This window comes from Brevibacterium aurantiacum, from assembly GCF_007558825.1.
GTDB lineage: Bacteria > Actinomycetota > Actinomycetes > Actinomycetales > Brevibacteriaceae > Brevibacterium > Brevibacterium aurantiacum_A.
In genome coordinates this window covers 3,554-61,224 of sequence record NZ_VLTK01000009.1, presented here as the reverse complement: position 1 = coordinate 61,224, position 57,671 = coordinate 3,554, and the positions used below count along the sequence as shown (strand labels likewise).

The following is a 57,671-nucleotide window of genomic DNA, read 5'->3' as shown; positions in this document are numbered from 1 at the left end:
CTGCTCTCGCATCGCCGATGGGCTCTCGGGGTCGGTGGCGAGCTGGTGCAGGTAGGTGATCTTGTCCAGTGTGGTGTGGGAGGCCCCGCCAGGGATCATCGCCGCGGCCTGCTCACGGGCTATACCAGGAGTCGTTGACGGTCCTGCAAAATTTGCAGGACCGTCTGACCTGGGGTTTTGGCCCATACCGAACTGAGTGGCCTGCTTGCGCCGCTGGGCGTCTTCAGCCATGAGCGCCTTGAGCTCCCGATACAGTGCGGCGGCCTCGACAGGCGTGAGGTCCTTGTGCTGGGTGTTCTCATCCTGTTCGGCCAGCAGGTGCCCGAGCCGGTCCGAGATGCTCGAGCGCACCCACACATCCACCGTCCGCCATCCCAGCTGCTTCACGGCCGCCAACCGACGAGCACCACAGACCAGGGTCCCGTCGGTGGTGATCGTCGGCGGCTGCAGCAGTCCGAGCTTCGCGATGGACGCGGCCAGGGCGTCGATGTCGCCGAGGTCGGTGCGGTGCCGGTGCCCGATCATGATCGAGGCAACGGCCCGCTGGAGTTGGATGTGCCCCTGCGCCTGTCCCATCAGCGATACCCTCCACGGCGCGGGGCGGCCACGGAGAGCGTGAGCACGAGGTCCTCATCGCGCAGCAGCGCCCGCAGGGTCTCGCCGATGAGCAGCCTGTGCAGGATTCCGCGACCGGTGCTGGTCGCCGCGTAGGCCGGGTGCGGGTGCCCCAGCAGCGCCTTGAGCAGAATCGACCAGGAGTCGGCTTCGATATCCAGGAGCGCTTGGGCGTGCTTGTCCCGGCGCAGCGCCTCATAGGCGGTACGGCGGGTCCCGGCGCGAGCCAGTTCCTGGCAGACGTGCTCGACCGCAGCCCGCGCCAGCGCCGGCGGCCATTTCATCGCGGTCACGAAGGCGATCGTGTCTTCGATCAGGCTGGTCGCGGTGGTGAAGGTGTCGTACTCCCGCCGCTGGTCGTCCTCGTCGTGCTCGGCGGGGTCCTCGGTGGGGTCGGGGTCGGTGATGTGGAAGGCTTCGTGGTAATCCGTCAGCGGGTTCTCGCGGTCGGAGATCCGCTCGGGATCGTGGTAGGCCGAGACGTGCGGGCGGCGAGCCTGGTGGACCGAGCACAGCAGGCCTTGGGCGCGTTCTTCGGCGATGCAGGTGATCCGCACCGCGTGGGTGATCACACCCCACGGGTCCTTCGCGGTGCGCGCCGAGCGGGTGCGCATCACATCGAACGCCGCACTGGCAGCCTCCCAGGGGTCGAGGCCGTGCTTGCGCGCCAGCGGCGCGTACTTCGCCGCGGCATGTTCCATCACGTCCGCGGCCACGGGGTCGGAGCGCCAGGCGGCGGGCCCCGCCTCATGCAGCCTCACGAGCAGGGCACGCAGGCCCTCGCCGGTCGTGAAGTCTTCGGGTTCGGACAAGGTCGTCATCATCGGTATCTCCTCCTACACATCAGGTGCACTTCGCACTCGTGGGTGGCGAATCGGGTCGTGGCGTCGGGTCATGCGAGGTCTCCGCCTAGTTCTGTCCGACGGCCGAGCGGGTAGCCGGCTCGCTGGCATGGCCGCGACCGAAGGCCTTCAGCGGTGGCAGCTTCTTCGCGGCAAACGCGCCGACGCTCTTCCCGGCGGTGACCAGGCCGCGGTCGACCTTGCGGGCGAGGTGTTCCTGCAGTGCGATCCCGCGCCCGGCCATCGAGGCCGAGGACCGGGCGACCAGATCGGTGGGCCTGACCCAGTCGACGCCGCGGCCCTGCGGAACCTGCAGGCGCTGGCGCAGGCTCGCGCGACGCTGCGCGGTCTTCTCGTGCTCAATCGCATCCGGAGCCCCCGTGTTCTCCCGCCCGGCGACCCTTGCGGCGTCATGGCTGGGCTCGGCCTCGGGCTCAGGTGCCTGCCACCACGGGCTCTGTTCTCCGGCGGGGTCCGGGGCAGGTGCGGTGTTCAGCGCATCCCATGGTTCGGGATCTGGCGGGGTGAAGCTGGTGTCCCAGTTCTGCGCGTCCTGGGCGGTCTCGGAACTCATGATGTGCTCTCCTTCTCTGCGGCCTCCCCGGGATTCGGTGAGGCGGTGGTGGTCTGGCGAGTGCGCCAGCGACCGATGGTCGAGGGATGAACATGCAGGTGCGCGGCGATGGCCTTGTTCGACCACCCGGCCGCCCACAGCCGAGCCGCCTCCGCCTTCCGCCCCGACCCCGCCGGCTCACCCGTACGGGGCGGGGTGGGAAGCTGCGTGGGACCGTCCTCGGGTGCGGCCTTGGTCAGTGCAGGTGAAGGCCCGGCGGGCGGCTCCGGTGCGCTCGGTGAGGGCGGGGCCGGCTGAGGCAGATCCGCCACGGTCGAGGAGGTCAGCGGCAGCTCACCGCCGTCGTCGTCGGTCCGGCCCGGCTCCGCTGCGAGCTCCGGCACGAGGGCTCCGCTGTGCTCGGTCTTCTTCAGCCCGTCTAGTGCAGGTGAGCGACGGTGGTGGGCGGAGCGGATGAGGACCACGGTCAGATGCGTGGAGGCCAGCAGCACCAGCGGCGGTACCGAGGCGATCACCGACGCCAGCAGCCCGGGCACGGCCGCCTCCGCGGCCACCACAGCGTGCATCGCGTTCGCGGCCACCGAGACCAAGGCGCCAGCGAAGAGCAGGCCCCACGGGTACCAGGACCCGGCACGCCCATCGAGAGCCACGACAGCGATCGTGGCGACGACGATGAGCCCATCGACGAGCAACGGCCATACCCACGCCTGTGAGCTGGCGATCCCTGAGCGTCGCGCCAGATCTGCCAGTGCGGTGAACGAGAGCCAGAACGCGCCCAGAGCGATGCCGATCGTCCCGCACGCGGCCGTGATCACCGACCAGCCCCACCGTTCCGAGCCGCTCATGATCACATCACCCGATACACCGGCGGACGCGACGGGCCCGCGCTCGCCGGGGTGAACGAGCGCTGCTGGTCACCGACGGTGGTGCGTTGCCGTGCTCCGCCGCCGTTGACGTTGTGGTAGGCCGACTGCACCGTCCGGGAGATTTCCCGTTGGCCCAGCCCTGCCTGACTGGCTGCGGCGCCGAGGACGTCGAGAGCTTCACCGGGAGGCGTCCCGTTCTCCGCCAGACGGCAGGCGGCCTTGAACAGGCCCAGGTTCCGTTCGCCTTCGCGCAGGCTGGCCACCCGGTCAGCGAGCGCGGCGATATTCGGTGTCCGTCGGGTCCCTCGTGACTCGGGTGCAGGCACTGCAGGGCGGGGATCGAGGAAGTCCCGCAAGCCCTGGGCATCCAGGGCGGTGGCCGGGCCGTTGTTGACCTGGTCCAGCCGGTAGTGGTGCTGCTGCCCGTCGATGCGGCGGTGTGAGGGTGGGACGATGATGTAGCCGCCGTCGCCGCGGAAATCCACGCCGGCCCGTGCCGCCTGCCACGACCGCTGCTGCGTCGCTGGCGTGACAGGGTAGATCAGATGGGCACCGCCGGAGGGAGTGCGGGTGACGACCTCCCACTGCCCGAGCCTTCCGGCGTCGTGGGCGCGGTTGATCGCGTCGTAGCCGTTGACCTTCTCGTGCAGATCGACGTCGACGACGACCACCCCGCTGGGATGGCCAGTGGGCAGGCCAATGTTTGCGTTGGGGATCTGGTCCCACCATACCCGGATCTGAGTCGGGTCTGTCGTGGCGTCGTGGAACCCGCCATGAGTCAGGGGACGTTTGCCGTTCGCCGCGCAGGGGAAGATGGGTACCCCGGCCCGAGCGAACTCGCGTGCGGCCGCGCCTAAGGGCCAGGAGTCATCGAGGCGTAGGAGGACCGAGGAGACGGCACCGTGCTCGACCATCACGACCACACCCCTCGGGCGCTTCCTGCCGCAGGTACGGTCCTGTTGTGACCGCGTGCTGCATGGTCAGGTCGTCGTTCGTGTCGGTTGTGCCGTTCGTGTCTCATCACCAGGACTCCTTGCCGAGAACCTGCTTCGGAGTGAGGAGCAGGCTCTACCTCCGGCAGGTGCGCGGAGAGGATCTGGCGTGTCGAGACGGCCACCCTACTCACGATCAGTGAGTAGGGTGGCCGCCAGGGCACGTCTCGCACCTGACGTCATCCCGGCATAGCAATGCCCGGAGCCTCATGGAGTGACGAGACGCGGAACATGTCTGATCACCGAGTGTCGATGTCGGGATCGCTAGTGTGCAGCCGTCCGCTGGCTCACATGCTCCGGTATCGCTGGGGCGAGATTCCTGTTGCCCGGCGGAAAGTTTCTGAGGCATGGCTACGCGAGCGCCATCCCACCGCTTGGGCGACCTCACCGACGCTCAGGTCTGTCTCCCGGAACAGCCGGGACATCTCCTGCACGCGTAAGAGGACGAGGTGTGCCAAGGGCGTCTTCCCATAAGCGTCGCTGTAGACGCGTGAGAGTTGACGCTCGGACAGGTGAGCGATGCGCGCAAGGTCTCCCATTGTCCAGCAGCGAGACAGATCGGCAGTCAGCGCGTCGTGGACCATCTGTGCTTCTGGGCGAAGCGGCTGGAACCTGCGATACCGCGCCGTCAGACCCGGACTGGTGTTCACGAACGCCTGCGGCGAATTGGTCCGGATGAACGGGGCGATCTCGTCGGCGATTGAGGCCCAGAGAGACTGCATCTTCTGGAAGCGGTTTCGTGGTGCCCCGGCGACGCTGAGGCTGACCAGATCATCGAGCCACGGAAAGAGAAGACCAGCTCGTTCCTCCCCGAGAGCAAGCACCTGCGCCGGCTCGGTATAGAGCGTGTTGGCCAACGCATACGAGTCGCACCGGTGATCCAGGATACCGACGTGCTGCCAGAACAGCTGGTCGAGCGCGTAGTCGAGATCGAGGTAGACGGTGGTGACCGTGTTGTGCCCTTCGGGCTCGCTGCCGCACAGCACTCCCGGCCCCAGCAGGATCGCGTCGCCGGGCTTGATGTGGCGCTCGCCGAAGTAGCGGCTGTAAAGGATGGCGGAGCCGTCGCGGACCACGATGAGCTTCACGCAGTCGTAGGCGAAAGGGCCCAGTGGCCGGTAGACCGTTGTGGTTCGGGCCAGGATGGGGCGGAACCATCCGGTGCCGCGCTGACGCAACCAAGCATCCGCCTGGTCTTCATTGCCGCACCCAGACAGCGCAGGCCCTTTCGAGTACGAGTTAGTCGTGCTCTGCCATTCCGCCGTCATTGCAATGCACCGCCGGGGCGTGCAGGCAGACAGCATGCGGTGCGGGGCGAGAATGCGGCCGCGAGACCCATCGTGATCACTCCACTTTGCGACCATGCGTAACGACGTTGCGCGGTGCGTCGTCGCCGGGCGGGGTAACGAGCTGCCCGCCCCTGCGGTCGCTGAGGCGCGTTCGGGTTCCCGCGGCCGGGGCTGGTGATGGTGGCTCGGAGCCAGCATGAACTGCTCGACGCGGTGCAGAGAACTCCCATTCGCCGTTTCACGGCGTCGCCACGTCGGGCCTCTCCGTGTCGCCAACCATGAGGCCGCCCCACGCCCGCTCGTCGGTCCTCAGCAGTCCGAGGCCCTACGACGGCCCCGCCCCGCCGTCTTCCATCGACCTCACGCTGTCCGAGCATCCCGTGATCGTGCCGAGCCGAGCTCACTGTTTCTGCCGTGCCGGATGAGACCCACACACGGTTGGCACCAGGGTGCGACTCGGCGCGCTGCGCGTACCTGCCCGCTGAGGCGGCCCCTTCCTGAGCCCGTCTCGGGAGGGGGCCATCGTGGTGATGACGATCCGCCCCATGTCCGCCGGCCGCGGCTACGAATATCTCCTGAAAACCGTCGCCGCCGGCGACGGTAACCGCGACCTCGGCACACCGTTGACCCGCTACTACACCGAGTCCGGCAGCCCACCAGGGACCTGGCTCGGCACCGGCCTGGCCTCCCTCGACGACGGCACCGGTACCGGAGTCGAAGAGGGGTCGACCGTGACGGAGGAGCACCTGGTCCGGTTGCTCGGGCAGGGCGTGCACCCGGTGACCGGTGCAAAGCTCGGCCACGCCTACCCGAGCCTGCCTGCACCGCGCGAGCGGATTGCCGAACGGGTTGCGAAGCTCGACCCGGACTTGCCGGCGGCGCAACGTGAGGTTGCGATCCAGGACATCCGCGACGAAGAGGTTGCACGCAAGCCCAAGCGTGCAATTGCAGGTTTCGATCTGACGTTCTCCCCGCCGAAGTCCCTGAGCACCCTCTGGGGTGTTGCGGATGCGCCGACGCAAGAGGTGCTGGTGCAGGCCCATCACGCCGCGATGCGCGATACCGTCGCGTTGCTGGAAGAGCGGGTGGCTTCGACCCGGGTCGGCAAGGGCGGGATCGCGAGGATGCCGATCACCGGGGTGATCGCCACCGCTTTCGACCACTACGACTCCCGAGCCTCCGATCCGCAGCTGCACACGCATCTGGTCGTCTCGAACAAGGTTCAAGGCGAGGACGGGAAGTGGAGGAGCCTGGATTCGCGGCGGCTGCACATGGCCACCGTCGCCCTCTCGGCCAGCTATAACGCCTACCTCATCGACCACACCGCCGACTTGCTCGGCCTGGCCTGGGAGCCCGTCGACCGGGGCAAGGACCGGAACACCGGCTGGGAGATCACCGGCATCCCTTCGGAGTTGATCGCGGAGTTTTCCCGCCGCACCACCGGCAGCGATGGGGGAGTGGAGGGCATCGAGCAGGCGAAAAACCGGCTCGTCCGTGACTACCAGGACACCCACGGGCACGCGCCCAGCCCGGACACCATTACTCGGTTGCGCCAGCAAGCCACTCTCGAGACCCGGCCGGAGAAGGAGCTGCATTCGCTGGCCGAGCTCACCGCGGACTGGCGAGAACGTGCAACCCGGGTGCTGGGCGCCCATGCAACTACCTGGGCGCAAGCCGTGCTCGCCCGCACACCCGGGGCGTCCCGGTTGCGTGCCGAGGACCTCGGCGCGCAACAGGTGGAGGATCTGGCAGCAGTGGTGGTGATGACTGTCGCGGATCGGCGCTCGACCTGGACGCGGTGGAACTTGCACGCCGAAGCCATGCGCCAGCTCATGTCCATCCGCTTCACCACCCCAGCTGAACGCACCGCCGTGCTGGATCAGATCGTGGCCGTCGCTGAAGCGCAGTCGCTGCGCCTGACCCCCGAATATGACCGTCCGATGCCGGGGCACTATGTCGACGGGAGTGGGAACCGCTTCCAGTCCAGCGATCAGGTCGCCTATTCCAGTCATGAGATCCTCGACGCCGAATACCGCCTGCTGGCCCACGGCGATGACACGTCCGCGCCGCGGCTGCCGTCCCGGATGATTGCCCGGCACGTCTCGCGGAAGATCCAAGGGGTGAGGCTGGCCGATGATCAGGCCACCGCCGTGACTCGTATCGCCTGTTCGGGGCGGAGCCTGGACCTGCTGGTCGGTCCGGCCGGTGCGGGGAAGACCACCGCGTTGCGCGGTCTGTATCGTGCCTGGAGTGCCCGCCACGGGCAAGGCTCCGTGATCGGGCTGGCGCCCTCGGCGGCCGCGGCGGAAGTCCTCGGGGAATCGTTGGGCGTACGGGCAGAGAACTCCGCCAAGTTCCTCTACGAGCACGAGAGAGGCCGGTGGGACTTCCAGTCCGGGCAGCTGGTCCTGCTCGATGAGGCCAGTCTCGCCGGGACGCTGACCTTGGATCGGATCGCCGAGCACGCGGGGCAGGCCGGGGCGAAGCTGGTGCTCGTCGGTGACCCGGCCCAGCTCAGTTCCGTGGAAACTGGCGGGGCGTTCGGGATGCTCGTGCGCCACCGTGCCGCCCCGCCGACGCTGACCGATGCGCGCCGGTTCGTCCACGAGTGGGAGAAGACGGCCAGCCTTGACCTGCGTCGAGGCAAGACCGCCGTGCTCGAGGACTACGAGAACCACGGCCGGCTGGTCGATGGGAGTATCGAGCGGATGCTTGATGCCGCCTACACTGCCTGGCAGCACGACCGCGGCGAGGGCTTGGCAACGCTGATGATCGCGGGCAATGCTGAGATGGTCGCCGAGCTGAACACCCGCGCCCGCGAGGACCTCATCGCGGACGGGCGCGTCGAGCGTGACGGGACCGGGCTGCATGATGGCACCACTGCCGGGGTGGGGGACTTGGTGGTGACCCGTTGTAACGACCGGCAACTGAGCCTTGGCCGGTCCTGGGTGAAGAACGGCGACCGCTGGGCCGTCGCCCGCCGGCTCGGCGACGGTGGGCTGGCTGTGCGCCGCCTCGGCCCCGGTGACCAGCCTGTCGGGGCTGAGCTGGTTCTGCCGGCGGAGTATGTGGCCGAGGACGTCGAGCTGGGCTACGCCACCACGGTCCACCGGGCGCAGGGGGCCAGCGTGGATACCGCGCATGCCCTGGTCGACCCGGAGACGGCGTCCCGGGAGCTGTTCTACGTCGCGATGACCCGAGGCAAGCAGAGCAACAGCGCCTATGTGATCCAGCCGGACCCGCACGATGTTGAGACCCACCTGGAGCCACCGGAGCCGATGACTAGGATCGGTCAGCTGCACCGGGTGTTGGCTCGCAGTGACGCGGACCTCTCGGCCACGGAGACCTTGAAGCAGGAGCTGGACCGGCACGCTTCCCTGGAGACCCTGCTGGCGGAATACGACGTACTGGCCCGGGAGGCGCAGGTCGAGCGCGTGGCCGCCTACCTCGATGTCGCCCCGTTCCCGGAGGGGATCGCGGATGAGGTGTTCACCAGCCCGCACTACGAGCAGCTCGAGGCCGCAGTGATTCGCCACGAAGCCGCCGGGCATACACCCACCCGGATCCTGAGCCGTCTTGCCCCGCGCCTGCAGCCGGGGACCGAGGAGGCGGATCCTGCGGCGCGGCTGGCTTCGATGATCGATGCGGCTACCACTCAGATGCCGCGTCGCAAGGCGGCCGTACTCGGGCGGGTGGCGGGGCTGATCGCGCGACCTGCCGGGCCCCTGGCTGAGGACATGCGAGTCGCTCTGCAGGAGCGGGAAGAGCTGATCACCACCGCGGCCGCGGCATCGCTGGATGAGGCGATAGAGCACGGCGCGTCCTGGGTGGCCAAGCTCGGCAGACCAGGGGCGACCCCACGCGAGCGCCATCAGTGGCGCGCGCTGGCGGTGAGCATCGCCTTGTACAGGCAGCGGTACGACATCGGAGAGTCTGCGCCTCTGGGCTTGGCCGATGCTGTGAGTTCGCCACAGCAGGTGGCCGAGCGGCGGGCTGCCCAGGCTGCGTACTCGCAGTTGCGGTCCCTGCAGCAGTCGTTTGGGGCACCGCAACGTGGCGCTGCTCCTACTCGCAATGCGCCAGATCGGGGACTCTAGCTTGCAGGAAGCCACCGGGATGCTCTTTGGCCTGGACCCCGCGCCCGGTCGCGTCGTGTTCATCGGTGTCGCGCCACTGGATTATGAGTGGGCCGAGCCCAACAGCGCGTATCTCAGCCGGCGACTGAGTCCGTGGTGAACACTGGCAGTCTACGGGCGGTGGCTGCACCGATGCCTCCGCTTGCTCCGGTGATGATGACCGTACGACCGTCGAATCGTTTCATGACATCTCCCTTCGGGGTCGTTTGCCTACTGGGCCGCGGCGCGCAGGTCGTCGGCACGGTCGGTGAGCTCCCAGGTGAACCCGGGCAGCTCCCGGCCGAAGTGCCCGTAGGCGGCGGTCTGGGCGTAGATCGGGCGCAGCAGTTCAAGGTCGCGGATGATGGCTCCGGGCCGCAGGTCGAAGACCTCACGGATGGCGCGAACGATCGCCTGGTCCTCGACGGTGCCAGTCCCGAATGTTTCGACATAGAGCCCCACAGGGTTGGCTTTGCCGATGGCATAGGCGACCTGGACCTCGGCGCGGTCGGCGAGACCAGCGGCGACGATGTTCTTGGCCACCCAACGCAGGGCGTATGCTGCGGAGCGGTCGACCTTGGACGGGTCCTTCCCGCTGATTGCACCGCCACCATGACGGGCGGCTCCGCCATACGTGTCGATGATGATCTTCCGCCCGGTCAAGCCCGCATCGGCCTTCGGGCCACCCATGACGAAGCTGCCCGAGGGGTTCACATGCACTTTCATACCCGAGAGATCCAGACCGGTCTCTTCAACGATAGGGCCGATGACGACCTCGTTGAGAGCCTCGCGAACCTGGTCCTGCGTCACGTCGGGTTGATGCTGCGTGGAGACCACGACGGTGTCGACGGTGGAGGGTACAGCGTCGTCGTAGCCGAGCGTGATCTGGGTCTTGCCGTCGGGACGCAGGAATGGCAGCTGTCCTGACTTGCGCACCCTGGTGAGGCGTTCGGTCAGTCGGTGGGCGGTTCGGATGGCCATGGGCATCAGTTCGGGTGTCTCGTTCGTGGCGTAGCCGAACATGATGCCCTGGTCGCCTGCGCCTTGCTGGTCGTGCAGATGGGACGCGGTGCCGTCGCGGGCTTCTTCTGAAGTGCTGACCCCGTCGCCTATCTCGGTCGACTGTTCCCCGATGGAGACGGTCACGCCACAGGAGTCTCCATCGAAGCCCATCTCACTGGAGGTGTAGCCGATGCTGTTGATCACGCGGCGGGCGAGAGCGGCGATGTCGGCGTATCCGCTGGTGCGGATCTCCCCGGCGACGTGGACCAGACCGGTGGTGACCAGCGTTTCCACGGCAGTGCGTGAGTGGGCGTCTTGGGTGATGAGTGCGTCAAGGATGCTGTCGCTGATCTGGTCGCAGATCTTGTCCGGGTGGCCTTCGGTCACCGATTCCGAGGTGAAAAGTCGTAGCGTCATGGTCTGTTCCTCATTCTTAGGTGGTATCGCGGTCGGGGTGGCGGTGGGGAGCACCATTTTTGGTTCTCCCCACCGCCAGTAATTTGTTGGTAAAGTGGGGACTCGTCGTCGGAGGTGCATCTTCTACAAAATCGGATGGTCCGTACGACAAGCGGGACGTTCAAAGCAACTAGTTACTTACGCTCTCGAGAACGTGCGCCTGCCAGGTAACGTGCAATCGCTATCAAGATCAATGCAATCAGCCCAGAGCTCGCTGCCGTCAAAGGCAAAGCTCCGGCGCCGCCAGTTGTAAGCGCAATACCTCCAACAGCGGCCCCGATTGATACACCGAGATAGGTTCCCGACGTGTTCAGTGCTAGAGCCTGGGGTGCTACTGGCCCGGCCAACATGTACAGGCGAGCTTGGATGGCTGGAGAATTCCAGAACGCCAAACCGCCCCAAACTGTCACAACGCAGATAACCGCAGGAATCGGTGCCGGCCTCCCCATCCATAGAAGCCACAAGATGACCATCGTGACGATGATGCCGCCGATTCCGACGCTCAGGGTCCGGTCAGCGCCCCATCTGTCAGTTGCGATACCACCCAACCAAATCCCGAGGATGCCAGCTATACCCGACAGGCTAAATGCCAATGCCCGTTCATCAACTCCAGCTGAGCTCGTGGCTTCGAGGTAGGGGGCAAGATAGGTCAACATCATCATGGACCCAGTCATCAGTGCACAGTTCGCAAGCAAGCCGAACGAGATAGGTCCGGCACTTAGCGTCCGGAGCTGATCCCGAAGGAGTGGCACCTCCCGTTCGCCATCTTCACGCGGTAGCGTAGGCAAGAGTGCAAGAAGGACTATCAGCCCTGCGACGGCCATGGTGGCAAAGCATGCACGCCATCCAAGATGTCCGCCGATCCACGTCCCAATCGGGACACCGGCAGCAATAGAACCGGTCACCCCCAGGGAAACAATAGCGATGTAGCGGCCGGTCTTATCCGCCGGAGCCCGCTCCGCGGCGAAGGCGAACACGGCAGGAGTCATCCCAGCTGCAGCCACAGCGGCTACCACCCTCAACACCAGAAGGAGGGGGTATGACGGCACAATTACAGCCAGACCATTTGCGAGAATGAACAAGCATAGACCGACGGTAAATAATTGTCGCCGTGGAACTTTTGCCAGGACAACTGCAGCTAAAGGCGCCACTATAGCTACGGTCAGCGAAAATGCGGTAATGAGCTGCCCCGCATGAGATTCACTCACCCCCAGATCAGCGGCGAGTTCCGGTAGAATTCCGGCGATGACATAGTCATCCGTATATAGTACAAATCCTGTGGCGAGCAGGGCGAAGAGCCATGCAGGCATCAGGCTACCTTTCTGTATTAAGAAGATTACGTAACGCATCCCGAAGAGTCGAACGCAGTTGATACACTGTGAGTGCTCCATGAGGTGTGACGGTGTCAAGCGTCAGGCCACCAACAAGGGCCGAGACTTGCCGGGCTGCCGCGCTTGGGTTGGGCACTTCAAGGCAAGCTAGTGCCGCAGCAATAATGTCATGGAGATCGCTCGCCATCTCTGCAGCGGATGATGCAAATACCGTCTGTGTTCTTGAGGCACGTATGAGCTCAAGGACTATGATCGCCTCCATCCTCCGCGCCTCATCGACAGGGAGCACTTGTTCCAGAAGATCTTGCAAAGCAGTTAGTGCCTCTTCGCCGTCGAGGCCCCTCAACTGCTCGACTGGATGGTGCATGAGTCGCTGTCCCATCCGGTTTCCGGCTTCGTGAGCTGCAGCCGCCAGTAGGTCTTCATGGCCATCAAAAAAGTGCCGTACCGACCCTATATTGAGGTCCGCTTCAGCTGCTACCTTCCTTAGGGTAAGTCCTTCAAGGCCCTCTGCTACGATCAACCGAAATGCAGCATCGATGACATACTGGCGACGTTCCTCTGCGTCTATGCGTGCAGGCATGTGTTTTCATCCTCACTTCCTTTTGACAGATTCGTCCCATACAGGATGGTCGGTTTCGTACGTCTGTCCGTCCTTGGTGAATACCAAGAAGCGATCGAAATCTCGGGCAAACCAACGGTCGTGGGTCACGGCAAGAACTGTCCCGTCATAAGCTCTGAGCGCTCGTTGGAGGGCCTCCGCTGACTCCAAGTCGAGATTGTCAGTCGGCTCGTCGAGAAGCAACATTGTCGCACCGCCAAGTTCGAGCAAAAGGATCTGGAAGCGAGCTTGTTGCCCCCCAGACAGGGAATCAAAGTTCTGCTCGGCGGAACGGGCGAGCTCGTAACGAGCTAGCACCCGGGACGACTCTTCTCGCGGCATTCCACGTCGATGCTCGTCACCACGATGCAGTATCGAGAGCAGACTACGGCCGCGAAGGTCGGGGCGTCCATGTGTTTGAGCGAACCAACCCGGACGGACTCGGGCGCCTAGACGCGCGGTACCGTCGTGCGTCACTGGATCAATCTGCATCTCGGCTACAGGCTCGTGTTCAGGGGTGGGGTCATCGCCGCCGGCTGCCAGCAGACGAAGGAAGTGCGACTTTCCAGATCCGTTCCCGCCGAGAACGGCAATGCGGTCACCGTACCAAGCTTGGAAGTCGAAGGGCCGGACGAGTCCGGTCAGTTCGAGTTGCTCACAAGCCAGAGCCTTCTTGCCCGTCCTGCCTCCATGTAGACGTATCGCAAGTTCTTGCTCTCGTGGTTGCGCCTCAGGCGGACCAGCCTGTTCAAACCTGGCCAACCGAGTCTGCGCCGCCCTGTACCGGGAGGTCATATCTGAGTTATAGGCCGCCTTCTGCTTATACATCTGAACAAGCGAACGTAACTTTGCGTGCTCGTCATCCCATCGGCGCCGCAGTTCGTCCAGCCTTTCAATCCGCTGCGTGCGTGCCTTCTGATATCCGCTGAAGCCACCAGAGTGAACCCATGCGGTGTTACCTGCGCTGCCCAGCTCGAGAGTGACGATACTCGTGGCGGTGTTTGCGAGAAGTTCGCGGTCATGGCTGACATAGAGCACGCTCTTATTACATTCAACCAGCTGGTTTTCAAGCCAGCGTTTGCCTGGGACGTCGAGAAAGTTATCTGGTTCATCGAGAAGAAGAATCTCATCAGGGCCACGAAGGAGCGCGTTAAGTATGAGGCGCTTCTGCTCACCGCCCGATAACGTCGTCACCGGACGGTCCCGACACTTCTCGAATGGCAAGCCCAGGGAATCTGTGGCGCACGCGTCCCAAAGAACTTCTAGATCGTAACCGCCCTTCTCGCCCCAAGTAGCCAGAGCGGATGCGTATTCCATCTGCCGATCAGTATCGTCTGTAGTGGCAACCGCTCGTTCGGCACGACGTAGTTCTGCAGCGGCTTCCTGCAAGGGCGGAGGAGCCACCGATAGTAGCAATTCTTGGACCGTCCCGGAATCGACGAACTGGCGCATCACTCCAATCGAGCCATTGCGGGAGACTGCCCCCGCCTCGGGAGTGATCTCGCCTGTGATGATGCGTAACAGTGTCGTTTTGCCTGCTCCATTCGCTCCAATCACCGCCACCCTCTCCCGAGGGCCGACATGGAACGAGACATCGCGGAGCAGGGGCCGGCCGTCGGCCAACGTGTAGCTCACCGACTGTGCTTCGAGGTAGCTCATGGGCAACCACGGTATCACGGTCGTGATAAATGATGAAACCCAGACATTGGTGGCGGCGTTGAGCCGGAGCGTTGTCCGAGCCGATCCCCCGCTCCAAGGTCGTAGTCACGGGGACAGGGTGGCGATGACTTGGGTCCAGGCGGTACGGTGTGTCACACTCGTGTTATATATCACGACCGTGATAGCTTCGCTTCGAGTACAACATATAGAAGCGCTGAGCGGTGGCTCGTCAGCATCGCAGTCGCCTACCGGTCAGCGCAGGAAGGTGGCAAGGTCATGACCGATGACTTCATCGTCGAACAGACTCAGGAGAGTGACTTTGACGCTCTCCGTGGCCTGTTCGTCAGCACTCTGGAACCTCACTACGACGGCGATCACGACGCGCATCTCACTCGGCTGATCGACGCCCACCGCGCAAATGGACAAGACGCCAATGGCTTCAACTCTCTCGCCCAACTGGGATATGTCGTCAGACTAGAGCCTGGAGGCCGCCCGGTCGGTTACATCAACCTCGCGGTCAAGCGTCACGGCACTGCCAAGATCAGCCCACTGATCGTCGACCCGTCAGCTCGGCGCCGTGGCGTAGGAGAGGCACTATTGAACGCGGCTCCCCATGACGTCCGTCTTCTCTACTGCACGGTTAGCGAAGACAACCTCAACGCCCAAACCTTCTTCTTTCGGCAGGGGTTCGTACGAGTCGGGACGGCACCGGATCAGTACCGTCGCGGGAAGACGGAACTGATCTTGCAGCGACCACGATTGCGTTCAGGCGTAAAAAACGACGATCCGTTCAACTTGGTTCGTGTCCAGGATTCCGCACAGTGGCGAAAGTTTACGGAGCTCGCCCATTCCGCGCACGTGAACCAGCCACTTCCGGCAGCGACCAAGGTCACCTATGGTCCCCTTCGGGCCGAGCCCGATCCAGTCAACGCTAAGGCCAAGACGGCCTATATCGCGTCCTCTCCCGATGGCCGGGAACTCGGCGGAATCATCCTGACCAAGAAGAAGGGTGGGTCAACCAAGCTATCCACGATTGCTTGGACAGATACCGACGTGCTCGACAAACTCTTGACCGGACTGTCTCGGACGGAGGAGTTCCAGGAGACAGCCGGACGGATCTATGTGCATATGCCGGTCGATCCGGACGCTACCCGTGTGTTTCAAGCACACCAGTGGCGGCTCGACGCACTGATCCCCGGTCTCGATGACACATCTCAAGTCGCTGCCCAATGGAGCACAGCTTCCGCTCATGTTGCGCCATCTGTGCAATCTCCGAGTTCCGTCGCCGATCAGAAAACGTGGTCCGACTACCACGCAGAACTGCAGGACATGATCTCGGCTCGTGAGTGGGATTCGTTCGAAACACCGCAGGAACTGCTGATCTCGCTGATGGCGGAGGTCGGTGAACTAGCCGAGGAACTCCAGTGGACGTCGAAGATCCCCACACGCGACCTGGACCAACACAGCATCGGCGCGGAAATGGTAGACGTCTATAACTATCTCCTTCGGCTCTCTTGGCACATTGACATTGATCTTCTTGACGCCGCGTTCCAAAAGCTGATGCGGGTCAAGGAGAAGTATCCGGTGGATAAGTCCCGTGGCACGACCAAGAAGTACACGGAATTGAGGTGATAACGATGCGCCAGGTCAAGATGTACCGACCGCAGGTTCCAGCTGACGCCTTACCTCGTCTGAAAACAATCCTTGATCGAGGATGGTTCGGTCTCGGCCCGGAGACTGCCGCGTTCGAACAAGAACTGTCAGCACTCCCAGAAGTAGGGGGCCATGTTGTAGGAGTCAACAGCGGCACCGCAGCCCTGCACCTGGCCCTTTATGTCAGCGGCGTCGCGCCGGGCACCTCCGTCATCGTGCCTGCCAACACTTTCATTTCTACCGCGGCCGTCGTCGTGCAGCACGGGTGCCATGTCGTCCTCGCCGACATCGATGTTAGTACCGGAAACATCGACACCGGTCACGTCAGAGAGCTTCTTCGGAACCGGAATGACATCAGCGCTGTTATCCCGGTCCACTATTCCGGCATCCCTTGTGAGCTGGCCGAGCTCAACGTGATTGCCGCCGAGTACCGGCTCACGATCATTGAGGACTGCGCTCACGCGATCGGAGCAGTTCATCAGGGCCTGCCGCTGAGGAAGTACAGCAACATCCGGGCCTACTCCTTTCACGCGACCAAGGTCGTTCCAATCGGGGAAGGCGGGTGCGTGACTTTTCCCACTGAGGAGATGGCAGATCGAGCACGACGGTTACGGCGTCTAGGTATCGACTCTTCCCAAGCTGACTGGTCCAGCCCGTACGAGATCGAAGAGCTGGGTTTCAAGTACAACATGAATGATATGGCAGCCGTCCTTGGCCGCAGTCAGCTGGCGTCGCTACCGCAGCGGATCGCGCGGCGTCGAGATATCATCGCCCGCTACACCCGATCGGTCTCTTCTTCCGACATATGGCCGGTCATGCCGCGCCGGGAAACAGACAGGACGGGAGCGTTCGCGTTCTCAGTGAGAGTCGAAGAGCATGTGCGCGAGCGCGTCCGGCGACAATTGGCAGAGGCCGGTGTTCAAACGGAGATCTACTTCAAATCACTCGACTCGTTCCGCATCGGACTAAACGGCGCGGTCCCCAAAGCACGCAAGTTTTCCAAGGAGGTCATCAGCCTCCCCGTTCACGACGCGATGAGTGATGACGACGTCGATTACGTCGCGGAGCATCTGATTGGAGCCACTGCCTCATGAAAATATTGTATGTCTTCAGTATCTACCTGCCTTTGACCGGTGGATGCCAAGACCCCATTGACCAAGCGGCGCCGTATATGACGTCGCGAGGGCATGAAATTCATGTTCTGACTAAGCGTTGGCCACAGGGCCTGCCTGACACGGAAGACATCAACGGTGTCACCGTCCATCGTGTGGATTCTGCAATACTGGCTGACGAACTTGAGCGTATGGCTCACGATGTGAAACAGATCGTTCGAGAAGTGCAGCCAGATGCAATCCACGTGATCGGTCTACGGCGCCCTCTGCCGTTCTTCGCGTTACTGGCGGCACGGTGGCTCGGAGTGCCTGTCGTCATGACGGTAGGCGGATGGGATGTTCCGGACCCTGACGATCCGGAACCCGGGAAGGTCTGGACGAGCGGCAAGCACCTGATCCGCAACGCCATGCTCCAGGCCGATCAGGTCAATGCCGCCTCAAACGACCTGACTCGCCTCGTTCGTCTCGAGTTCCCAGAGCTCGGCGATATCCCGGTCATGCGCGTCGGCATCGATACTCAACTCTTCGCGGAGGCCACGCCCACCCCTTGGCCACGACCCTACGTCCTCTCCTTGAGGCGACTGGAGGACTCGAAACAGGTCGATCATGTCATTCGAGCCTTCGCCGAACCTGCGATTAAGGACCACGACGTTGACCTCCTTGTGGTTGGTGATGGGCAACAAGCCGGCACACTACGGCGTCTGGCCCGAGACCTCGGGCTTGAAGAACGCGTGCACTTCCTGGGCGAGGTCGACATTCAACAGGCCGCGAGCCTCATGAAAGGCGCAGCCCTTACAGCAGTCGTATCGCGCGCCGAAGGAGGCGGTTTAGTCAACGTCGAGGCTCAGGCAGCCGGCACACCCGTCCTGGCGACCCGTGTCGGAGGCATCACCGAGTATCTCGGTGGCGACAAAGGGGCGTACTTCATCGATGACACAAGCCCTGCTCCACTGGCCGAAGGAATCAGACGGTGCCTGACCGACTCTGCGCTACGCACGTCACTGATCACCTACGGACGTCAACATGCCGAAGTCTTCGAGACCCGGCACCTCGTGGAAGGGTACGTCGATGTCTATCGCAGCCTCGAGCCGGTGGCCCGAAGCCGAGGATTCGAACCATGGTCAAAACTCACAGCAGACCTGTGGGACATCTTCCGCGGCACGGACGGGGCCCAGCTTCACTCCGGGCAGCACGAGCTGACTGCACGACCGGCGGAGTTGGACGGCCTCGGCGCCTCGGCGAATCGTTGGTGGTACACGCGCGCCGAAATATTCGGCCAGAAGGACTGGCCAGAATTCGAGGCTCATGCACTACGCCAGCTGCGAGACGAATACGGAGACGAAGTCGTCGAAGGGCTCCTCGCAGAGGCCGCGGAATGGGGACGAATCGATGCATCAGCACTATCCGTCTACGCAGAATCAGTACGAGAGGAGGCCGACGCATCGTGAAATCTGATGAGTTCTACGACCAGCTCAGCAGCGACTACGCTTCCTTTAACGGCGTCAGCAGACACTACCTTGCTGCCGTGGACCGTGCAGCCACCCATCACATCGACGGGGCAAAAAGCTGGCTGGACATAGGAACAGGGGACGGACTTCGCGCCGCCTCACTTCTTGACGCTCTCCGCAGCCGGCCTCAGGAGGTCACCCTCTGTGATAGCAGCGCTGGGATGGTCGCGGCGGCAAAACGAAACCTGCCCCAGGAACGTGTGACCCAGTGGGGAATGACAAAACAGACGCCTTTCCCTCCCGGCCAAACGTTCGCGGTCATTACGCTCCTTGGAAACGTACTAGGTCACGTCCACCCGAAAGAATTTCGTCTCGAACAGCTCGCTGCTATTCGCCCGCTCCTGGCCGACAACGGCACGCTCTTGCTTGATTTCAACAATCGGTGGAACACGCGCGCATATGGCATGCGTCGGGCTGGCACGAACATTCTTAGGGACCTGATACGACGGCCGCACTCGACATTCACAGCCACCAAGTGCATCAACGGAGAGTCAATCTCGACTCCGGTCTACCTCGGCTCTCCCCGGGAATACCGTCTCCTGCTGTCCAAAGCCGGATTCCACATCCACAACGTCACCTATCACCACTACACCACCGGCGAACACGCGAATCCACTCACCGGGCAGGGGCTCATCCAGGCAACAAAGAAGGAGAAATCATGAAGATATTCGTCGCTGCTCCATTCGGATCCAAGCTGGATGCCGCAGGAACCTTTGACCTGGGGTATCGCGGACGCCTTGAACAACTCCATCGCCGTGTCGAAGCGGCCGGACACTCCATCTTCGCTTCTCAGCGAAATGAGGAGTGGGGTCACGCGCCACTGCCGCCAGAAGACTACGTCCTCATCGACTATCACGAGCTTGCCTCCAGCGACGTGATCATTGCTGTGCTCGGAGCCAACCCATCTTTGGGAGTTTGCATTGAATTGGGATGGGCCTCTGCCCTGGGAATCCCGATCATCGTGGTCACCAAGCACGCCCACTCCTCGACGATGATCTCCGGACTCCACCGCGTCTCTGAGGTCCACTACATCGCTGCGGATCTCGAAGAATCGACACCCACAGACCAGGAGCTGTTCGAGCAGCTGCAGGTGCATCTACCAGGAGGCACTGTTGATGAAGAACCGTGAATCGACTACGAACGATGGCTACCATCTCACCGTCTCCAGCGTTGACTTCGGCTGGGGCGGCAGCGGAGCCCTGGGCTCCATCCTCACCTCGTACCTGGAACGGTGGAACGACACCCGGATTGCAGTCATCGGATCACAACTCGGCAAGAACATCCTGTCGTCTGAAGTCACAACGTCCGATGCGGAGACCCTCGATGCAATGATCGCCGCAGGGCAACGCCCGGACCTCCACCTATCGGTTCTGGACTCCGACACGGCTAAAGCTGCAGTCAAGTTGGGGATCCGTACTGTGTTCGTGGATCTCCTCCCGTTCCTGTGGGGCGAGGAGCAACGGGAGTGGGTGCCGTATGACGTCGACCAGTATCTCTTTCAGGACGTCGCCGGCCTGGGTGATGCTTCCGACATACTGCCCTCCAGTGCAGTCTCCATCGAAGCGATCATCGACCCACACCGAAATCGCCGGGAGCCCACACGGCACGGCAAAACCCATGAAGGGTACGCGCTGCTCATACTCGGTGGGCTCATCAGCCCCCAGCAGAACGACCGGGACGGCTACGTGCGGGCGGTCACGTCATCAGTCGTTCACGCCGTCCAAGCCCACGGACACCGACGCCTGAGAGTCGTTGGAAACCTCTCCCCGGTAGCTGCGGATGCCATTACCCAGATCTGCACCGCCCATGGGGTCGAGGGGCAGGTGGGCTATGTCAGCACAGCCGAATTCGGCTCACTGGTCGATGCAGCCGACCTCATCCTTGGCCAACCAGGTCTCATGACCCTCCTCGAGGTGAGCGCTTCTGGCCGTCCCTTCGTCCGACTCCCACCCCAGAACGTCGCCGGATTCGTTCAGACCGCAGGCTTCACCAGTGTGCAAGGCGACCAAGCCTCCATCTCCTGGCCGTCCGGCATCGTCGAACCCGAGCACTTGGAAAGCCTCCGCCTCGAGGGCGAGTCGATCGCCAACTCATACTGTTACAGCTCCCTCAATGCCTTCACCGGCACGCTGTCCTGGGAAAACGATGTCTTCTACGAGGGCTTGTCTCAAGCCATTGGCGAGGCACTTGCCGTGCCCCTCGCCACCCGCCGAAGGTTCGCTGGCCTCACCGGCGATCGCGGCGCACAGCAAGCCGCGCAACACATTCGTCGAGAAATCACACGGACGGTGTAGCCCAATGCGATGCATCAAAACTCTCGGCCACTTACATTCCCAATGCGCTCGTCACCGTGCCGTGACAAACGCCTCTGGGCTGCCGACCGCCTTGAGCGACCTTCGAAAGTGGCGGCTATCTGCTGACGGAGCGCTGGAACATGAGTCGGGACGGTTCTTCCGGGTCATCGGCGCGAACACGGCCCCTGAGTACCTGACAGCCGGTCCACACGAGCATCCAATGCTCGATCAGCCAGAAATCGGCATGTTGTGCCTCTTCCTAACCGAGATCAACAACGAGCCATATGGGTTAATCGCGTTCAAGTTCGAACCAGGAACGCCAGAAGGAATCGAGGTCGCACCGAGTTTCCAAGCGACCAAGAGCAATTACGAAGGAGCTCACGGAGGAAGCGCAGTCCCCGGACAAGACATCGCCTTCTCGGACCGACACCCTACCCTCGCTGATGCTATTCAACGAGAGCAAGAAGCATGGTTCCTTGGAAAGGTCAACAGAAACCGGGTCATCATGCTTCCTTCAGATGACGCTGAACCGTTGAACAGCCTCATCCCCGATTCCTACTGGGTGCCACTGAGGATTCTGCTTCAAGGTTTACTCGTAGACAATCTGCTCAACATGGATCTCAGGTCCATCCTCTCCATGATTGCGGTTGACAACACGCTCGGACGGGTCCTTACCTCACAGCAAATTCGTTCGACGGCTGAGTCGATTCGCTCACGTCTGGGGAAACCCATGTCCACTCAGTCGCGTTCACTTCTAGAACTCCCCGGTTGGACCTATAACTCGTCACTAGTTGGGCCCTGCTCAAACTCAGCCACTATTGTTGGACGCCGTGTACGAGTTGAGACTCGAGAAGTCGCTGAGTGGGATCAACCCTTTCTCTCGCCGAGATTGAAAGCACAATGCACTCTCGTCGCCCGGAGAGACGAGACCGGTCGAAGTTGGGAAGTTGCACTTATCCCTCGTCGGCGTCTCGGCTCAACTCGTGGAAGCACGCTCGAAGCCACAATCCAGCGTCATCATCGGACGCATGGCGACGGAGACAACCTCTCGGAGGACTGCCTGCACGAGCTGGTCAGTGCGGCCGACAAGGTAGTCTCCGCCGATCACGCCGAAGAGGGCGGTCGCTTCTACCATGCACAAACGCAATATCAGGTTGTTCTGCTGGGCCGCACTGAACTCCGTGCTACCACCGACCAGTGGCAGTGGACACACCTGGACATAGCTAACGCCCTCATCGCTGATGGCGACTGTCTCAGCGTCGAAGCCAGAACCTGTATAGCCATGCTCACCGCCGCGATCGCACCCACAGGAGGTGATCACAAGTGATCGGGGCCATCGGTTACTCGGACTACCTCCTGCGACGGACAGCACCCCTGCTCCGAAGCTACAACCACTCAGCGAACGAGCCACTTCTAGTTGGCAGCGATTACCTCTCGGCGTCCCACGAACCGGCAATCATGGGGAAGCCCCGCGAAGAGATACTTCACGACCCGAGAATCACAACCGTATACATCTCCAGCGCCACCGGAGATCACTATCGCGACACTCTCGCCGCGCTCACCCACGGGAAGCATGTGCTGGTCGAGAAGCCCATTTGCTTGCGCACCGACGAATTGGCCGAAATCGATAGCGCCGCTCATCGCCGCAACCTCGTGGTGGCGGAGTGCTTGAGCTATCATTTTCACCCGCGATGGGCCCGAGCCATGGAACTACTTCGCGCACAGCGGCAAAAGGAAGAACTCACACTCCGGGCCGCGTTCTGCATACCGCATCGCACCAAATCTGATTTTCGCTACCGTCCTGAGCACGGCGGCATAGTCGCAGACCTGGGAACCTACGTTATCGACGCGCTACTCCGCGCGGGTCTGCCGATGAGCCAACTTCAACCGCCAGCCTGCCCAATCCGGATATCGCGTCTCTCCGGCCAAGTGGGCACCGTAAATCAGACGCACAGCCATGCTCGTTGGGCAATCGGCGATGCCTACCAAAACGAGTTCGTTGTCGCAGGTACGACCTTTCGGATGGATCTGCAGCGTGCCTTCTCGCCGCCCATCAACGAGCAGACGGTCCTGACGATGACCAGCGAGTCGGAGAGCGAGAGTCCAGTCGGCCATGTGTTTGCGCCAGCAAACGCGACCTATTTGTGCATCACCAACGCTCTTCGCTCCATTGAAAAGCGTGAGGTGGGAATCGTGGACGTCGACAGCATTCATGAACGAATCAGCATCTTGGAGAACGTGATCGCGGAAGGAAACGAAGGGGCATGACCCGCATCCTCATCATTGGGCACCAGGGCCTCGTCGGACGAGCCATACACATGGCGGCACTCGCAAGCTTCCAAGTCGAGGGCGTAGCGTCAGCAGACGCCGGTCGACCCGCAAGGGCGGATCTCGACCTCGTTGTCAATGCAGGCGGACGAATCTGGGGTGACGCCGAGGACGTCGAGAACGCCCTCATGTCGTCCGCGGAAGCAGCGATTCACAACGCCCGCCGATCCCAGTGCCCCATCCTCCATATTGGCTCCAGCGTCGAGTACGGGGCACGCACGAGGCCCACATTCCTCGATGAGGAGGCCGCCCTGTGGCCACAGACAGCGTATGCCAAAGCAAAGGTACGTTCTTGGAACCGGATTGCTTCAAAGGCTCCCCGGGGTGCGGTCTCATTGCGCTCGGGCCTCATTCTGTCGCGTTCGGTGAGCCAGCATAGCCTGCTCGGCAAGATTCGCGACATGGCCTTCGAGGAGGACCAGGTATACCCGGTTCCCGCATCGGTATTGGCGATGGAACGAAATCCCATACACCTCGCCGACTTCAGCTTCGCTGTTCTTGGCGTCGCCAAGCGCCTTCTGACATCGAGTACAAACACCATACCCAGCGTTCTGAACTGCGGCGGCGATGAAGCCGTCAGCGTATGCGATCTGGCGAATCAGATTCTTTCCATGTCGCCTCTTCCCTACGGATACCCCAAACCATGGCGTCCAGGTCACTACGAGCTCGTCGCCACAAACCGGCTCAAGACCTGCACTAGCTGGAAACCCATGCACTCAATTAGAAACGGAGATTGGTTGCGATGACACAGCCCGATAATCCAGGTAACGCCCGGACTCAGGAGATCCGAACGCAGATTCAGCAACTCTCGACGGAGTACCACGAGCTGACCCGAGGTCAGACCACGCGGCATCACCGCCCGGACTTCAAGATGCCATCAGGGGCCTGTTTCGATGCCGAAGATCGTACGGAAGCTGTCCTAGCAGCTCTTGACCTTGAACTCTCTGGTGGACAGGCGGTTGTCGACTTCGAGCGCGCGCTCTCGAAGACGATCGGCATGCGCTCGTCGATAGCGTGCAATTCCGGGTCGTCTGCGAACCTTCTTGCATTCGCCACCCTGTGCGATCCCTCGCTCGACGGCCACATTGAACCGGGGGCAGAGGTGATCACCAGCGCGGTCGAGTTCCCGACCACAGTGTCACCGATTCTTCAGTATGGATGCGTACCAGTCATCGTGGACGCGGACCCTAAGACCGGGAACCTTGATCTAGAGGCTCTCGAAGATGCATTGAGCCCCCGGACGCGAGCAGTCATGTCCGCGCACACCCTCGGCGGCCCGTATCGCGCGGACCATGTGCGCGAGTTTGCCGACTCACATGGCCTTTGGTTCGTCGAAGACAACTGTGATGCGCTGGGAGCTGATATCAAGGGGCGTCCGACTGGATCCTTCGGACATCTTTCAAGCCTGAGTTTCTATCCTGCACATCACATCACCAGTGGTGAGGGCGGGTGCGTTAGCGCGGAATCAGTTCAGGTTGCAGCGGTTACCCGTTCCCTCCGCGATTGGGGGAGAGACTGCTGGTGCGCACCCGGCGAGGACAACCGGTGCATGAGCCGCTTCGATCGAAAACTGCCGGGGCTTCCTGAAGGGTTCGACCACAAGTACGTTTTCTCACGAGTCGGCTACAACCTGAAGATGTCAGATCTCCAAGCCCGAGTCCTCATGTCTCAACTGCAGAAGTCTGACGCGTTCACCGAAGTTCGTAATCGAAACTGGAAGATACTCAATGAGTATCTCAGCGACACTCCCGGAATAGACGTGCTCACTAGCGCCGAGGGCACTGGCCCATCGTGGTTTGGTTTTGCTTTCATCCTCGATGAGCAGGCGAAACTGAGTAGAAGCCAGCTGCAAGTAGCACTCGAGGAGGCTGGGATCGGCAGCCGAGTTGTGTTCGCAGGCAATATCACTGCGCAGCCCATGCTCCGCGGACGTCGAGCTCGCACAATCGGGGACCTTCCAGTAGCGAACAGAATCACTCGAGACGGCCTGTGGGTCGGCGTGTACCCGGGGCTGAGTCAGGAAGACATGCACTACATGGGTAAACGCATCCGAAAGCTAATCACCGACGGCCGTTAGCAAACGATCTACACAGGCCATTCCAGAAGGGATCAGATCATGACTCGCAGAGCAGGCATCATTCTCGCCGGCGGATCCGGTAGCCGTATGCACCCAACCACCGAGAAGGTGAACAAACATCTTCTCCCTGTCTACGACAGGCCAGTCATCAGCTTCCCACTCGAGGTTATGCGCGCTTTAGATGTTGACCGGACTGTCATTGTGTGCAATGAGCTTGACCAGGCTTCATACGCCGATGTCGGCGAGTGGCTAGGATTCGCCGATCTCAGGATTGCTACTGCCGTACAAGCTTCCCCCGACGGGTTAGCCAGTGCTATCGCTACCGCCATGCCAGCGTTCGGCGAGGAAGATTTTGATCAGTACATCGTTACGGTAGGCGACGGCGTGTACATCACTGGTCTGGACCAGCTGGCCGAGGTCGGACGCCGTGCTCGACCGGAAACGGCTCTGGCATGGGCCGTTGTCCAGCCTCACCCGCATCCCCAGGACTTCGGTGTCGTCACTACCACTGACGAAGGTCTCGTAACCGGGGTCGTGGAGAAGCCGACCGTCCCACCCACATCGCTCGTCTGTACGGGACTTTACGCCTTCGACCCCTCGCTCTTGTCCCGTATCAGTGAGTTGAGCTACAGCGCACGTGGCGAGCTCGAGATCTCCGAACTCCTCCAGACATACCTCGACCAAGACCAACTGCGTGCGATCGCTCTCGGTGAGGACGTCCTCTGGTTCGATGTGGGAACGCCCGATCGTCTACTCGACGCCTCAGCAGCACGGCGGGAGGCTGTCAACCAGAACGCACCATCTTCCCACCGATAGCAACAGAGCATCAGCCGAAGGGCTCGCTGCCCATGCCTGGCTACATAGCAGGGCCTCGAGAAAAGGAGCAGACATGACGACCGATATTCGTCGCGACCAGTATCACACCGTGATCGTTGCCGGAGGTGCTGGCTTCATCGGCGCGAACTTTGTACGAAACGTTGTCTCGACAACGAACTGGTCTGTCGTCGTCGTTGACAAACTCACTTACGCGGGCAATCTCGCAAACCTCGAAAGCCTGCCCGTCGAGCGGGTCGACGTCGTCGTCGGAGACATCTGCGACGAGAACCTCGTGAATAGCGTGGCTAGCTCCGCTGACGCCATCGTGAATTTTGCGGCGGAGTCGCATAATGACCGATCTCTCCATGCCGCCAAGTCATTCCTCAAAACGAATGTCGAAGGAACCTTCGTCTTGCTTGAAGCGGCGCGTCGATTCAGTATCCGTTATCACCACGTCTCTACCGACGAAGTGTACGGTGACCTCCCAATCGACACAGACGAGGCATTTACTTTGGATAGCCCGTACCGTCCGTCGAGCCCTTACTCGGCTACTAAAGCCGCTTCAGACCACCTTGTGACAGCGTGGACGAGGTCATACGGTGTCCAGGCAACGATTAGCAACTGCGCCAATAATTATGGACCGTATCAACACGTTGAGAAGTTCATCCCGCGCCAGATAACTAACTTGCTAATAGGAACGCGTCCTAAGCTTTACGGTGCGGGTAGCAACGTACGCGAATGGCTCCATGTGAACGATCATGTTTCGGGTATTATGCGGGTCCTTGAATTTGGGCGAATCGGCAGCTCGTACTTGCTTTCCAGCGGAATAGGAGTAAGTAATATCGAGGTGCTTCGCCTGGTTCTCGAATTGATGGATCACCCGAGCGACTTCTTCGATCATGTTCGTGATAGACCGGGGCATGACCGGCGATACGCTCTCGATTCCGCTTCCACGAGAAGCGATTTAGGTTGGTCACCAACTTATACCGATCTCCGGGAAGGGCTTTGCGATACGATTCGTTGGTACAGCGAGAACACCAACTGGTGGGCCGCGGGAAAGAGAGGCGTCGAAGAACAATATAGACGTTTCGAGGGATAAATGGCACTTCTTTGGCCGCACAGTGCGTATGCCGACGGGAGAAGAGGGTAACAACGGTCTGAATTAAGACTACAAAAGTAGATGTCGCCTGCGAAATGCGCTAACCGATGGGAGGGTGCTATTCTTTGAAGCACATGGTTAACGGCGAGAAGACTTTGACTGAGAATCGGCTCTGCTATAGATTCGCTTGAGCCGCTGGACGCCACCGGAACGGATGGTACTAGTCAGGGGTTGACCACGCAGTCGACACGCCATTGGTCGTGTAGTTTCGTCCGAGAAAGAGGAGAGGTGCTTCACGTAGTATTCACTGCAATCCCACCCGCATTCTTGTGACGCAGGTATAGATTCACTTTTGGGGTTTAGTGGAGAATGAAATCTCGCCTCCTCCTTTGGCCACAAACCTATGCAATNAAATCGCGAGATCAGCACCGAGTTGTGGAAGTCAGGTGTCCCCTCATACATCGAGAGGTATCGCTCGGGTTGAGCCTCTGTTGTAGGCAAACATGCGAGGCGCGACATCACCTTGTTATGCAAGATCTCAGCACTGCTTAGGTTAGGTTCAGCCCAGACAGGCGACCGTTCACGTGCCGTGCCGGATCGCGTGGCCGCTGGCCAGAACTGGGGCGAAGAATAGAGCAGTAAACCTGTCGCTCTATCGTCTTGGGGCTTCGGTCGAAACAGTCCTCATCGCGCAGCGATAGCGGGCCAGTCTGCGTTGCGTAACCAGTCCCAGAGATGCTGGCCGCCAAGCGGATTCGCCATCGATAATTGAGCAAAGTACGGCGACGGATGATGGGGCTTGCGCCACTTCGGCGTGATTTGAACTTCATCTGCATATGTGACGAACGCTCCATGTCGGGCGCGCGAAATCATCACCGACAGAATGCGAGCTTCCTCTGCCTGTTCCTCTGCTGTTTTTGCGAGGTAGGACGGTATCGATCCGTCCTCCGCGCCGATGACCATCGCCCAGTCAAACTGCTGTCCTTTTCCTACGTGACCATTGAGCACGTGAACACCAGGTTTGGTCACCAGCGTCTCGGCGTCACCAACCTTGATACGCGCACGAATCTCACCTGCGGAAACTCCCTCGCGCAGCAGCTCGTAACACCACCCGAGCGCATCCACGAGACTCTGTCGGGTTGAAGCCTCTGCAACTGCCTCCAGGCCGGACTCTCCCCGGAGATAGGAGATCTTGTCCTTTGCTCGTTCGTACGCGGAAAGATTGAAATGGCCAAGCATCAACCTCATCGCCCGCGCTGTGTCGGTGTCAAGAACCCCGTCATCCCAGCGCATGTAGTCGATACTTGCGCTCGTCAGAGCGTCCTCCACGAACTTCCGCCGCTTCTGTGTCCGCGCCATGATGCCGATTCGGTGATCCGGAACCTTCGAAGCGAGTCTCCTCGCCACGTTTGCGACCCACTCGGCTTCCGCCTCAGCAGATGGGAATCGAGCAGTGGCAAACAGTCCGCCTCCAGGCCACGATGCTTCGTCAGCCGCCGTAAGTGGGGTGCCACCGGTCAATGGGATGAGCGAATTGACCGCGGCAAGAACGGCGGGCGAAGAACGATGCGACTCGGCGAACGTCACCGCTTCGGTGCATTCTTCTGTGATACGACTGTGCACCTCGATCGGCTTCGCACCAGTGAAACCATAAATGCCCTGCGCCAGGTCGCCGGCAAAGGTCGTGCGCCTGTATCCGATCGAGTTGACGATGCGTAGCTGCTGCGGTGTCAGATCTTGGAACTCGTCAACGATGACGGCGCCGAAGTGCTCTCGGTAGAGTTCCGCAACGCGGTCGTCCGCCAGGGTCAGCTCGGCAAGACGGGGCAGATCATCGTATGTTAACCGACCAGCGGCAACCCGATCTCGCTCAATCTCCAGGGCCTCGATCTCACGGTTCTGCACCAAGTGAGCATCGATGTCCGCATCAGTTCGGGGCTCGAGTTTTGCATCACGGAGCGCATCCTGAGCCCGCTTGGCGACCGGGTAGTCAAGACATTTGCGGTTGCATTCCTCTTTTACCCAATCGCTCTCCGGGAGGATCATGCTTGGGTCGAGACCGATGACGTTGGCGTGTGCCTTGAATATGCGAGCTGAAAGCCCATGGAAGTTCACGACGGTGACGTGGTCACGGAGCTGTGTCACGCCGAGGTAAGCACGCAGTCGACCGCGGATGTTGTCCTTTGCGCGGTTCGAGAACGTCACGACCAGAATTTTGCGTGGCAACTTCACGTCGCCGCGCCGCAGGAGCCCGTCAACTCGAAGCGCGAGCGCCTCGGTCTTGCCACACCCTGCAGGCGCAACCACGAGGAGGTCGCGTGCCATATGGTCTCGAATCTTGATCTGGGAGGGCGTCGGTGTGACCATCTACGACGCGATCTCGTTCAGAAGTGATTCAATGCTTGCGATCGAGGAGGCGTTCTCTTTTGTCAGAAGCGGAAGCACAGCAAGAGCGGAGCGAACCTTGTACTTATTCTTCCGGCAGAACTGCGCAACGTCGGCATTGGTCAGTTCCCCGTTCGCACCAGTTACCTTAACGTTAGCGAGTTCGTTGCGGCTGAAGTGGCCGCAGCTTTTTAGTGCATTGTGCACCGCGGTCGCGCCGAACGTTGAAACATATTCATCCTCAAGATCGACCATCGAGATATGCACTGAGTGGTGGCCGAGGTCTTCCTCGGCCACCCCCAGTGCAGTCGCAATCTTGTCGGTCGCATCGACATCAATGAGCCTGGAAACAGGAATCCGAAAACCATCTGGGCCGAAGAGCTTTGCTATTGGCTTGATCTCGGCGCTACCGTCCGACTCGATTACCGAGATCCCTAGTCGATCTAGGCTGCGGTCAGTTAACTCAGCAACACGCTCGACCAGGATTCGATCAGAAAGCCTTTCCACCGTCACGATCCGTGCTGACGTCAACGGCTCCAATTTGTCGCGTACCCACCAACGCACCATGGTGCGTTCATCATCACTGAGAAAGTCAAGAGTCGACTGCACCGCTTTGCCGCCGGCGCGCATGACGACGACATCCGCAACGTCGAACGCGCCGACGATGTCGGACGAGTGCGTCGCAATAACCTTCTGGCTCGTACTGTCGCGGAGGAGCCGCGCCAAGCTACGCTGCGAAGTCGGATGGAGGTGAATCTCCGGCTCGTCAATCCCGACGACGTTCGCCCCGATGCTCATCAGGTCGTACAACGCGATGGCGTACAGCGCACGGGAGCCATCTGACTGCTCCGACAGATTATGCGGCGTTCCGGCCTTAGTTACCTGCAGACGGACATCGCTCAAAACGTCGTCGTCGGCCTCGGCGCCGCTGACAAAGGCGAGACTGTCTGTAGTGACCTTCTGTGGCAAAGCCTTGGAGAGCTGACCTGCGAGTTGCTCTCGGAGATTCTCCAGGAGCTCGGAGTCGTCCAGCTTCTGCTGGAACACTTCTGCGACGGACGCGAACGCTTCCTTCTCGTCGCCGAGTTCAAGAGAGGCAAGCATCTCGTCGACGGGGTTGCGGCGATCCTCTCGGAGGTCGCGTGTCTGAGCTGTTGCACCGAGAAATTTCCAGCCCAGTGCAGCGAGCTGGTCGCGGGAAAGCTGACGCCCGGTTCCGCTTCGGGGCGCCACGCGGCTAATGCTGACCGTCTCCTTCTCGTCCACGTCAACGCGAAGCTGAACCATCAAGGATTCCGTAACCGTGTCGATCTCATCTGGGAAGAGAGCACGATCGTCTGCGCTAAACCCGGTCAGCTCAATTTCAGCTATCATCGGCTCCGCCGTATCGCGGAGATCATCTACCGACAGAGAAGCATACAGCTGAGCGACACTCGCCCCAAGGGCCAGATCAATGACACGAAGCAGCGACGATTTACCGACATCGTTAGCGCCAACCAAGACGAGATGAGACCGGATCTCGATCTCGAAGTCCTGGAGACGCCGATGGTTTTCGACCTTCAGCCGTGAAAGTTTCAAGAGCGCACTCTCTTTCAGTGTTAGATCTGAATGGCAGCTACTGATCGCCATCTCGGGACGCTGTCTACGCGGAGCTACCGATAGAGTACAAGCTTTGCGTTCCCTCTTTCAGGCAAACTCGACCACACCGACTACCGCAATCAGCGGTCCCGCTGATTCACGAACTAGACCGCGACGAACACGACCTCACTCTGCACAGCCAAGGGGGTTTGTCGCCTCGCCCCGTACTGACTTCCGCCAACGCCCTACGACCCATACGATACTCGCTTCTTCAGCTCGACCCGCACCAGTCCTCCGGCCGCCCGCCTGCAATTGGGGCGGCAAACGCAGCATGCCGTATTGCCTGCTCTACCGCAGGGCGATGACGCGAGCCACCTACCTTCCCGGGCGCGCAAATGAGCCAGAGGCAGAGCGTGCGACGCGCTCAGTGCTGCCCGTACTTGTTCCCGTGCGGATCGAGCCGTCCGGCGGTAAGCTGGGCATGTGCTATGGCAACGGTCTGGTCGGCCAGAGATCGTGAGTGGCACGTAGATGGCACGAGCGGCCATCGGAGCTGGAGGAGCCGCAGGATTTCCGCCTCTCACCAGGGAGGACGAGGACTGGGCGGAGTCATCCCCGCCCATGACGCCAGCGGACTCAGCGATCTGCTGACCAACCACTACAGTGTTTACGAACTAGGAGCGATCGAGCGACGCGCTTTCCCCACTGGCCCGGAATCTGTCAGACATGTCGCTACAAATGGCCTGCGCCTCCTGTGGATCGGCACAAAACCAGTCATCGTTCTTGCCCTCGAAGTCGAGGACGGACCAAGCGATACACACAAGATTGTCGTCGAAGTCATGTGTGAAAACCACGAGCTTGCCCGCGAGACGCTCGCAAGTATCGATCAGTCCGTTCGTACGAATTCCGTTATTGACGGACAGGTCGTGAGCTTTCTACCGGGCGAGTTCGGCTCCGAGGCTTTCAGTATTGAGTTCCACCCCCGTCCACATGTTGAAGCACAGGATGTGGTGTTGCCAAAAGGGAGGCTCGAGAAGATCGAAGCTACTGTGCTGGGCATCAGTGAGAAGGCCGATCGGTTGCGAGCGGCCGGGCAACATCTATCACGCGGAGTTCTGCTCTACGGTCCTCCTGGTACGGGCAAGACTTTGACGATACGGTACCTGCTTTCGCAAGCTCGAGACACGACGGCAATACTTCTCCAGGGTGAGGCCCTCTCGAAGATTCGGGCGACTGCCTCGGCTGCGCAAGCCATTGGTCGAGCGATCATCGTTCTCGAGGACGCGGACCTTGTCGCCGAGGATCGCGATTTCAATGAAGGCGAGTGTTCGGTGCTCTTCGAGATTCTCGATGTCCTCGACGAGTTGGGCGACGACGCCGATATTACGTTCGTTCTGACCACCAACCGTGTCGATGTGCTCGAAGAGGCAATCGCGAAGCGCCCAGGCAGGATCGATCTAGCCGTTGAGGTCCCATTACCTTCTACCAAGCTGCGCCGGCGACTCTTCGCAGTCTATGGCAACGACTTCGCGTTCACTGAGGAGGGAATCGCGAAGGCGGCGAAAGCAGCCGAGGGGACGTCTGGTTCTTTCGCCAAAGAGGCGGTTCGGCGGGCTGTGATACTCGCTATCGAAGCTGGAGAAGACCCCAGAGACAACCATCTCTTAGAAGCGGTCGCGGCCTTGACAGCCGAAGCGACGCAGCTGCGTGAGGCAATGACATCAGACGAAGGGTGGGATGAGTGATCATTTGACCAGGAGGTAGTGTGTGTTCGTACGCGCACTCGACCCGGTAGATTCATTGACTAATAATGCGTCCATCTCTGTCTGCATCGGCGATTTCTCAGGAGTGAGGCCCGCGAGCTCATCCGCTACGAAATTGATTGTGCACGCCTGCGCATAGTCATCGGACCATTCGACTGATTGACGAGAGCCGACTTCCCCTTCGTCAGAGACGACACGCCTGAATCATGCATGCAGCTATCAAACACTGAAGAATGAACCCATGACCCCGAAAGAGACAGTTAAAAGCACCCCTGTCTGGGTCGGTGTTGCAACAGTGATAGCCGCCATGTGCCTGCTCGCAGCCGGCTTTTCGGCACCAGGTTCGGTGCAGTTCTTCGCAGCGTCTACCGCGACCGCGACTGTGTACTTTCTCGCGTTCTTCATCGTGCCGATGAAGCCACCGGTCATCGAGTCCGGACATTACCGAAACTTGGGCATCGGCATCTTGGCTGGGCTTGCCCTGCTTGGTGTCTTCATTGCCGGGGCACTACTCATCTACCAAATTCCGGCCCTTGCCCATCCTGTCCAAGGACTACTAGAGAACGCGCGTGGTGGTGCTCTCCTGCCGTCGCTGCTAGTGACCGCGGTGAATGGTGTCGCGGAAGAGTTGCACTTCCGGCGGACGATTCCAGGCACGATTACGGGGTCCCCATGGAAGAAGATCGTGATCTCGCTGGCCGCCTACATGGCAGTTTCAAGCATGCTCGGTGTTCCGCTACTCGTATTCGCGGCTCTAGTCGTAGGAGCTCTCGCGCACTGGCTAGTTCATCGCGGTTACGGGCTCTTAGCACCGATCGTGATGCACCTGGCATGGAGTTTAGGTATGTCCTTGCTTCTGCCAGTTATTCTGCGGTAGATAGCGACATAGTAACTTGCACTACGAGTCCTCGCGCATGTCAGTTGTCTCCGGGCAGTGGTCCCAGTGGGTCACGGTCGGATGGTGGGACAGAAGCGTCAGGGGCGGTGAGTGATCGAGTGATGGCTTCCTCCACGGGCGTGGCATTAAAACCGGGCCTGGAGACTAGTTCTGTCTTCCAACGCTGATCGCGGGCCACCATGTCTTCTTGCAGGCTTTCAATCAGAGACTCAGCTGTTGCCGTATCAACATCGGTAATCCGTGCAGCGATCTTGGAAACAAGTGGTTCTGGCAGGAAGGGCAGATGGAGTTGGTCACGGTCGATACCAGCAATCTTGGCGTAGAGCTCAAGCAAATCGGGGTATTTGATCTGCTGACCCCCGCCAACGTCATAATGACTGGTTCCCACGTCTGCGGTCAGGGCGCCCTCGATGGCGATGGAGACATCTTCGACCGAGATGGGTTCCACGGAATGGTTCATCCAGTACGGGACGACCGTGACTGGCAGTCTGCGTGTGAGTTCGCCCATGAGATCGAAGCTCGTTGATCCCGAGCCGATGAGCATCGCGGCCCGTAGTGTGATGACAGCCTGGTCTGCTTCGGACAGTTTCTCTTCGACTTCTAGCCGAGAGACCAGATGCTTGGAGAGCCGGGCCCGAGCAACGTCAGGGATGATCCCGGAGAGGTAGATGACACGTTGGATATCAGTTCCAGCTAGAGCTGTCACCATGTTTTTGGCGGCGGTGTAGTCGAACGCTCGGAAGTCTTTGCCGTCCATACCATGTACGAGGTAGACGACTGCGGAGATATCGGTCGACAGCGCATTCTTGACGGAAGATTCGTCGAGCACATCGAGTCGAACACGCTGGACATGATCCGACCAGTAGAATGTGTCGAGCTTTTCCAGGGTTCTCGCGCCGGCAACTACGTCGTGTCCTGCTTCAAGAATGATGGGGATGAGGCGGGAGGCAACATATCCAGTTGCTCCAACGACGAGAACTCGCATGGGGGCTACTTCCTTTACCTGGCTGGGGACTCGGGCTTCGAGGGTGGTAGGAAGTGTACTCTTCCTCGATGGCCGAGAGATGAACTCGTGCGTCACCTCCGTCTGCCACACTGGCGCCTATGGTTCCTGGCACCGTGAACGAGCTCTCCGAGCATGATCGGATGATCCTCGTCTTGGAGAAAACCACGCCCACTGCGGTTGCCTGTGAATCGTTGTGCCGGCGCATCGACCTCTCAACTGAGAAGTACACCATCGTGCTCGAGGGGTTGGTGGATACGGACGCGGCGTACAGTTACGCGCCAGACGTTGTGGAACGGGTTAGGCAGCTGCGGGCAGAACGGTTCGCGTTCGAACGACGGCGAGGACGGTGGAAGCAGCGCAGCCTTTTCAAGCTGTAATTGGACACGTCGACTGACGTTAGATCGATGCTGAGTCGTCGTAGCCGTCGTCATCGTCGATCTCCACGATGACGCCCTGTTCGGCGACGTCGCCGTCTTCGGCCTCGCGAAGCACGCTCGAACCAGGAACCGATTCGACCGCTTCATCAACCATGCCCCCGGGTTCTCGCGCGTCAATGAGCTGTTCACTCCAGTCCGGCTCAGGAACCTCGACTCCGGGCTGCGTCTCATTCGTCATCATTGCATCCTCCCCAATTCATACCGAAGCGAGGTGTTCTCATCCTGCAAATCAAGAATGATTCCGATGCTAGCCAAATTCGCACCCACGTCAACCAACTCCCGCACACGCCTCAAACGAGCAATATCCCCGCGACTGAACCGCCGCGTCCCACCCTCACTTCGCATAGGCGTCACGAGACCACGAGCCTCGTACTGCCGCAACGACTGCACACCAACACCGGTCAACTCCGCAACACGCGAAATCGAGAACAAGCGCCCACCAGACGCTGAACTCGCCATCTCACCATCTCCCAAAACTCCTCCCGACCAAATATTGACATTCGCATTATGATCCACTAAATAATATGTCCATCAGATGATGTAGATCATATCATCTGCACAAATCCACCATCCAGCAAAGGAGGTTTCACCAATGATCATGATGCGCACTGACCCATTCCGAGAAGTCGAACGCCTGAGCAGAGAAATCTTCGGAGCAACCGGCACAACTGCCCGCCCCGTGATGATGCCCATGGACGCCTGGCGCGACGGCGATACCTTCCGCGTCGAACTCGACCTACCAGGAATCGATCCCGACAACATCGACCTCGACGTCGAGAACAACGTCGTCACCGTCAAAGCCGAACGGCCCGCCCCCGACCACGGGGAGTCTTCAGTCGCGGCAGAGCGGCCCCGCGGGACCTTCAGCCGTCAACTCGTCCTCGGCGACAACCTCGATACCAACACCATCACGGCGAACTACGACGCCGGCGTACTGAGCCTCAGCATCCCGGTCGCGGAATCAGCGAAACCCCGCAAAATCGCTATCAACTCAGGCTCTGAAGAACCGGCAGCCATCAGCGCATAACGGATGGTGTGTTCCCATGCAGACGTGTGCACCAGACGACCAGCTGGGTATCGATGCTGCGTTCTGGGCGATCATCCTCAGCGACCGCGAACTGCGCGACCTCGCCACGACGCACCACACAGATGATGAACCGCGGGTTATGAGTCATTGCAGGTGCCGGGTCTTCAGGCACTCCACACCGTGGCAGCTGTTCCGGTCGCCCGGCCTCTCAGCAACCCAGGTCATCGCCCACCGAATCCTCGCTTGTCAGCGTTCTCCTCCCCGGTTCAAAGACGCTGACATCATCGATGAAAGGAGGTGAGACGTTTCCGCACCCAGGTTGAGCTATGCAGCCGTGTGGTCGCGTCCGCAAGTCTTTCTAGCAGTGTGCTCGACGCAAGATGCGCGGCAGTGACGTCACAATGACGATGAAATGATGCGGGCCCGCCCACGGCTTCCCCTTCTGGCCCCGGGTTATCCCCCGGGGCCAGACGATGTTCGGTTGAGATGAGAGATGAGGAGACCGTGTTGGTAAGCTTCTTGGAGAAACTGTTGATTGTCTGGCCCAGGCACGCTCGAGCACTGATTGGCAAAGCGATATCATCCCGCCATCGACCATCGGCTGGTCAGCCGCCTGTGTCGCTTGACCGCCTCAGGACTCCTTAAGCAACGCCTTGACCAGTTCGCGGGTAGTCTTTTCGTCGACTTCTATACCGACGATATTGTTAATGCACTCTCGGACGCGTTCGACGGTCTCATCGCTTCTGAGTTTGCTTCGTTGCCAACGTGCACCATCGACGAAAGCTTCCCGCTTATGCTCGCGGAGAACTGAGAGTGAGTGAGAGTGGCCGAGCACATCGAACTCCGGCTCCGGGTGGACTGCATCGGCGGTCTGTTGCGCCAGCTGGTCCCAGCTCAAAGTCGTTTCACCTACTTTGATCGCAATTCACTTGAAGATGCCAAGACAGTTATATCGCGCGGAGATAATTCCTTCCACTGCTCTAAGGGCTGGATTGTTGAAGGTACGGTCGTGAAATCTACCTATCCTGTTTAGCCTTGATCCACCGAGGCGAGTAGCCGGACCAGGCCGCGCGTGAAATGGAAATGCCCCTCCTGAACTGGGAAAATGATGATGTCTAACGTCAATATTCCCGCCCAGAAAGGGGCACCTCTCAGGTGCTATTCAACCACACCCCCACGACTGTGTCCCATTCCTTCAACGACACGAATCTCACTGCTACGACAGGGCTGGTCCCGATCATGGCACTGGCCCAGAATGCCGGACTGATCGACCTCGCCGATGATCGGCTGACCGTGACCACCACCGGGGCCTGGATTTCGAAGGCTGAAGTCGCCGAGGTCCCGTTCACTGCGTTCACCTCGAAGAAGAATGCGCTGCAAACTATGGGTCGTTTGGTGGTCCGCCGCATCCCTGAACTGAATAAGACCAAACGCACTGCCAGGCAGGACCCGTTGTTTGATCTGTTCCGGTATCACGCGTTCTTCACCACCGTCGATCGAGATCGTTTCGACACTGTTGTTTCTGATCAAGTGCACCGCAAGCACGCGATCATCGAGCAGATCAATGCGGAGCTGAAGAATGGTGCCCTGGCGCATATGCCCTCGGGGGTGTTCAACGCCAATGCCGCCTGGGTGGCCCTCGCAGCGATCACTCACGACCTGTTGCGGGCTGCTGCCGGACTCATCGGCGCAGGGATGAGCAAAGTCCGCGCCCAGACGCTGCGGACACGCATCATCAGCATCCCGGCCCGGATTGCTCACCGGGCCAGGAAACTGATCCTGCACCTGCCCACGAAGAGGCCGTGGGCGACGGAGTTCTCACGACTCTGGCAATCGGTGTTGGGGCCACCCCGGACAGTGTCGGCCTGACCAATCCGCCCGTGAAAAGGGAGGCCCGAGACCGGAGTCATGGCGGAGACTCTGGGAAGCTCAATGTGGAAGAGACCGGCGGGAGACCGGGCCACTACCTCCTGCCCACTCAGCTCGTCCGAGCTCACATTCGAGTGAACCCTTGGACACCAAGCAAATCGGTGGATCAAGGCTTAGTTATTTACTCGCGTGACCTAAGTGCTTCGCGAGGAAGCTCTCGAGCCTCCCGTATAGCTCGATATTGCTCTCGGGATTGATGAACCAGTGTCCCTCGGCCTCATTGAGCAGGTACTCGACCTCGCGACCACGGGCGCGCAGAGCCTCGGCGACGCGATCAGAGTTACGCCGGTGGACGCGGACGTCGTTAGCGCCGTGGATCAATAACACCGGTGCGATGATGTCGTCGACTCGGCTGATCGGGGAACGTGCGAGCATGTCCGCCCGCTGCTCGGGAATCTCGGGGTCGCCGATGTGGCGGAGGTAACTGTTTTCGACGGCGCGGCGGGCGAAAGGAACCACTCCTTCGACGAGGTCGACGAGGTCAGACATGCCCGTATAGCTAATCGCCGCGGCGAACCGGTCAGGAGTGAACGCAGCACCGACAAGTGCGGCATACCCTCCATAGGAGCAGCCGTAGATTGCGACTCGTTCCGGATCAGTCAGGCCCCGATCGATCGCCCAGTCGAGGGCGTCGATCAGATCGTCGTGCATGCGACCAGCGAACTCGCCGATGCCCGCCTCGAAGTGGGCTTTCCCGTAGCCGGTGGAGCCACGGAAGTTGACCTGCAGCACCGCGTAACCGCGGTTGGCGAGTAGTTGCACCTCCGGGTCGAAGCCCCAGCTATCGCGGTACCAGGGGCCACCGTGCACCAACAGCACCGTTGGCAGGTCGCGAGGTTCAAGCCCACACGGCAGGGTGAGGTGGCAGGGCAGGGGGAGACCATCACGCGCGGTGAGCGTGATCGGGGTGACCGGCGCGAGTTGGGTGGGGTCAAGGTGCGGAAAGGGGCGGAAGAGGAGCCGTGCCTGCCTCGTGGTGTGGTCGTAGTACCAGGTGACGCCGGGATCGCGGTCATGCGTAAACTCAATGACCCAGTGTTGTGCCTCCGTGTCGCAGGAGACATGGGAGAGGTCGCCGTCGGAGAGTTCCGCCAGTTGGGGCAACACTTCCGCGAAGTGAGTAGTCAGGGCGTGGACCTCTTGCCGCTGCCCGAGATAGCGTGCACCGAGCAGTTCGCCGGTGGCCTGGTTCAGGATGAGTGATGAGGGGAAACGTGGATCCGTCTCGGGCCGAGGGGTATCGAGGTCGAACATCGGATGGTTGTCCACCTCGACTTCCTCCCCCGTGAACAGGTCGAGACGGACCAGTCGGGTCCGATCCGTGCCGCGCGAAGATCCGATCCACAGCCCTGTGCCGTCCGGGGTCGGAACGGCGGGGAGGACGCCAAGAAGGATGTCGGTGCTAGGGAACCTCGCGATCGTGCGCATCTCTGCTTTGCACCACTCCGACAGTAGGTGATCGCCGCCTTCCTCGATGGTGAAGGCCAGCACACGGCCCTGGACTCGCAACCATGAGATCACTTCCCCGGGGTTCTCGGCAACAAGGGTGAGCTCGCCGGTCGCAAGGTCGAGGTCGAAGAGATCGATCAAATCGGCACGGCGCTTATTGAGCTGCACAGCCACGGTTCCTGGGCGGTCTGGTTGTAGCTGCGCGCCGATCAGGCGTACGCCGTAATAGGGGGTCAGGTCGACCGCAGGCTCTTCAGGTTTGGTCGGGTCGACGCGGTGCAGATGCCAGTTCTCATCACCATCGGTATCTTGCTCAAACAGGAGATAGGACCCGTCGATGCTCCAGAAGAACTGGTCGATGTTGCGGCGGGTCTCGGAAGTGACCCGACGGGCGGCGGGGGTTGCCGAGCCGTCCTCGAGATCGGGGGTGGACCAGTCGGAGTCAACGTCACGGACGAATACGTTGAGCCGGCCACGCCAGGGGGCGAGGTAGGCGATGCGAGTCCCGTCCGGGGAAAGAAGGGCGCGGCTGCGAAGGGGCAGGGCGTAGAAATCCTCGACAGGGATCAGAGCAGGAATGGTGGTCATGACGAATCCTTCGGGTCGGTGAGTGTAGGTGTCCAGTCGACACCCTGACGTCGCGTCGGGCTCAAGCCTCGTGAGAGCCGGGCCGCTCCTGAGCGAGTAGCCGCTGGAGCGCGCGCACGACGCGGTGCTGCGCAGGGCGGAGGGTACGAGCGCCCAGCTGGTCGAGCAATCCCTTAGCGGGATGGCTGAGGGATGCCACACTATCCACCGCCGCCACCAGTGGTCTGATCTGCTCGGCCCATTCCTCGACTAGGGTCTCGACGTCGTGGTCCGAAGTGTCGTCGTCGAGGGCGTAGAAGCGCTCAGCCGACGAATTCAGAGCTGCCCGGGTGCCGCTTGGGAGATCGAGCATAGCGGCCAGACCAGTCGTCCCTTCCTTCCCGAGCAGATGAGCGATCAGGATAAGCTGCTCACGCTCGAAACGTGCAATCTCCTCGGGCACACCCTTTCCGGGTCCGGCATGCCAGGTAGAGAGCTCTGGCGGCAGGTCAGCCGGCGCCCCGCTGCGGCGCAGCACGCCGATGCTCGCGCGGCGAGCAGTGAGCCTTTCAATCTCGGCCTCGGCCTGACGATCGAGTTGGTCGAGTAGCTCTTCGGCGGCCATGGGATCGTCCAGCACCTCGGGAAGCGCGGACAGAGGGACACCCAACGTCGTCAGCCGTGTGATGCGCAGGAGGCGCACGAGATGGCTAACGTCGTATTGACGGTAATCCCCGGAGGTTCGCGGCGGCTCGGGCAGCAGCCCAATCTGGTGATAGTGGCGCAACGTGCGAACGGTGACGCCGGCCAGGTCGGCGAGTTCACTGCTCAGCATTGGGTACCTCCTTCGGGTCCAGGTCGCGCAGGGCACGCGAACCGATCACGGCCAGCAAGATCGCAATCCACACCGCCGTTACGCCGGCTCCGGCTATTAGCGGCGACCCGAGCTCCGCGAGCACCCCAGCTAATGCGATGCCCGCCGGCGCGGCCACCGTCAGCAGCGCCGTCTTAACGCTGAGCACCCGCCCCAGGAGAGCCGCAGGGGTGTGCTGGACCTGCAGGACACCGGTGACTGCACCGACCACGGAATTACCGATACCCAAGACCATTGCACCAACAAACACTACCGCCGGAGAGAAGAGCGAAGCCATCAGAACGAACCCCACTGTGGCGACGACGAATCCTGTCGCCAGCCATGTCCGCGACGGCAACCGGGCCCCGATCGTGCTATAGACCGCCGCTCCAATGAGCATCCCGGCTGCGAGTGCGGTGAGGACGAGGCCCAGCAAATCAGGGCGAGAGATAAGGTCGAAATACACCGGCATCACCAGTCCCTGCAGTCCGCCGACAGCGACGGCCAGGCCCAGGAACAAGGCCGTCGTGCCCAGAAGAAAACGACTCTTCCCCACGACTAGCAGGCCGTCGAGGAGTTGCCGTATCAGGGGTCCACGCGCGCCCCGGGCGGAGCCGATCTCCCCGAGGCGGCGCGGCAGCATCCGTGTCAACCCTGCTGCGAGGGCGGAGGTCGCGGCCGTAATCCACAGGACGGCCATGGCATCGACAGCGGCGAGCAGCACTCCGGCGGCAGCGGGACCGATCACCAGGGCGACAGAAGTGAGGGTCTGGCGCATTCCCACCACGCGCCGCAGATCCAGACCGGCATGCCGGGCCACCATGGGAGCGAGGACCTCACGGGCCGTCATACCGGGCACGTCGCCGAAGGCGCCAAGGATGCCGAGCAGGATGAACCACACCAGGTCGAGGCCCCATAGCATGTCCACGAGCGGTAGTGCTGCAATCGCCAGGGCAGAGATGACGTCCGAGACGACCGAGGCTGTGCGGCGATTGATCTGGTCGATGATCACGCCGCTGAGGAGACCGACTAATACCGAGGGAACTGCTGTCGCGGTAGCCAGGGCGGACATGCCCAACGGGCTTCCTGTAGTCTGAAGGACGATCAAAGGCAACGCCACGGAGGCGATGCCGTTGCCGAGAAGACTCAGCAGGTGAGCGGTGTAATAAGTAAGTGCGACGAAGGGCATGCTGCCAGGGAACACTGTGACGCCACGTCCGAGTCAAGCACGATGAAGATCGCGCGAATCTGGGTCATTACCTCCTTCGGGCACTGCTGGACACGGGAGGGTTCAGACCGCTTCTACACTCTCAATTACGATGAGCCAGATAACTAGTGCCGCGTGTCGTTAGTTCCTGAATGGTTCAGGGTTTGGGAGAATTGAGTTATGGCGAATTCTCCCGCTCCAGCATTGACCCTTTTCGAAGACGAAGAGCCCCTTCTACATGAATGGGTGCGATCCTCAACCATCAAAGCTGGCTTGGCCAGACGAGCACGGATCGTATTGTTGGCTGCAGACGGGGTCGCGAACACCCGGATCGCGGAACTGACGGGTTCATCGGTGGTGACCGTTCTGAAGTGGCGGTCTCGCTACGAAGAGTGTGGCATCGCCGGACTCGGTGATGACCAGCGGTCGGGTCGACCGAAACAGCACGATCACTTCGATATCGTCACCACGACGCTGATGCCGCCGCCGAAGAAGTACGGGGTCACGCACTGGTCCTCTCGTTTGCTGGGCAAGCATGTGGGAGTCGGGAACGCGACGGTGGCCAGGGCGTGGCGGGAATACGGGATCCAGCCGTGGAAGGCGGAGACGTTCAAGTTCTCCACCGATCCCGAGTTGGAAGCGAAGGTCACCGATGTCATCGGTTTGTACTTGGCGCCGCCGGAGAACGCGGTCGTGTTGAGCGTCGATGAAAAGTCCCAGATTCAGGCTCTGGATCGCACAGCCCCGCTGCTGCCGATGCGCATGGGAGATGCGGAAAAACGAACCCATGACTATCACCGGCACGGAACGTCAACACTGTTCGCCGCTCTCGAAGTCGCCACAGGACAGGTCACGGGCGCGGTTAAGCCGCGGCATCGTCGGCAGGAGTTCCTCTCGTTTCTGCGTCAGATCGATCGGGCGTATCCGGGCCAGGAGCTGCATCTGGTCATGGATAACTACGCAACCCATAAGACGCCCGAGGTCCGGGCCTGGCTCGACGAGCATCCGCGGTTTCATGTCCACTTCACACCGACGTCGGGGTCGTGGTTGAACCTCGTCGAGGTGTGGTTCGGCATCATTGATCGGCGAGCGATCAAGCGGGGCGTCTTCACGTCGGTGAAAGATCTCAACAAGAAGATCCGGGAGTTCATCACTGGCTGGAACAAACGCAAACACCCATTCGTGTGGACAAAGACACCTGAACAGGTACTGGCGAAAGCGAAGCCTAAACCAACTTCAGAAACGCGACACTAGGACTGGATCTGAGACAAGCCTTGCAACTCGTCGATGCTTAGTACATTTACGCTGCGAGTCGTTTTGTGCTCTTCCACGACTGAACTCGCAACCTGTGTGAACGAGTGGCTAGCCGGTTTGTGCGCCGAAAGCGATGGGAATTGGAGCTGGGAAGGCCCTGAAGTTTGTTAGATCCGCGCGACGCAATTGTGGAGGTGTCCTCTTTGGACGAAGATACCTTCCGGTCTCAAGCACATGCCGCTTGATGGCTTTACCGCGACCTCGTCGTTCACGACGACGTACACCCGGTGGGGCGAGCGGACCCCTGGAGTAAACCGCCTCGGCAAGTCTTGCCGGGCTTGTTTCCGGCATTGAGGTCGGCTTGGAGCCGCCATCTGTTAATGGTGCCTTCGTGATTTGTCCGATCGCGATCTTCTCATCTCGATTCAACGCGACGCGGACGTCGTCATCGCCTTTCGGGTAGGGCTGTGAAAAGGAGTCTCTCATTCCAGGCTTGTATCTCATCAAGCCAGAATAGGTGTCACCATAACCTGCACAATTAGTCCCTTTTCTGGCCAGCAACAGCTAGATTGAGAGGCGCCTGACCTACACGATGAGAGTCTTTGTCCTGTCTGCACACAGGTGCACTATGACCTCAATGCCGAGGATTGGAGCGCTGATACCTAGCCGGACTGGCGGAAGAGTGGAAACGAAGTACCCGCTCGCGGTTAGTTCTGTGACTGTCCGCCTGCGCTTTCGCATCTCCACGTCGTCTGGGAGCGTGACAGCGAGGAGTGGGTCGACGGCGCTGATTAACGCTCAGGGCCCAGCTCATCCCGGTTGACACGCGTCTAGTTTGCAGACGAGTTCGGAACTGCGGATTCAGATGTCACTGATCCTTGCCCGTTTCTACCTCGTCGTCTTTACTGTTGCTCAACGTTTCGACATCGTTGATTTCGCCAGCGGCCTCGGCGCTCGTTTGTTCGACGGGTGGTTCCTTTGCGGCTCTGAACATTGAGTTCAGGGTAGCGATGACGGGGACTGCGAAGAATGCTCCGGCAATACCTGCCAGGGCTGCTCCCGCAGTGACGCCGAGGATCACTGCTAAAGGATGAATCTTGACTCGTGACCCAGTCAACCAAGGCTGGAGGACATGGCTTTCGATTTGTTGGACCAGGACCACGATGCCGAGCATGATGACAGCGTGGACCCACCCGTTGAACAAGAGTGCCAGCCCGACTGCGAACGCTCCACCGATGATCGCTCCGATGAACGGCACGAATGCTCCCAGGAACACAACCGTCGCGATGGGCACGGCCAGTGGTACTCCCAGGATCAGAGCCCCGAGACCGATCCCGATCGCATCAGTGGCAGCGACAACGAGTTGGATACGGATGAAACTCGACAGCGTCTTCCACCCGGCATCTCCGGCTGCACCGATGCGATGATGCGCCTTTCTCGGCCATATTTGAACAACCCAGGCCCAAATGCCTCTGCCGTCGATGAGCGCGAACAACGTCACGAACAGCACGATGATGATGCCCTCGATAATATGTGCGGCAGTCGAGCCCACTTCGGCTGCACCGGAGCGTAGCCCTGCCGAATTGTCTTGTAACCATTGACCTGAAGATGCGATGAACTCGTTGATCTTGTCCTCGGTCAGACCGAAGGGTTGCGTTGCCAAGTACTTCTGCGCCGCCTCCAGCGATACAGCCAACTGCCCTTGAATGGCGGCCATCTCGTTTCGGATCTGGACGACGATGAGGAAGACCAGCCCGGTCAGCAGGCCAAGGACGATAACCCAGACTGTAATGACAGCAACCGATTTGGGCCATCTGTGACGTTGCAGGAACGAGGACATCGGAACGAGCAGAGCCGAAAGTATCAGCCCCGCCAGGAAGGGGATGACGATTTCTGCAATCTGTAATGCTAGGAATCCCGCGACGGCAATTCCTGCGATGATGACTAGAAGGTAGCCAGTGAATCGAGCGCCGAGTTTCAACCCTTCGGGAATGGGGTCGTCCCGATTCTGCTCCACTGGGTCGTGCAGGTCGTTGACCATGCATTCACACTACGCTCATGCTGTGGTGCGAGATAGACCCTTCGAGGATCGGCTACGTCTCGGTCCGAGGTGCGCCTGCCGTGGCGCACGACACACCGGAGTTGCACATCTGGGGCGCGTACATTCAGAAGATGAGTGCAGTTGAGAAAACCAAGCAAGATAGGGAGCCGTTGTTGCTGACGACAGTGCTCTTCAGTTCCCTGCCGCCCAACCTTTTTACTGATGAATCACCGGCGAAGTACACGGTGGACGCGGTGTTCAACCGGAGAGTCGAGGCGTCGGAAATTTCAGCGATCGAGAGCTTCACATCGTTAAATGTTCTCTCGCGCTCGGGATTCGGTGACGTGGCGCTCGAGGTTCAAGACCGGCGATTGCGTATCCACAACACCTGCCTTGAACAGCTCCGGGACGGTTTGGCCACCGTTATTGCTCGACTGCTCACTGACATTTGGACGGACAACGAGCGGGAACGCTTGGAGGCCGTCGTTGTTGCTCGGGCAGATGCTGAGCGGGAACTTGAGCGAGCTCAGGCTGTTCTCGACCTTGCACGCGAAGTCTCGTTCGACGCCAATCGGGTGACGCTCCATGATTCTGAGGCGAAGCGTGATGCCGAGGCGAGCGCTCAGGGTTTCGCCTGGGATAACGAGGGCGGGCACAACCCGCAATAGAGGTCAGCGGGGTGTTTGATTCGCCCCGGGAATAATGGAGACAGTGAAGCCACGGAAAGGACTTCCCTGTCATGCCCCAGAAGAAATACCCGCTCGAGCTTCGTGAGAGAGCGGTCCGTATGGTCGTCGATGCCCTCGAAGCCGATCCCGGTGCCCGCCGTGGCATATTCCGCCGTATCGGTGACCAGCTCGGTGTGAACCCGGAAACACTGCGGTCCTGGGTCAACCAGGACCAGGTCGATGTCGGCGACCGGCCCGGCACTACCACCGCTGATGCCCAGCGGATCAAGGACCTCGAGAAAGAGAATCGGGAACTGCGCCGGGCGAACCAGATCCTGAAGTCGGCCTCGGCTTGTCTCCCGCGGCGGAGCTCGACCGCCCCTCGAAGTAGTCTGCTCCTTCATCGACGAGCACAAGGACGAATTCGGAGTCGAGCCGATCTGTGCCACGCTGCGTGCTGCTGGTGTGAAGATCGCTCCGAGTACCTACTATGCCCGTAAACAGCGGCCAGCCTCGGCCCGGCAGAAACGTGACGAAATCCTGAAAGAGGAGATCAGCAGGGTGCATGCGAACAACTACGATGCGTTCGGTGCCAGGAAGATGCATATCGTCCTCAACCGGGAACCCGACCCGTTAGGGCGCGGGCATGTCGCCCGATGCACGATCGAACGCCTGATGAAAGACCTCGGATTGCACGGGATCAAGAGAGCGAAAGCCCCGAACACCACAAGGTCAGCACCGCGGGAGAATTGCCCGGCAGACCTCGTTGATCGGCACTTCGCGGCTTTCGCTCCTGACCGGCTGTGGGTCGCCGATATCACCTACGTGCACACGTTCACCGGGTGGGTCTACGTCGCATTCGTCACCGACGTATTCAACCGCGAGATCGTCGGCTGGCAAGTCTCGAGGTCATTGCATACCGAGTTGGCTCTTGACGCTCTGCAGATGGGCATCTATCAGCGTAAACGTGCAGGTGGCGACCTGTCCGGGCTGGTGCACCACTCGGATCGCGGGGTCCAGTATCGCGCGATTCGCTATGGCGAGGCTCTGGCCGAAGAGGACGCTGTCGCGTCTGTCGGGTCGAAGGGCGACTCATACGATAACGCTCTCGCTGAGGCGCTGAACTCTCTGTATAAGGCCGAGCTGATCCGGAACAAGGGTCCGTGGAAGGGCATTGATGATGTCGAGATCGCCACGGCGGAGTGGGTGCACTGGTTCAACACGTACCGACCACACGGAGCACTCGGTGGGGCAACTCCTGCCGTGTTCCGATCAGAGTATTTCAGCGCGCTGCCACGGGCTGCCTAGCTCGTGTGCGAGATGATGAATTCCAAGTAGAAAACTCTCCATCAAACCCGGGGCTTGACAGTTTCGGCAGTTGCGGCGTGTCTGCTAAACCTTGATCCACCGATGCGGGTAGCTGCTCAAAGCCACGTGTGAAATGGAAATGCCCCTCCTGAACTGGGAAAATGATGATGTCTAACGTCAACATTCCTGTTCAAGAAAGGGGCACCTCTCAGGTGCTATTCAATCACACACCCGCAGCAGTGTCCTACTCCTTCAACGACACGAACCTCGTCAGTCCTACCGGCCTGGTCCCGATCATGCGCCTGGCCCACCTGGCAGGCCTGCCAGACCTCGCCGAGCAGCGTCTGACCGTGACGACGACCGGAGCCGATAAGGGCGCGAACCCGGGCGCGAAACTCTCCACCCTGATCGCGGGCATGGCCACCGGCGCCGATTCAATCGATGATATGAACATCCTGCGCCACGGCGGCACGAACAGACTCTTCGACCGTGTCTATGCCCCATCGACTTTGGGATCGTTCCTGCGCTCGTTCTCCTTCGGCCACGTCAGACAGCTCGATGCCATCAGCGTCCGTCTTCTGACCAACTTGGACCAGCACATACGCCTGCTGGCCACCAGTCCGACAACACCGCAGTCGTCAATGATCTTCGTCGACGTCGACATCGACGACACCGTCATCGACGTCCATTCCGCAAGGAAACAAGGAGCCGGATTCGGGTATCAAGGCAGTCGGGGACTCAACGCGCTCTTGGCGACTGCATCGACAAGCACCTTCAGTCAGATCATCGTCGGTCAACGTCTCCGGAAGGGCTCCACCTCATCAGCTCGGGGTGCCGACAAGTTCGTCTCTGACGTCCTGGCCACCACTCGACGCATCAATTCCGATGGGGCCCCGGTGCTGGTGCGTGCTGATTTCGCCTACTACTCGTCGACGATGACCAAAGCCGCCCGCGGTGCCGGGGCCGAGGTGTCGGTGACGGTGCGTATGGACAAGAAGGTCAAAGCCGCGATCTCCACCATCGACGATGATGCGTGGACCGGCATCCAGTACCCGAAAGCAATCTTCGACGAAGAAGCTGGGGCCTGGATCTCAAACGCCGAGGTCGCTGAAGTCGCCTTTACCGCGTTCACGTCGAAGAAGAAGGCACTGCAGGTGCCAGGCCGGTTGATCGTGCGACGAGTCCCCGAGCTCAACGAGAAGAAGCGGACCGCCGGGCAGGACCCCTTGTTCGACTTGTATCGATACCACGCCTTCTTCACCACCCTCGATCAGGATCGCTTCGACACTGTTCTGGCGGACCAGATCCACCGGAAGCGCGCAATCATCGAGCAGATCAATGCGGAACTGAAAAACGGTGCACTGGCGCATATGCCCTCAGGGGTCTTCGAGGCCAACGCCGCGTGGGTGACGATCGCGGCGATGACTCATAACCTACTGCGGGCAGCTGCTGGGCTCATGGGTGGCCGAATGAGCAAGGCGCGTGCACAAACACTGAGGACGCGTATCATCCTCGTCCCGGCCCGGATCGCCCACCGAGCGAGGAGATTGATCCTGAATCTGCCCAGAGACTGGCCGTGGGCCGAGGAATTCGCTCGTTTGTGGCAGGCCGCGTTGAGCCCTCCCCAACGTGCGTTGACATGACCGATCAGCCCGAGCGGGCGTGAAGACCGGGGCCTGGGGAGGAGGCCTACGGGAACTGAAAAGTGGAATCAGACTGGTGAGAGAGACCGGGACGATGTTCCCTGCCCATTTGTCAACATTCTGCGAGAACCGGATTCACACCACGGCTCCCATACCGATCGGTGGATCAAGGCTTAGGGGTAGGGCTGGTGCATCTCTCGCGAGTTCCGTTGGAGTGGCAGCGGTGGGCCTACTTCGTCGGTAGCCCTGGCGTCCTCACAAAGAGGAGTCTTTGAGCGCCAGCCGTTGATGTTCTTCGCTCCATCGCAGAATTGTTTCTTGAATTTGCTTTATCATTTCGGCTGGTGCGTCGGGCATAACCCAGTCGAGTCCTTTGACGAGCTCGACCACTGTCAGCTCTGGCAGGACTTGTCGTCGACGCAGTTCGTTGTAGCGTCCCATGTAGGTACGTGCGATGAGGGTTGCTTCTCCGATACTGTAGCTCTCAGCAGCCTCACGGATTAGTTGTCCGCACGCGGTCCCGGGGTGATGGGTGCCGTATGGATAGTTGCCTTCCCGGTATTTCCGGAGGACTTCGTAGAACATCACTTCTGCAGCGGTGTGAGCTTGCTGATGGAGTTTTTCTAGACGCGTGAGTGGGGGCTTGCGAACAAGCGATTCACCGTTATTGTTATTCGCGTAATTAACTCGCTCCGGGGCGTGTTCACACATTTTTACCCTCGCTTGTTGATGCCAGTTGTGCGTGAAGTTCTTGATTCTTCCGTTGTAGGAACGCGCTGAGTTTGGCGAAGCTGCGGTCGCGGATGAAGATCGCGTCCACGGCGATCATCGTCAGTGAGAACCACGGCAGGCCCATCAGCAGCGCGATTCCCAGATGGAAGGCGAGGATGCCGAGCAGCCCGATGATGCGGGTATAGCGGTTGAAGAGCATGAACGGGAACGCACACTGGAACAGCACCGATCCCCACGAGATCGCCACGACCGCCGGGCCCCACGCGGTGAACAGGTCAGAGAGCACCGGCCAAGTCCCGAACTGCTGCGTGTGCAACGGGTTGTAGACAGCGAAGCCGTGCTGCCAGGCGTTGCCGCCGGCCTTGTAGAGACCACCGGACATGTAGATCGCGCAGACCTGGAAGGCGAGCACCACGATCGCGAGGTTGTTAGCCATGATCAGTGCCCACCGCCACCTGGCACCGTCGGAGTCGGGGAAGTAAGCGCTGCGCCGGCGCCTGCGCGCATCCAGCGACCAGCGCCGGGTCGTGTCGGCGAAGAGCAGGGCGATCATGAACATGCGGTAGGCGTTGTCGCCCTGATCTCCGGCACCGTCGTTGAGCTCGATGAAGCTGACCCAGAGAACCAGGTAGAAGGGCAGGATGATGCGGGTGTGCCAGCCCAGGGTGATGACCACGGCGAGGAGGGCCAGTGCGATCATCATCGCGGTGAACAGCGGCGGAGTCGTCACCGCGCGGTGGAAGAGGGAGAAGAGCCGGATGTTCGGGAAATCGCTCTGCGGCTCGGCGATTTCCCCGCTCCACGCATTGCCCACACCGAAGGTGTAGTGTCTGGCGTTGAAGTTCGTGAGGATGAGGCCGAGTCCGGTGATGCCGATGAGGATCCGCGTCACCGCCAGGCCGTAGGTCGCGTGATAGCGGCCGGTGAGCATCTCCTCGAGCCAGTTCCAACCGCGAGAGATGTTGGTGCGCACCTGGGTGGTGATCGGCAGGCGCTCCTCCGCCGAGGCGGCCGCGGACTCGCGCGTAGGTTCGGCGTTACGCGGGCGCTCGGTGGTATCGCGCTGCGGTTCGCGGCTCTCGGTCCGCGTCGTCTCGTCACTGCTCACCGACGCACCTCACTTCATCGGAGGCGCAGAAGTACTTCGCGAATTCCTCATCCGACTGCTGGTCCTCTGTCACCAGTGCCCTCCATCCGACGGGGACCGGTTGGATCTTCGGTCGTTCGGCGGACTTGTCGTTGCGTTCGGAGAAGGGGACGACGTTCTGCCGGGCCGCCTGATACTGCACGCGCTGCACGTCATCGCCCCAGATCGCCTTGGCGACCTGGGTGGCATAGGCCGTGGCCGTGTGTTCGCTGTCGAGATAGGAGCTCGCGGTGTTCTTCGGGTCCTCGTACTCATCGAGCTTCGTCTTCAGGCGCTTCGCGGAATCGTCACCCTTGAAGTAGTCGAGCTTGACGATCGCCTTCTGATCATCGGGCAGGTCCTCCCACTCCCCCTTGAGGTCGGAGGCCACACCGATGCCCAGACCCGCTGAGCGCGGCGGGAAGGGCCGGTACGTCGAGTGGTCGAGTTCGACATCGGTGGCACGCACCCATTCGGTGATCTCCTCACCGTTGTCGGTGGTGATCACGGCACGGACGTCGAAGTAGTAGTCGCCGTTGATCGGCTCGGGGGCGAAGACGCTCCAGGACTGACCCCACATAGGGATCATGTACTTCGAGAGCAGATCGCCGGGGATGACCTCTCGCAGCGCCGAGGACGGGGCGATCCACAGGAAGCTCGCGAAGAGGTGAAAGGCCGTGATCGCCATGGCGATGACCATGAGCGTTCTCTTGATCACGGGACGGGGCCGGGCCCGTAGTTTGTCAGGGGTTTTTGTCATCGGGGGTCTCCGGTCGTAAGGGGTCAGCTCGCTTCGTCAAGGGCGTGTGTCGATTCCGTTGCTGTTGTGTTGAGTGTCTTCAGGGAAGGGGAGAAGAGTGCGAAGAAGACGGTGACGACCCAGATGGTAGTGATTGCGAGTCCTGCGAGGTTGACGTTGTTGGTCGCGATGAGCAGGACCGCGACACCAATTCCGAGTGGGGGAGCAATTGCTTGGAGCGCGTTCTGGGCAGCAAAGACTCGTCCACGCATCTGGCCGGGAATTCGTTCGATCATGAGGACCCCGACGAGCCCACTGAGGGTCCCCGTGGCTATTCCGAGCACGCTGGCTGCTGAGGAGAGCATGACTGTTGGCGGCAGGATTCCTATCACAGCGGTTGCTATGGCTGATAGGACGAGCCCTGTGCGCATCCACCATTCTCGCCTGCCGAAATGTCCGGCTAGGGCGTAGGTGGTGCCCCCGACCAGTGCGCCCGCGGCGAAAGCGGCAAGGACGAATCCGGTCATTTCTTCGTGTCCTGTTGCAGAGAAATGAACGGGAAGGATAAGGGCTTGTAACGCTGAGATCACCATCATGATCGCCGTGGTGATGAGTGTGAGCGTGCGCAAGAACGGATCTTGAACTATTGCTTTCCAACCGAGGTAGATGTGTCGCCACTGCGACCGATTGGTGGGCTTTGTGGAGAGTTGGATGGACCCTAGCTGGTGTGGAATGAGTGTGGTGATGTTGATTGCTGCTAGAGAGGAGGCAGATGTGATGTAGAGAAGTGTTGGTGAGCTCAAGGTTGAAAGCATGATTCCGGCAGCTGCTGGCCCGATGAGCATGGATGTTGCCGAGACGCCCTCTCTGATGCCTGTCATTGTGTGTGCTGGCGTGTTCGTTGCGCCGATGATTGCCGGCAGCAGAGCTTCTCGCGCGGTGAGTCCAGGTATGTCGCCAATCGCGCCAAGGGTCGCGAGGACGAGGAGCCATTCGAGGTTCAATCCCCACACGGTATCGACGACTGGCAGCGCAACTACCGCGAGAGCCGAGATGCTGTCGGAGACTATTGCGCAGGTTCGTCGGTTGATTCGGTCAACAATTGGGCCGATGAAGATTCCACCCAGCAGGGAACCGACTCCGGCGCTGATAGCGACGAGGCCCGCCTGCGTTGGAGATTCCAAACGTTGGAGTGCCAGGATGGGGAGGGCGATCGTAATGATTGAGTTTCCCAACGATGAGAACCCGTAAGCACCCAGGTAGGCGACTGCAACGTGACGGTGTCGAGGAAGGGTGTGACTGAGTGAGTCCTGGTGTGTGTCCATTATGGGTGGTGGATCAGGGCCGGTTCTAGCTGATTGGGTGCGTGTGGTGAGTATCTTCTGAGGTCGGCCAGGAGTGCGGTGAGAGGAGTGGTGGTGTCTTCACCTTGTGCGATGTGGTGGAAGAGGTTGCAGAAGGTCTCGGCGTAGATTGCGACGGACTTACGTGCGGTTGTGGTGTCGGGGTGGATGAAGTTGAGATCCATGCCTTCACGGGTGCGGTTGACCCAGAGGAATACTTCGCGGGAGTCGTCGACGCTGCCATGGACGGTCATGTTGTTTCGTGAGACGAGGTCGTTGCCGGGCATGCTCCGGGTGTCGAGGTACGAAATCATCGGTGCAGCAAATCCGGTTGGTACTGCCTCCGGGGCGAGAGGAGCGAGGAGCTTAGCGACGTGGTGGAGGGGAGTGTGTATGAGTTTCTTCGACTCTTGGACTGCTGTATGTGCTGCAGTGATGGTGGACTGAAAATTTGGTGCAGCATTGTCGAGCTTGTACTGGACGGGCACCAGGCGGGTGTACCAGCCGACTGAGAGTATTTGTGCTCGGGTGAGACGTGTTGAGACTGGTGTGAGCATTGAGAAGACAGGGTTGTCCGTCGCAGCGTGATGAATGATCCCGGCAAGGGCCATGATGCCGGAGTTGGTGTTCGCTCCGTAGCGTTTGCATGTTGCGTTGAAGTTCTCACACTCGTCAGCGGTGGCGAACTCGGTGAGAATCGTTGATGTCCCTTTGGCTCGGATGTAGGGGTCCAGTCCGAGGGGGAGTGGGAAGGAGGGGAGTTGCCACGAAGCGTTTTCGATGAAAGATATCCAGCTGCGAACGTCGTCAGATTCAAGATGGAGTTCGTTGGTGTGTCGAGCCTCAGCCGCACAGTATTCTGCATACGACTCGACGTCGGGCAGGTCAACGTCTTCGCCGCGTAGTAGGCGTCGATATGAGGTTAATAGTTCGTACATGATGATTCCTAACGACATGCCATCGGTGTAGAAGTGGTCGACTGCGAAGATCACTCGGAATCGAGGCTCGGGTGCATCCTGGCGTGCATTTTCCGTACCAGTTGCGGCGAAGAGGAACATATCCCAGTCAGTGATGTCGGGGAGTTCTGCCGTGATGACATCGCGGATGTCGATTGAGTCGTCTGAATCGACGATGCGGGTCAAAGTGATGTCGTGGGGGTGAATGGTTCGACCGTGGTAGCCGTTGTCGGTTTCCCATACCCAGGTGTGGTAGGTACCGTGTCGGCGAAGATGTTCGGTGAAGACTGTTTCGAGCAGGGCCGCATCGTATGCTTCGTCGATCTCGAAGCTGAGAACAGCGAAGCTTGAGCGATGCTGACCATGTTCGCTGGATGACTGCAGTGCGTCGTTGAAATGTCGGCGCTGAATGTAACTGGGGAACGCGTCATGGACAGGCGCATCGCTGATCGCGGTGCGAGATTCATCACTTGCCCGCCATACAGTGGTGTGCCCTGGTTCGGGTTTCCACTCGGGCAGTAGACCACTGAGCATAGACCAACTCTCAAACGTGTGTGTTGTTGGTCCTCGCTTCGAAAGCCAGACCCGCGCAATTGAGATTGCCGATGTCTGACCAGGTCAGAACCAATATCAACATAGATTCCCCCAACCGCGCAAGAGTGGGCACTGTGTATTTAAAGGCAACCCGTATTGGTGCGAATTCGAGCAGTGTAGTTGCCTGCCGTCTGGCGGAACTGGTACCACGCGCGCCGTCTAATTGTCGAAGCTGATCCGTGAGAACCATGATTGGAGCTGTCGGAACAGGGAAATCAGCTGGAGCAAGAGTAGAATTTGTATCAAATAGTGAGAACTGAGCGACCTTCCGCTTGCAGCGTGAAGTGATCGCTTCACCTGACCGCGGGAGGACCTATTGAACGCACCATCAGAGGCTGGAGACGAGAATCGACATAGGGGCTACATCAGCATTCAAGCCGGTGACCCTCAGACCTTGGATTTCTTGGCGTATATGGGGTGGCACCTCAAGTCCTCTCGTGAGCGGTTTGACTATAGAGGCGACATCGTCATTAACGATGACTTCGTTGTGGGAAAATATAGTCATGGCTCCGGAGTCGTTGAGTACTGCGCGCCGGAGGATCTGCACAAGGCCGACAGGGTCATGGTTCATGTTTGTCTCAGTGGAGCTGGGATACTGCATACGAGCACGGGTTCGGTCGCACTCGCGCCTCTCGACGTTGTTAGGGTGCCGACGGGAGAGCTCAAGGGTTTCGAATCCGAAGACGGGGCCACAAGCATGTTCGTGATATACGGGTCGCCAGACGTTAGCAGGCAACAGGAAACGCTTGTTGGGCAGTCGAACGAGATAGATCTCGGTATACTCAACGCTGCAGCAACTTCGTTGCTATGTAATGTACCCGAGCAGCCCAGCCCTGGATTTACCCAGGTTCAGCGTGCGCTTGAAGAACTAGCAAAAGCGGTCGCTGTCGGAGTGGATCTCGGTTCAGATTCGGACGTTGACGCGCTAACGAAGGTATACGTGCGAGGCATGGCGTTGATTGGCTCCATGGCAACAGACGAGAAGACGACCGTCGAATCAGTCGCACATGATCTTGGAGTCTCACGTTCCTACTTGCTGCGAGCTTTCAAAACTCACGGTTCTAGCCCGTCAATTGAACTCAGACAAGCACGCCTGGCCAACGCCGAGCGCCTCCTGCGCGAAGGTGCCGCCGACCTGACGGCTGTAGCGGCGCAGTCAGGGTTCAGCACTGTGCGGAAGCTCAAGCGGGCATTAACCACCGACACGACGATCCTATAGAAGCAACCGAGCTCGCCGACGCCGGCATGAAGGCAGGTGTCTCGGGAACTGCGAGGAACAGCTTCTCGACGCGGCAGAACTTGCCCGTCTTGCCGACAGCTTGGTTTGTCGTCAAGCTGAGTCCTGGCTGATCAGTCCATGGTCACATTTTGGTCATTTTGGTCACAAGACGGCTACGAATAAATATACGAGACAGCGCATATTAAATCGACTCAACGGCCTTAGGGGGCCGTATGCCAGGTTGCGAGCTGCCCCATAATTATTCATAGGCGAAAATGTTGCGACTAAGCGACCAAAATGACGACTCTCTTGTTAGGCTTGATATTGGAATTCCTCGTGAGTCTTCTTGGCGGGAAGTGAATGGCAGTTGGTCCTCCAGGTCGGCCCGCTAGAAGCCTCATGAGGATCCGTTCTCAAAATTCCTACATGTGAGGTCAAGAACTATGAAGCCAAGGAAGACTAAGGGACTGCGCCGTATTCTCGGCGTGGCCGGAGTTGGTGCTTTGGGCATCGCTCTGATGAGCCCCGTCGCGCCGGCAAATGCGGCAGACATCGAAGAAGGGTCGTTCTCCGGAGGGGTCCGTAACTACGGAGCCTTCGCAGGGGTCGGACTCGTCAATAACCTCGCCAACGTTCGCGCTAACATCGCGGAATCAGTCGTTGTTGCCGACTCGAGTGGTCTGTCTGACTACACAGGAACGGGCGTCGGAGAATACGCTGTTCCTGCCACCGTTGCCGATGACGAGACATCGCGCGCATACTCTCGTGCAGCCCCTGTCGGTGCAGGCGCCGTCGGACTGAACATCAATCTCGTCAACGCGGAAGCCAGCTCGACCACCGATAGTCCCTCGGATGAGGACTCGAACGATTTCGGTAACCTCGACATTCCAATCTTGGGCACCCTCGAGGGACTCACTGGTGCTACCGCTACCGATTGGTCCGAAGGAACCCTCACTGGTGGTGGGTCTGTTGCCAACGCCGAGTCAACCACCGGCGACCTGGACCTCATCACCGGTCTCGGAGACGTCCCTCTGCCTGGCGTGGACGCTCTCTTCCCCGTCGGCGAAGCCAACCTCGGCGAAAGCTCGAGCGATGTCAGCCTCACCAGCGAAGGCGCCGCCTGCGACACGGGCCTCGGTGTTGAAAGCACCGCGACCTGGCGCTTCGCCGACGTCAACCTCTTCGGCGGAGAAATCGGCGTGTCCTGGGGTGGAGAAACTGGTAGCGCTCCTCAGGGTGAAATGATCGCCCGCGCCAACGGCGCAACCGACGGCGCTGAAGTCGAGGTCTCGTCGCTGCCAAGCATGGCGATCAAGGTCGGAGAAGCAGACTTCATCATCGAGCCTGGTGGCAAGATCGAGCTCGACCAGATCTTCGAAGACGGTGGCCTCGGCGATCTTGCCAGCCTCGTATCGGGTGAACTGACTTACGGTGGCCCCACCAACATCGAAGAAGCCGCCGACGGTACTCACGCATCGGGCACCATGGGCGGTCTCCAAGCCGACCTGGCGCTTGCCGCGGTCCCCGTCGTGGCACCTGATGGTCTCGGAAGCCTCGAGCTCGGATTCGAACGCGCCGATGTCTTCGCCGACATCTCTGAAGGTGGAATCAACTGCACCGACGATGATGATGCTTCTTCGGACGACACCGCGTCGGCTGATGACAACGGCACCGATACCGCGAATGCGGATGACTCGGGTTCGGCTGATGACAACGGCAC

The 57,671-nt window shown here is 60.4% G+C and carries 50 protein-coding genes and 1 other annotated feature (1 of these 51 cut by a window edge); of the genes, 25 read left to right on the top strand and 25 right to left on the bottom strand.

Annotated features, from left to right (window positions below; genetic code table 11):
* The 6 genes from FO013_RS15290 to FO013_RS15265 form a co-directional block, all read right to left on the bottom strand.
* On the bottom strand, positions 1–576 hold the 5' portion of the coding sequence (locus FO013_RS15290) for a ParB N-terminal domain-containing protein (RefSeq protein ID WP_143923424.1). The gene continues 432 nt to the left of window position 1, outside the view; only the first 576 of its 1,008 coding nucleotides appear in the window; the start codon lies at positions 574–576; its stop codon lies beyond the left edge, outside the window.
* A complete protein-coding gene (locus FO013_RS15285; RefSeq protein ID WP_143923423.1) occupies positions 576–1,439 on the bottom strand; it encodes a hypothetical protein in 864 nt (287 codons plus the stop codon). Before FO013_RS15285 ends, FO013_RS15290 begins: the two co-directional genes overlap by 1 nt.
* An 85-nt stretch (positions 1,440–1,524) precedes the next feature.
* Positions 1,525–2,031 (bottom strand): hypothetical protein, encoded by a 507-nt coding sequence (locus FO013_RS15280; protein ID WP_143923422.1) that lies wholly within the window; start codon positions 2,029–2,031, stop codon positions 1,525–1,527.
* Positions 2,028–2,876 (bottom strand): DUF2637 domain-containing protein, encoded by an 849-nt coding sequence (locus FO013_RS15275; protein WP_143923421.1) that lies wholly within the window; start codon positions 2,874–2,876, stop codon positions 2,028–2,030. Before FO013_RS15275 ends, FO013_RS15280 begins: the two co-directional genes overlap by 4 nt.
* A gap of 2 nt (positions 2,877–2,878) precedes the next feature.
* The gene (locus tag FO013_RS15270) at positions 2,879–3,811 is read right to left on the bottom strand and encodes a bifunctional DNA primase/polymerase (RefSeq protein WP_143923541.1); all 933 of its coding nucleotides are present in this window, start codon (positions 3,809–3,811) and stop codon (positions 2,879–2,881) included.
* Positions 3,812–4,176: 365 nt separating this feature from the next.
* Positions 4,177–5,157, bottom strand: a complete 981-nt coding sequence (locus FO013_RS15265) for a helix-turn-helix transcriptional regulator (protein ID WP_143923420.1) — start codon at positions 5,155–5,157, stop codon at positions 4,177–4,179.
* 551 nt (positions 5,158–5,708) lie between these two features.
* Between FO013_RS15265 and mobF the strand changes: the two genes are divergently transcribed.
* A complete protein-coding gene (gene mobF, locus FO013_RS15260; protein WP_260848194.1) occupies positions 5,709–9,275 on the top strand; it encodes a MobF family relaxase in 3,567 nt (1,188 codons plus the stop codon).
* A gap of 249 nt (positions 9,276–9,524) precedes the next feature.
* On the opposite strand, the gene metK is transcribed toward mobF, so the two are convergent.
* The 4 genes from metK to FO013_RS15240 all read right to left on the bottom strand — a co-directional run bounded on the left by metK (position 9,525) and on the right by FO013_RS15240 (position 14,342).
* Positions 9,525–10,712, bottom strand: coding sequence for a methionine adenosyltransferase (gene metK / locus FO013_RS15255; protein WP_143923419.1), 1,188 nt, complete (start codon positions 10,710–10,712; stop codon positions 9,525–9,527).
* A 173-nt stretch (positions 10,713–10,885) separates the two neighbouring features.
* Positions 10,886–12,061, bottom strand: coding sequence for an MFS transporter (locus FO013_RS15250; RefSeq protein WP_143923418.1), 1,176 nt, complete (start codon positions 12,059–12,061; stop codon positions 10,886–10,888).
* A gap of 4 nt (positions 12,062–12,065) precedes the next feature.
* Positions 12,066–12,665 (bottom strand): TetR/AcrR family transcriptional regulator, encoded by a 600-nt coding sequence (locus tag FO013_RS15245; protein WP_143923417.1) that lies wholly within the window; start codon positions 12,663–12,665, stop codon positions 12,066–12,068.
* A 12-nt stretch (positions 12,666–12,677) separates the two neighbouring features.
* A complete protein-coding gene (locus FO013_RS15240) occupies positions 12,678–14,342 on the bottom strand; it encodes an ABC-F family ATP-binding cassette domain-containing protein (RefSeq protein ID WP_143923416.1) in 1,665 nt (554 codons plus the stop codon).
* Between the two features lie 276 nt (positions 14,343–14,618).
* Here FO013_RS15240 and FO013_RS15235 point away from each other — a divergent pair, with 276 nt between their 5' ends.
* The 12 genes from FO013_RS15235 to rfbB all read left to right on the top strand — a co-directional run bounded on the left by FO013_RS15235 (position 14,619) and on the right by rfbB (position 27,229).
* Positions 14,619–15,974, top strand: a complete 1,356-nt coding sequence (locus tag FO013_RS15235; RefSeq protein ID WP_143923415.1) for a GNAT family N-acetyltransferase — start codon at positions 14,619–14,621, stop codon at positions 15,972–15,974.
* 5 nt (positions 15,975–15,979) lie between these two features.
* On the top strand, positions 15,980–17,089 hold the full coding sequence (locus tag FO013_RS15230) for a DegT/DnrJ/EryC1/StrS family aminotransferase (RefSeq protein ID WP_143923414.1): 1,110 nt from the start codon (positions 15,980–15,982) through the stop codon (positions 17,087–17,089).
* Complete coding sequence (locus tag FO013_RS15225) at positions 17,086–18,555, top strand: glycosyltransferase family 4 protein (protein ID WP_143923413.1); 1,470 nt, start codon at positions 17,086–17,088, stop codon at positions 18,553–18,555. Before FO013_RS15230 ends, FO013_RS15225 begins: the two co-directional genes overlap by 4 nt.
* Positions 18,552–19,277, top strand: coding sequence for a class I SAM-dependent methyltransferase (locus FO013_RS15220; protein WP_186293149.1), 726 nt, complete (start codon positions 18,552–18,554; stop codon positions 19,275–19,277). Before FO013_RS15225 ends, FO013_RS15220 begins: the two co-directional genes overlap by 4 nt.
* Positions 19,274–19,744, top strand: a complete 471-nt coding sequence (locus tag FO013_RS15215) for a nucleoside 2-deoxyribosyltransferase (RefSeq protein WP_143923411.1) — start codon at positions 19,274–19,276, stop codon at positions 19,742–19,744. Before FO013_RS15220 ends, FO013_RS15215 begins: the two co-directional genes overlap by 4 nt.
* Complete coding sequence (locus tag FO013_RS22440; RefSeq protein ID WP_186293148.1) at positions 19,731–20,909, top strand: hypothetical protein; 1,179 nt, start codon at positions 19,731–19,733, stop codon at positions 20,907–20,909. The genes FO013_RS15215 and FO013_RS22440 overlap by 14 nt, the downstream gene beginning before the upstream one ends.
* Before the next feature lie 4 nt (positions 20,910–20,913).
* The gene (locus tag FO013_RS15210; protein WP_260848182.1) at positions 20,914–22,236 is read left to right on the top strand and encodes an NDP-hexose 2,3-dehydratase family protein; all 1,323 of its coding nucleotides are present in this window, start codon (positions 20,914–20,916) and stop codon (positions 22,234–22,236) included.
* A complete protein-coding gene (locus tag FO013_RS15205; RefSeq protein ID WP_143923409.1) occupies positions 22,233–23,177 on the top strand; it encodes a Gfo/Idh/MocA family protein in 945 nt (314 codons plus the stop codon). Before FO013_RS15210 ends, FO013_RS15205 begins: the two co-directional genes overlap by 4 nt.
* Positions 23,174–23,983, top strand: a complete 810-nt coding sequence (locus FO013_RS15200; protein ID WP_143923408.1) for an NAD-dependent epimerase/dehydratase family protein — start codon at positions 23,174–23,176, stop codon at positions 23,981–23,983. Before FO013_RS15205 ends, FO013_RS15200 begins: the two co-directional genes overlap by 4 nt.
* Positions 23,980–25,314, top strand: a complete 1,335-nt coding sequence (gene rfbH, locus FO013_RS15195) for a lipopolysaccharide biosynthesis protein RfbH (RefSeq protein WP_143923407.1) — start codon at positions 23,980–23,982, stop codon at positions 25,312–25,314. Before FO013_RS15200 ends, rfbH begins: the two co-directional genes overlap by 4 nt.
* 39 nt (positions 25,315–25,353) lie before the next feature.
* Positions 25,354–26,130: a sugar phosphate nucleotidyltransferase gene (locus FO013_RS15190; protein ID WP_143923406.1), complete on the top strand. Its 777-nt coding sequence runs from the start codon at positions 25,354–25,356 to the stop codon at positions 26,128–26,130.
* 73 nt (positions 26,131–26,203) lie between these two features.
* On the top strand, positions 26,204–27,229 hold the full coding sequence (rfbB, locus tag FO013_RS15185) for a dTDP-glucose 4,6-dehydratase (protein WP_143923405.1): 1,026 nt from the start codon (positions 26,204–26,206) through the stop codon (positions 27,227–27,229).
* Between the two features lie 684 nt (positions 27,230–27,913).
* Here the strand turns inward: rfbB and FO013_RS15180 are convergent.
* Both FO013_RS15180 and FO013_RS15175 read right to left on the bottom strand, forming a co-directional pair.
* A complete protein-coding gene (locus FO013_RS15180; protein WP_143923404.1) occupies positions 27,914–29,596 on the bottom strand; it encodes a UvrD-helicase domain-containing protein in 1,683 nt (560 codons plus the stop codon).
* A complete protein-coding gene (locus FO013_RS15175; protein WP_222103650.1) occupies positions 29,597–31,243 on the bottom strand; it encodes an ATP-dependent nuclease in 1,647 nt (548 codons plus the stop codon). It abuts the gene before it with no gap.
* A gap of 962 nt (positions 31,244–32,205) precedes the next feature.
* On the opposite strand from FO013_RS15175, the gene FO013_RS22435 reads away from it, so the two are divergent.
* Positions 32,206–32,937, top strand: a complete 732-nt coding sequence (locus FO013_RS22435; RefSeq protein WP_186293145.1) for an AAA family ATPase — start codon at positions 32,206–32,208, stop codon at positions 32,935–32,937.
* A gap of 259 nt (positions 32,938–33,196) precedes the next feature.
* On the top strand, positions 33,197–33,832 hold the full coding sequence (locus tag FO013_RS15165) for a CPBP family glutamic-type intramembrane protease (protein ID WP_143923402.1): 636 nt from the start codon (positions 33,197–33,199) through the stop codon (positions 33,830–33,832).
* A gap of 40 nt (positions 33,833–33,872) precedes the next feature.
* Here FO013_RS15165 and FO013_RS15160 read toward each other — a convergent pair whose 3' ends face one another.
* A complete protein-coding gene (locus FO013_RS15160) occupies positions 33,873–34,838 on the bottom strand; it encodes an NAD(P)H-binding protein (RefSeq protein WP_143923401.1) in 966 nt (321 codons plus the stop codon).
* A 119-nt stretch (positions 34,839–34,957) separates the two neighbouring features.
* On the opposite strand from FO013_RS15160, the gene FO013_RS15155 reads away from it, so the two are divergent.
* On the top strand, positions 34,958–35,236 hold the full coding sequence (locus FO013_RS15155; RefSeq protein WP_143923400.1) for a DUF3263 domain-containing protein: 279 nt from the start codon (positions 34,958–34,960) through the stop codon (positions 35,234–35,236).
* 19 nt (positions 35,237–35,255) lie between these two features.
* On the opposite strand, the gene FO013_RS15150 is transcribed toward FO013_RS15155, so the two are convergent.
* Both FO013_RS15150 and FO013_RS15145 read right to left on the bottom strand, forming a co-directional pair.
* On the bottom strand, positions 35,256–35,477 hold the full coding sequence (locus FO013_RS15150) for a hypothetical protein (protein ID WP_143923399.1): 222 nt from the start codon (positions 35,475–35,477) through the stop codon (positions 35,256–35,258).
* Positions 35,474–35,755 carry a MerR family transcriptional regulator gene (locus FO013_RS15145; RefSeq protein WP_143923538.1) on the bottom strand — a complete coding sequence of 94 codons (282 nt, stop codon included), beginning with the start codon at positions 35,753–35,755 and terminating at the stop codon, positions 35,474–35,476. Before FO013_RS15145 ends, FO013_RS15150 begins: the two co-directional genes overlap by 4 nt.
* A gap of 136 nt (positions 35,756–35,891) precedes the next feature.
* On the opposite strand from FO013_RS15145, the gene FO013_RS15140 reads away from it, so the two are divergent.
* Both FO013_RS15140 and FO013_RS15135 read left to right on the top strand, forming a co-directional pair.
* Positions 35,892–36,323, top strand: a complete 432-nt coding sequence (locus FO013_RS15140; protein ID WP_143923537.1) for an Hsp20/alpha crystallin family protein — start codon at positions 35,892–35,894, stop codon at positions 36,321–36,323.
* Between the two features lie 16 nt (positions 36,324–36,339).
* Entirely contained in the window at positions 36,340–36,624 is a 285-nt protein-coding gene (locus FO013_RS15135; protein WP_143923398.1) for a hypothetical protein, read from the top strand.
* A gap of 330 nt (positions 36,625–36,954) precedes the next feature.
* Here the strand turns inward: FO013_RS15135 and FO013_RS15130 are convergent, their stop codons facing one another.
* A complete protein-coding gene (locus FO013_RS15130; protein ID WP_143923397.1) occupies positions 36,955–37,221 on the bottom strand; it encodes a hypothetical protein in 267 nt (88 codons plus the stop codon).
* Positions 37,222–37,562: 341 nt separating this feature from the next.
* Here FO013_RS15130 and FO013_RS15125 point away from each other — a divergent pair, with 341 nt between their 5' ends.
* Positions 37,563–38,192 (top strand): transposase, encoded by a 630-nt coding sequence (locus tag FO013_RS15125; protein ID WP_472924389.1) that lies wholly within the window; start codon positions 37,563–37,565, stop codon positions 38,190–38,192.
* Between the two features lie 177 nt (positions 38,193–38,369).
* Here FO013_RS15125 and FO013_RS15120 read toward each other — a convergent pair whose 3' ends face one another.
* The 3 genes from FO013_RS15120 to FO013_RS15110 all read right to left on the bottom strand — a co-directional run bounded on the left by FO013_RS15120 (position 38,370) and on the right by FO013_RS15110 (position 42,310).
* Positions 38,370–40,289 carry a S9 family peptidase gene (locus tag FO013_RS15120; protein WP_143923396.1) on the bottom strand — a complete coding sequence of 640 codons (1,920 nt, stop codon included), beginning with the start codon at positions 40,287–40,289 and terminating at the stop codon, positions 38,370–38,372.
* A 61-nt stretch (positions 40,290–40,350) separates the two neighbouring features.
* Positions 40,351–41,103 (bottom strand): MerR family transcriptional regulator, encoded by a 753-nt coding sequence (locus tag FO013_RS15115; RefSeq protein WP_143923395.1) that lies wholly within the window; start codon positions 41,101–41,103, stop codon positions 40,351–40,353.
* Positions 41,090–42,310, bottom strand: a complete 1,221-nt coding sequence (locus FO013_RS15110; protein ID WP_143923394.1) for an MFS transporter — start codon at positions 42,308–42,310, stop codon at positions 41,090–41,092. Before FO013_RS15110 ends, FO013_RS15115 begins: the two co-directional genes overlap by 14 nt.
* 198 nt (positions 42,311–42,508) lie before the next feature.
* On the opposite strand from FO013_RS15110, the gene FO013_RS15105 reads away from it, so the two are divergent.
* Positions 42,509–43,582 carry an IS630 family transposase gene (locus tag FO013_RS15105; protein WP_143923393.1) on the top strand — a complete coding sequence of 358 codons (1,074 nt, stop codon included), beginning with the start codon at positions 42,509–42,511 and terminating at the stop codon, positions 43,580–43,582.
* Positions 43,583–44,450: 868 nt separating this feature from the next.
* Here the strand turns inward: FO013_RS15105 and FO013_RS15100 are convergent.
* Complete coding sequence (locus FO013_RS15100) at positions 44,451–45,623, bottom strand: AI-2E family transporter (protein ID WP_143923392.1); 1,173 nt, start codon at positions 45,621–45,623, stop codon at positions 44,451–44,453.
* 80 nt (positions 45,624–45,703) lie between these two features.
* Between FO013_RS15100 and FO013_RS15095 the strand changes: the two genes are divergently transcribed.
* The 3 genes from FO013_RS15095 to FO013_RS15080 all read left to right on the top strand — a co-directional run bounded on the left by FO013_RS15095 (position 45,704) and on the right by FO013_RS15080 (position 49,242).
* Entirely contained in the window at positions 45,704–46,291 is a 588-nt protein-coding gene (locus FO013_RS15095) for a hypothetical protein (protein WP_186293144.1), read from the top strand.
* A gap of 71 nt (positions 46,292–46,362) precedes the next feature.
* Positions 46,363–47,599 (top strand): IS3 family transposase gene (locus tag FO013_RS15085; protein ID WP_395949811.1). Its coding sequence is split into 2 segments (ribosomal slippage): positions 46,363–46,646 and positions 46,645–47,599, totalling 1,239 coding nucleotides; the frame shifts between segments, so codons are not numbered across the junction.
* Positions 46,641–46,771 (top strand) — a sequence feature (AL1L pseudoknot). Its footprint overlaps the gene before it by 131 nt.
* Positions 47,600–47,811: 212 nt before the next feature.
* Positions 47,812–49,242 (top strand): IS1380 family transposase, encoded by a 1,431-nt coding sequence (locus FO013_RS15080; RefSeq protein ID WP_186293143.1) that lies wholly within the window; start codon positions 47,812–47,814, stop codon positions 49,240–49,242.
* 255 nt (positions 49,243–49,497) lie between these two features.
* Here the strand turns inward: FO013_RS15080 and FO013_RS15075 are convergent, their stop codons facing one another.
* The 5 genes from FO013_RS15075 to FO013_RS15055 form a co-directional block, all read right to left on the bottom strand.
* On the bottom strand, positions 49,498–49,827 hold the full coding sequence (locus tag FO013_RS15075; RefSeq protein WP_143923389.1) for a hypothetical protein: 330 nt from the start codon (positions 49,825–49,827) through the stop codon (positions 49,498–49,500).
* 118 nt (positions 49,828–49,945) lie between these two features.
* A complete protein-coding gene (locus FO013_RS15070; protein WP_143923388.1) occupies positions 49,946–51,082 on the bottom strand; it encodes an HTTM domain-containing protein in 1,137 nt (378 codons plus the stop codon).
* The gene (locus FO013_RS15065) at positions 51,072–51,860 is read right to left on the bottom strand and encodes a DUF5819 family protein (protein ID WP_143923387.1); all 789 of its coding nucleotides are present in this window, start codon (positions 51,858–51,860) and stop codon (positions 51,072–51,074) included. The genes FO013_RS15070 and FO013_RS15065 overlap by 11 nt, the downstream gene beginning before the upstream one ends.
* A 23-nt stretch (positions 51,861–51,883) precedes the next feature.
* Complete coding sequence (locus FO013_RS15060; RefSeq protein WP_143923386.1) at positions 51,884–53,164, bottom strand: MFS transporter; 1,281 nt, start codon at positions 53,162–53,164, stop codon at positions 51,884–51,886.
* Positions 53,164–54,672 (bottom strand): condensation domain-containing protein, encoded by a 1,509-nt coding sequence (locus tag FO013_RS15055; RefSeq protein ID WP_143923385.1) that lies wholly within the window; start codon positions 54,670–54,672, stop codon positions 53,164–53,166. Before FO013_RS15055 ends, FO013_RS15060 begins: the two co-directional genes overlap by 1 nt.
* 376 nt (positions 54,673–55,048) lie before the next feature.
* Here FO013_RS15055 and FO013_RS15050 point away from each other — a divergent pair, with 376 nt between their 5' ends.
* Positions 55,049–55,951 (top strand): helix-turn-helix domain-containing protein, encoded by a 903-nt coding sequence (locus FO013_RS15050; protein WP_143923384.1) that lies wholly within the window; start codon positions 55,049–55,051, stop codon positions 55,949–55,951.
* Between the two features lie 443 nt (positions 55,952–56,394).
* The coding region (locus FO013_RS22430; protein ID WP_222103649.1) for a hypothetical protein at positions 56,395–57,671 on the top strand (1,277 nt) is incomplete at its 3' end.

Coding starts and splice junctions, on each gene's coding strand:
- FO013_RS15180 (WP_143923404.1), bottom strand. CDS start 29,596: ATGGTCACACCGACGCCCTCCCAGATCAAGATTCGAGACCATATGGCA.
- FO013_RS15215 (WP_143923411.1), top strand. CDS start 19,274: ATGAAGATATTCGTCGCTGCTCCATTCGGATCCAAGCTGGATGCCGCA.
- FO013_RS15075 (WP_143923389.1), bottom strand. CDS start 49,827: ATGTTCTACGAAGTCCTCCGGAAATACCGGGAAGGCAACTATCCATAC.
- FO013_RS15210 (WP_260848182.1), top strand. CDS start 20,914: ATGCGATGCATCAAAACTCTCGGCCACTTACATTCCCAATGCGCTCGT.
- FO013_RS15120 (WP_143923396.1), bottom strand. CDS start 40,289: ATGACCACCATTCCTGCTCTGATCCCTGTCGAGGATTTCTACGCCCTG.
- FO013_RS22440 (WP_186293148.1), top strand. CDS start 19,731: ATGAAGAACCGTGAATCGACTACGAACGATGGCTACCATCTCACCGTC.
- FO013_RS15100 (WP_143923392.1), bottom strand. CDS start 45,623: ATGGTCAACGACCTGCACGACCCAGTGGAGCAGAATCGGGACGACCCC.
- FO013_RS15110 (WP_143923394.1), bottom strand. CDS start 42,310: ATGCCCTTCGTCGCACTTACTTATTACACCGCTCACCTGCTGAGTCTT.
- FO013_RS15230 (WP_143923414.1), top strand. CDS start 15,980: ATGCGCCAGGTCAAGATGTACCGACCGCAGGTTCCAGCTGACGCCTTA.
- FO013_RS15235 (WP_143923415.1), top strand. CDS start 14,619: ATGACCGATGACTTCATCGTCGAACAGACTCAGGAGAGTGACTTTGAC.
- FO013_RS15060 (WP_143923386.1), bottom strand. CDS start 53,164: ATGGACACACACCAGGACTCACTCAGTCACACCCTTCCTCGACACCGT.
- FO013_RS15245 (WP_143923417.1), bottom strand. CDS start 12,665: ATGCCTGCACGCATAGACGCAGAGGAACGTCGCCAGTATGTCATCGAT.
- FO013_RS15105 (WP_143923393.1), top strand. CDS start 42,509: ATGGCGAATTCTCCCGCTCCAGCATTGACCCTTTTCGAAGACGAAGAG.
- FO013_RS15160 (WP_143923401.1), bottom strand. CDS start 34,838: ATGCGAGTTCTCGTCGTTGGAGCAACTGGATATGTTGCCTCCCGCCTC.
- rfbB (WP_143923405.1), top strand. CDS start 26,204: ATGACGACCGATATTCGTCGCGACCAGTATCACACCGTGATCGTTGCC.
- FO013_RS15150 (WP_143923399.1), bottom strand. CDS start 35,477: ATGATGACGAATGAGACGCAGCCCGGAGTCGAGGTTCCTGAGCCGGAC.
- FO013_RS15265 (WP_143923420.1), bottom strand. CDS start 5,157: ATGACGGCGGAATGGCAGAGCACGACTAACTCGTACTCGAAAGGGCCT.
- FO013_RS15175 (WP_222103650.1), bottom strand. CDS start 31,243: ATGGCGATCAGTAGCTGCCATTCAGATCTAACACTGAAAGAGAGTGCG.
- FO013_RS15285 (WP_143923423.1), bottom strand. CDS start 1,439: ATGATGACGACCTTGTCCGAACCCGAAGACTTCACGACCGGCGAGGGC.
- FO013_RS15280 (WP_143923422.1), bottom strand. CDS start 2,031: ATGAGTTCCGAGACCGCCCAGGACGCGCAGAACTGGGACACCAGCTTC.
- FO013_RS15125 (WP_472924389.1), top strand. CDS start 37,563: ATGGCACTGGCCCAGAATGCCGGACTGATCGACCTCGCCGATGATCGG.
- FO013_RS15200 (WP_143923408.1), top strand. CDS start 23,174: ATGACCCGCATCCTCATCATTGGGCACCAGGGCCTCGTCGGACGAGCC.
- mobF (WP_260848194.1), top strand. CDS start 5,709: ATGACGATCCGCCCCATGTCCGCCGGCCGCGGCTACGAATATCTCCTG.
- FO013_RS15165 (WP_143923402.1), top strand. CDS start 33,197: ATGACCCCGAAAGAGACAGTTAAAAGCACCCCTGTCTGGGTCGGTGTT.
- metK (WP_143923419.1), bottom strand. CDS start 10,712: ATGACGCTACGACTTTTCACCTCGGAATCGGTGACCGAAGGCCACCCG.
- FO013_RS15240 (WP_143923416.1), bottom strand. CDS start 14,342: ATGAGCTACCTCGAAGCACAGTCGGTGAGCTACACGTTGGCCGACGGC.
- FO013_RS15155 (WP_143923400.1), top strand. CDS start 34,958: ATGGTTCCTGGCACCGTGAACGAGCTCTCCGAGCATGATCGGATGATC.
- FO013_RS15065 (WP_143923387.1), bottom strand. CDS start 51,860: ATGACAAAAACCCCTGACAAACTACGGGCCCGGCCCCGTCCCGTGATC.
- FO013_RS15115 (WP_143923395.1), bottom strand. CDS start 41,103: ATGCTGAGCAGTGAACTCGCCGACCTGGCCGGCGTCACCGTTCGCACG.
- FO013_RS15250 (WP_143923418.1), bottom strand. CDS start 12,061: ATGCCTGCATGGCTCTTCGCCCTGCTCGCCACAGGATTTGTACTATAT.
- FO013_RS15275 (WP_143923421.1), bottom strand. CDS start 2,876: ATGAGCGGCTCGGAACGGTGGGGCTGGTCGGTGATCACGGCCGCGTGC.
- FO013_RS15145 (WP_143923538.1), bottom strand. CDS start 35,755: ATGGCGAGTTCAGCGTCTGGTGGGCGCTTGTTCTCGATTTCGCGTGTT.
- FO013_RS15270 (WP_143923541.1), bottom strand. CDS start 3,811: ATGGTCGAGCACGGTGCCGTCTCCTCGGTCCTCCTACGCCTCGATGAC.
- FO013_RS15135 (WP_143923398.1), top strand. CDS start 36,340: ATGCAGACGTGTGCACCAGACGACCAGCTGGGTATCGATGCTGCGTTC.
- FO013_RS15055 (WP_143923385.1), bottom strand. CDS start 54,672: ATGCTCAGTGGTCTACTGCCCGAGTGGAAACCCGAACCAGGGCACACC.
- rfbH (WP_143923407.1), top strand. CDS start 23,980: ATGACACAGCCCGATAATCCAGGTAACGCCCGGACTCAGGAGATCCGA.
- FO013_RS15225 (WP_143923413.1), top strand. CDS start 17,086: ATGAAAATATTGTATGTCTTCAGTATCTACCTGCCTTTGACCGGTGGA.
- FO013_RS15190 (WP_143923406.1), top strand. CDS start 25,354: ATGACTCGCAGAGCAGGCATCATTCTCGCCGGCGGATCCGGTAGCCGT.